Source organism: Treponema sp. SP13 (assembly GCF_050938355.1).
Lineage (GTDB): Bacteria > Spirochaetota > Spirochaetia > Treponematales > Treponemataceae > Treponema_D > Treponema_D socranskii.
Genome location: NZ_JADOVM010000001.1, coordinates 115,343 through 172,441 on the forward strand (window position 1 = coordinate 115,343; position 57,099 = coordinate 172,441).

The window sequence follows — 57,099 nt, forward strand, 5'->3', positions numbered from 1 at the left end:
GCCTCGCCGTAGCGGCAGCGCTCGAACTCGGACGCAGACGGAACGCGCACCTGCATTCGGTCATCACGCAGCCGAAAGACGTCGTGCCCTTTGTAAAAAATTATTCGGTATTGCCGAAAGAGCATTTTCTGTGCATAACGCTCAACGGCGGCCACGAAATCATACGGATACGCGTCGTAAGCGTCGGCACGATTAACCGAACGATCGTCCATCCGCGCGAAATTTTTTCCGAAGCGCTCATCGAAAACGCCTCGGCGATAATCGTGTGCCACAATCATCCGTCGGGCACTTGTACGCCGAGCAGAGAAGATATCGAAACGACGAAGACGCTCATAGAAGCGTCGAAAATCATCGGCATCACGCTGCTCGATCACATCATCCTCGACCGTGATTCGTATTTCAGTTTTCTCGAACACGATTTGCTCTTTACGCCCGTAGAATAACGACCGAGCGCATTCAGCGGCTGCGATAAAGCGTGCGATTAATCCAAATACGGCACGGCTTCTACCGGCGCCGGAATTCGGCACCTTCGGTTTGACGCATCGCTTTTAAATCGGTATCATTATCGATATGAAGCTCTATTCGAAAACGCAATTCATACGCGCGATCACCGCGGCAGTCGTAATCACCGCAGCGACAGCGATTTTTATCGATAGAAACATCGACTCATTTGCGTCGTTCGCGGGCATCGGGGAAGCTGCATCGCAGCCTGCCGAAGCGCAGCGCGATTTTGAAAATCAAACGGCCGCCGAAAGCTATCCGGTTTTCGAACAAAGCGCCGCCCTCCCGCTGCGTCCCGTTGCGGATGCATCCGGTTTTACGGAAGACGAACAGCAAAATATCAACGTCTACGATCGATGCGCCGAATCGGTCGTAAACATCAGCACGAAGATCGCCGGCGTAAACTGGTTTCTCGAACCGATAGTCGAAGACGGCGGAACCGGCAGCGGCTCTATTATCGACAAGCGCGGATATATCGTCACGAACGTGCACGTTATTCAAAATGCGTCGGAAATCTACGTGTCGCTTTCAGACGGCACGCAGTACGAAGCGGAGATCGTCGGACAGGACAGCGAAAGCGATTTGGCAGTTATTAAATTCACGCCGCCTGCGGGTACGGTTTTAAAAACGATACCGTTCGGGGATTCGAGCAAAGTCAAAATCGGACAAAAAGTCATCGCGATCGGAAACCCGTTCGGACTCGACCGCACGATGACTACGGGAATCGTTTCGGGACTCGCCCGCCCCGTGCGGAACAACAACAACAGGATCATCCGCAACATGATTCAAACCGATGCCGCAATCAATCCGGGAAATTCGGGCGGTCCGCTTTTGGATACTGCCGGCCGCATGGTCGGTATCAACACGATGATCGTATCGCCTTCGGGAAGCTCCGCAGGAGTGGGCTTTGCGATCCCTGCGGAAACCGCCGTGCGCGTCGTTTCCGATTTGATACGCTACGGGCGCGTAAACCGCGGCATCGTACAGATGTCGATCGTACAGCTGAACCGGACGATCGTGCAGTACGCGGGCCTCGACGTATCGGCGGGCGTGCTCGTTTCGGAAGTGACGAAAAACGGAAACGCGGACAAAGCCGGTATACGAGGCGGCACGCAGCGGGCAAACTACGGCCGCTCGATAATCTTCCTCGGCGGCGACATCGTAACGAAGATCGACGACATCGCGATAGCCTCCCTCGCCGATTATTTTTCCGCACTCGAAGACAAGCGCCCCGGAGATACGGTTTCGATGACGATCCGCCGCAATCGCAGAGATTTGACGATAAACGTAACGCTCGCTCCTCCGCAGCAAAATTAATCAACACCCCCGACGCAAGCGTCGGGGTATTAAACCCTCCGCACGAATAATTTGAACGGCGGGTTTGGAAAGCATATCGGCTGATTGATTTTACCGCGCCCAGTCTTCGATTTTCAGCATACTGATTTTACAAAGTGCCGCGAAATCCCGCTCATTGTGTGTTACGAGGATCATATTGTTTGCTACGGCTGTCGCCGCAATCTGCGTATCCGCATAAGAGCTCGGCGTACCCGCCGCATCGCAGCGCGCCAAAAGTTCTCCGCAAATGCCGGCGGCAAACGCATCGTAGGGGATGACATCCATATTTGATCTGAGGTTTTCAATCGCATCTGCAACGATGCACCGCCTCTTGCCTTCGGGCATCTTTTCCAATCCGTATATTAATTCCTGCCAAACGACGGCGGGGATCGCACAGCGTGTTTCGTTTGCGTAGTACTGTTCCAATGCATGTTCATTAGGAATTTTCTTTGTAAATTCGGAAATAACATTCGTATCCAATAAGTATATCGCTTTCATTTTTCCGACCAAAGTTTTTGAGCTTTCTTAGGATCGGGCATCTCTCGCGATCTGACATAGGGCAAGCCCTCATCAAGCAAGCTGTCGGCATGAGCTTTTCTCCATTCGGAAAGCCAATTTTGCCGCCGAATATGTCGTTCACGGTATGCTTCATAGCTGATGATGACGGCCACCGGCTTATCGCGGCGGGTAAGCTCGACGCTTTCCCCCGCTTCCGCCATCTTTATGAGAGCTGAAAAATTGTTTCGCGCATCGTAGATCGACGATCTGCACATACGCACAGTATACGGTAATCCTGGCTATTTGTCAATAAAATTGGCTATATCGATTTACCATACTGCACCCGGCACTTTATCAACTTTTTAAATAGAGCTCGGAAAATCGATTTCCCGGAAGGCAGACCCTTTTGCCTTTTACCGCACGGTACGGTATATTTACGGTATGCGCAAATTTCACGTAGTGTCTCCGTACGAACCGGCGGGCGACCAAAAACAGGCGATCGACGCGCTCGCCGAAGGTTTTTTACGCGGCGACAAATACCAAACGCTCAAAGGCGTAACCGGAAGCGGCAAAACCTTTACGATGGCGAAAATCATCGAACGAGTGCAGCGTCCGACGCTCATCATCAGCCACAACAAAACCCTTTCGGCGCAGCTGTATCGCGAGTTTAAAAGTTTTTTCCCCGACAACGCCGTCGAATACTTCGTTTCATACTACGATTATTATCAGCCGGAAGCATACGTGCCCGCACGGGATTTGTATATAGAAAAAGACGCGTCGATAAACGATGAAATCGACCGGATGCGCTTGGCTGCAACGTACAGCCTTATGGAGCGGCGCGACGTTGTCGTCGTTGCAACGGTGTCGTGCATCTACGGACTCGGTATGCCGGACTTATACAAAGAGATGCGCGTACACATCGAAAAGGGAGAATCGCGCACTACACATACGATCGCAGAAGAACTTATCGCGCTGCAGTACAAGCGCAACGACGCCGTATTGGAGCGGGGCAATTTCAGAATCCGCGGCGACGTCATGGAAATCTTTCCGGCGTATATGGAAACGGACGAAGCGTATAAAATCGAATTCGATTGGGATGAAGTCGCAAAGATAAAGCGCTTCAACGTGATGACGGGAAAGACGATCGAAGATTTGGACGAAACGGTCATCTACCCCGCACGCCACTTTGTCGTACCGCACGAACTGCTCGTCGCCGCAACCGAGCGCATACAAAGGGAACTGGACGTTCGCCTCGCCGAACTTGAAGCGCAAAAAAAGCCGCTCGAATACGAGCGCCTCAAAACGCGCACGACGTACGATATCGAAATGATGAAAGAGATGGGCTACTGTCCGGGCATCGAAAACTATTCCGCACCGATCACGGGGCGAAAAACGGGAGAGCCTCCTGCGACGCTCCTCCACTATTTTCCCGACGATTTTTTGTGTATGCTCGACGAAGCGCACGTCACCGTCCCGCAGCTCGGCGCGATGTACGAAGGAGATCGGAGCCGAAAACAAAACCTCGTCGATTTCGGTTTCCGCCTGCCGAGCGCGCTCGATAATCGCCCGCTCAAGTTTGCCGAATTTTCCGCAAAGCTCAACCAAGTCATCTACGTGAGCGCAACGCCCCGCAAAGAAGAGGTAAAACAGAGCACGCAAGTGGTCGAACAGCTCATCAGACCCACCGGCCTTCTCGACCCGATCGTCGACGTGCGCCCGAGCGAAGGCCAGATGGAAGACATCTACAACGAAATCAAAAAGCGCATCGCAAAAAACGAACGCAGTCTCGTTCTGACGCTGACAAAAAAAATGGCCGAAGATTTGACCGACTACCTGCTCGGTCTTTCGCTCAAAGTAAAATACATTCACTCCGAAGTCGAAACTTTCGAGCGCGTCGAATTATTAAAAGGGCTGCGTGCGGGAGAGTTCGACGTGCTCATCGGCATCAACCTTTTGCGCGAAGGGATCGATTTGCCGGAAGTATCGTTTATCGCGATCCTCGATGCCGATAAAATCGGATTTTTGAGATCGGCGACGAGCTTGATCCAAATCATCGGACGGGCGGCGCGGAATGCGGAGGGAACGGTCGTCATGTATGCGGACAGGATGAGCGATGCGATGCAGGAAGCGCTGAACGAAACGAAACACCGGCGCGAAATTCAGGAAGCGTACAACAAAGAACACGGCATTACGCCGAAAACGATCGCAAAAGCGGTCGAAGATATTTTAGTGCACGAAGAAAAAGAAGCCGAAGAAACGGCGGCGGTCGAACTGGCCGTCCTCAAAAAAAGCGCGAACCTCTTTGTGCCTTCTCAGCGCAAAAAGCTTATCGCCGCTCTTAAAAATGAAATGGCGGAAGCTGCCGACCGTCTCGAATACGAAAAGGCCGCCGTCATCCGCGATCAGATACGCGACATCGAAAATCAATACGGAACATAAAAAAACCGCCGAACGCGAATCGATCGGCGGCAATTTTGATAAGGATCGAAACGGAAACGGTCACTTTCCGCTGCGCTTTACTGCTGCTCCAATTTTTGCGAAACGAATTTACCCCAAATGCGGTCGGCGCGCGCGATGTGCATTAAAACCCAGTTTACGATAAAAGAATAAAATTTGAGCGCATCATCCTGAGTACCGCCGTCGAGTTTGCGGACCTGTATTTCGACTTCCCGCACAAACGCGTCATGCGCAACCTTATGCGTACTCGTCGCAGGATAACCGTATTTTGCCATAAATTTTTCTTCTTCAGTAAAGTGGTAAACGGTGTAATCGGTCAATGATTTAAGCACTTTCGACATCTTCAGTTTATAATCTTCGGGAGATCCTTCCACTGCATCATAGAGCTCGTTTGCAATAGCGAGCAGCCGCTTATGTTGACCGTCTATCTCCGGTATATTCAAAAGATAGGAATCGTCCCACTGAACCTTTGCAACCTTTTCCATAGCATACTCCCATTAATTTAGAGACCCTTTAAAACAGAACTCACCGCAAGCAAAGCGCCGCCTGCAAACGTGAGCCAATAATAGCAGCGACCCTGCTGCAAAAAGCCGAGATTGATTCGTCCCATCAACATGACGCTGATAAAGCCGACGGCTATCAATACAACGGCGATCCACCATGTCGTCGATTTCGGCGCATTTGTTTTCATGTTATACCTCTCAAGATGATTTTCAGCACCCGCTGATTTTTTATCATAACTACATTTTCAAATCATGTCAAACGCCTTTTATATGAAATATATTTTTTACTTGACTAAAAACGCTATATCTGGTAGCATCACTCATAATAGGCGCTATATATAGCGCTAAAACTATATCGATATCAATTTTATATCGATTTCACCGAAAATATCAGGGGAATATATGAAAATCATAAAACGAAGCGGCGCGGAAGTTCCGTTCGACCGATCGAAGATAACCGTTGCGATTTCAAAAGCGAATGTTCAAGTGCCGGAAACCGAGCGGCTCACACAAGCTCAAATCGATTCCGTTGCCGATGACATCGAAATCGAATGCGCGAGAGGCGGACACGCGCTCGACGTCGAAACGATTCAGGACCGCGTCGAAAACGGTATCATGAGGTGCGGTGCATACAACGTCGCAAAAACCTATATCACGTACCGCTACCGCCATGCGCTCATGAGAAAAGCGAACACGACGGACGCGCAGATTTTAAGTTTGCTCGATGAAAATAACGAAGAAGTCAAACAGGAAAACTCGAATAAAAATCCGACAGTCGTCAGCGTCCAGCGCGACTATATGGCCGGAGAAGTGAGCAAAGACATCACGAGGCGCTTTTTGCTCGATGAAGATATCGCAAAAGCGCACGCCGAAGGCATCATCCACTTTCACGACGCCGACTATTTTGCGCAGCACATGCATAACTGCGACCTCGTCAATCTCGAAGACATGCTGCAAAACGGCACGGTCATCAGCAATACGAAAATCGACCGGCCTCATTCGTTTTCAACCGCGTGCAATATCGCGACGCAAATCATCGCTCAAGTTGCAAGCTGTCAGTACGGCGGCCAGAGCATTTCGCTTGCACACCTCGCGCCCTTTGTAGACGTGAGCCGCAAAAAAATCGAAAAAGAAACGAAAGAGATGATCGCGACGACGAAGCTTTCCGTAACGGATGAGCAATTTTCATACATCGTCGAAAACCGTCTGCGCGATGAAATAAAGCGGGGCGTGCAAACGATCCAATACCAAGTGATTACGCTGATGACGACGAACGGACAGGCGCCCTTCGTCACGGTCTTTATGTATTTGAACGAAGCGAAGAGCGCGCAGGAAAAATCGGACTTGGCGCTCATCATCGAAGAAACGCTCAAACAGCGCTATCAGGGCGTCAAAAACGAAGCTGGTGCGTGGATTACGCCCGCCTTCCCGAAACTCATTTACGTGCTCGAAGACGACAACGTCGAGCGCAATTCGAAATATTATTATCTCACCGAGCTTGCTGCAAAGTGTTCGGCACGGCGTCTCGTGCCCGATTACATTTCCGAAAAGAAAATGCTCGAACTCAAAGAGGGTAACTGCTATCCGTGCATGGGCTGCCGCTCTTTTCTCACGGTTTATCGCGACGAAAACGGCAAGCCGAAATTTTACGGCCGCTTTAACCAAGGCGTGGTTACGCTGAACCTCGTCGATGTCGCCTGCTCTTCGGGCGGCGATACGGAACAATTTTGGCGCATTATGGACGAGCGGCTTGATCTGTGCCGCCGCGCGCTCATGATCCGCCACAAGCGCCTTCTCGGAACGAAAAGCGATGCGGCTCCGATTCTGTGGCAAAACGGAGCGATAGCGCGCCTGGCAAAGGGTGAAAAAATCGATAAGCTTTTGTTCGACGGCTATTCGACGATTTCGCTCGGATACGCGGGACTCTGCGAATGCGTGCGCTATATGACAGGAAAATCGCACACCGATCCCGAAGCGACGCCCTTTGCACTCGATATCATGCACCGCCTAAACGATGCGTGCGCCGAATGGAAAAAAGAAACGACGATCGCCTTTTCGCTGTACGGCACGCCGCTTGAAAGCACGACGTATAAATTCGCCAAGTGTTTAAAACAGCGCTTCGGCATCATCCCCGGCGTTACCGATAAAAACTATATCACCAACAGCTACCACGTGCACGTCACCGAGCCGATAGACGCGTTTGCAAAGCTGACATTCGAATCGCAGTTCCAAGAGCTTTCTCCCGGAGGTGCGGTCAGCTATGTCGAAGTGCCGAACATGGAAAATAATATGGAAGCGGTTATGACGCTTTTAAAACATATCTACAACAATATCATGTACGCGGAGCTCAATACAAAAAGCGATTTTTGCCAAAGCTGCGGCTTTACCGGCGAAATTCATATCGCTTCCGATACCGACGGCAAGCTCGTGTGGGAATGCCCTGCCTGCGGCAACCGCGATCAGGCGAAGATGAACGTAGCGCGCCGTACCTGCGGCTATATCGGCACGCAGTACTGGAATCAGGGACGCACGCAGGAAATAAAAGAGCGCGTGCTGCACTTATAATGTACTACGGCGCTATCAAAAAAACGGATGTGGCCGACGGAGAAGGAGTACGCGTTTCGCTCTTCGTCTCCGGCTGCCGCAACTGCTGCAAGGGATGCTTTCAAAAAGAAACATGGGATTTCCTCTACGGCAAGGAATTTACAAAGGAAACCGAAGATGAAATCCTCTGCGCCCTCGAACCAGATTATATCGCGGGTCTTACCGTGCTCGGAGGAGAGCCCTTCGAAGAAGAAAACCAGCGGGATATCCTCCCCTTTTTGCGCCGCGTCAAAAAAGCCTTTCCGCACAAAACGATATGGTGCTACACGGGCTACGTGTATGAAGCGGATTTGCTTTCCGGCGGACGGAAATACTGCGAAGCGACGGATGAAATGCTCTCCCTCATCGACGTACTCATCGACGGACCTTTTATCGAAGAAGAGCGGGACATAACGCTCGCGTTCCGAGGCTCTCGAAACCAGCGCATCCTGTATTTGAAAAACCGCAGCCGGTAAATTGCGTCCGCATATTTTTAGGCCGAATGTCGCGTTTTTCAAAATGCGTTGTTTTTACAACGTATTCATTCTTTAAAAAGCGGTATAATTTAACAAGAGTGAATTATACCGATAAAACAACGTTCGCTCAAAAACGTGCGTTTATTACACGGAAACTTTTACGGAAAAATTATGAAACGGCAAATCATTCATATCGATCGGGAAAAATGCAACGGCTGCGGCGCCTGCGTGACCGCATGCCACGAAGGAGCTATCGCCATGGTAGACGGCAAAGCGAAACTCATCCGCGACGATTACTGCGACGGCATGGGAGACTGTCTCCCCGAATGCCCGACGGGAGCTATCACTTTTGAAGAGAGGGAAGCCGCAGCCTACGATGAAAAAGCGGTTGAAGTTCACAAAGCCGCGCGCGCCGCCCTTCACGCGCGGCAGGAAGAGTGCAGCCCCGAAAGAAGTTTCCATCGTGCGGGAGGATGTCCCGGATCCGCTTCGCGCACCTTCGATCGAGATGCCGCATCTCCCCTGCATGAGCACCGTCCGGGTGCCTGTCCGGGTTCCGTACTCCGATCGTTTGATCGGGAAGGCGCCGACGCTTCGCCCTCCCCGTCTTTTCAAGCGATGCCCGTCCCCTCATCGCAGCTTCGGCAGTGGCCGGTACAGATTAAACTCGCCCCGCTCCGCGCTCCGTATTTCGACGGCGCGCATCTTTTGATCGCAGCGGACTGTACCGCTTACGCATACGGAAATTTTCACAACGATTTTATCAAAGGCAAAACGACGCTCATCGGCTGTCCGAAACTCGACGAAGGCGACTACACGGAAAAGCTTGCTGCGATTATCGGCGAAAACAATATCAAAAGCCTCACCGTCGTCCGCATGGAAGTACCCTGCTGCGGCGGCATCGAAAACGCTGCGGTAAACGCGCTTAAAGCAAGCGGAAAATTTATTCCGTGGCAAGTCGTCACCGTTTCCTGCGACGGCCGTATTTTGGACGAATAAAAATAAGCGCGGTGTTATTGCGGAACTTGAGCGATAAAAGTATGATATGGTAACTATGAAAGGAAAATTGCTTATCAAACGGGTATATCTTCCCGCATCGGACGATGACGGAGAACGCTGTCTCGTAGACCGCCTGTGGCCGCGAGGATTAAAAAAAGAAAATGCCGCCATCGACGGTTGGCTCAAAGATATCGCGCCGTCGAACGAAATTCGAAAAGATTTCAATCACGAACCGGAAAAATTTCCGATGTTTCGTGCCGCATACAAAAAAGAACTTTCAAAAAACGAGGGAGCAAAACAATTTGCACTCGAATGCGCGGAAAAGCTCAAAACGAAAAACGTAACGCTGCTCTACGGCGCCAAGGATGCCGAACACAATAACGCCGTCGTACTCCGCGATTGGCTTTTGCAAAAAATTACATAAGTCGAATTTCGAGTTTTAAAAGTATTATCTAAACAAATGTATGCTTTCGGCGGTGCCCCGGATTGCGAAAAGACGGGAGCAAGGCCGGCTCAAACGTCCGTCAGCTTTTAACACGGCCCCGTCTCCCGTTTTTCATCAATGCAGGAAAAGAGAAAGGATGAATATTTCAATAACGCCTGCGATACCGAGCACGAGTGTACCGAGCGTCTGCGTTTTATAGCCGCGTTCGGGCGACATGGCGCCGAAGTTCGTGACCACCCAGAAGTACGAATCGTTCGCGTGACTTACGGTCATAGCACCGGCGCCGATCGCCATACACGCGAGAGCCGCCCGTACCGGAGAATCGAGGCCGAGTACCGGAAGCAGCGGCGCGATGATGCCCGCAGAAGTCACGAGCGCGACGGTCGAAGAGCCTTGAGCCGTTTTCAAAATCGCCGAGAGGATAAACGGGAAAAAAATACCCATCGTCTGAAGCACCGTCGCGTGTATTTTGATATAGTTTACCATATCGGAGGACGCGATAACTTTTCCGAGCACGCCGCCGGCAGCCGTGATAAACAGGATCGGGCCGGTCACTTTGAGTGTTTCTTCCACGATCGCATAAAAATCCTTTATTTTATCGGCAAGCTTGAGCTGCAGCACCGCAAAGGCAGTACCCACGCCGAGCGCGATAACCGGAGTTCCGAGAAATTTAACAATATCGATTCCGAAGCCTTTCATCTTTGCCATCGTAACGATAGAGGATGCCGCCATGAGAATAACGGGAACGACGATCGGTGCGAGCGCGTTAAAACCGTTCGGAAGTTTTTTAAATTCGGCGACGAGCTGTTCGTAGCTTTTCGTCACCTGCCCCGCATCGGCTTCATCGTCTGCACGAACGCGGGCGCCGATATATTTGGCAAAAAAATAGCCTGCGATAAGCGGCAAAATAGAACACAGCGCGCCCATACCCATGACGAGCAAAAGATTGTCGCCGATACCGAGCGTATTCGCTGCAGCGATAGGACCCGGCGTCGGCGGGATAAATACGTGCGAAATATACAAACCGAACGAAAGCCCCGCCGTCATCGCGACGGAAGAAGCGGCGGTTCTGTTGACAAGCGCTTTGCGGATGGGGTTCAAGATGACAAAGCCCGAATCGCAAAATACCGGAATGGAAACGACCCAGCCCATGAGTTCTACGGCGAGAACGGGATGATTTTTTCCGACGAGATGAATGATCATATCGGCGAGCTTCAGTGCAGCTCCCGTTTTTTCAAGCACCGATCCGATGAGCGCGCCGAGGATGATGACGATGCCGATACTCGTAAAGGTACCGGCAAAGCCCGCTCCGATGACGTTTGCAAGTCCCTGCACCGTTTTTCCGTCGGCGGTTTTCACGTTGACGAGCGGAATGCAGGCAATCAAACCGAGCAGCAACGAAATGCACATGATCGAAATAAAGGGGTGAATTTTAAATTTTGAGATCGCAAACACCATGACGATGATCGCAATGACAAAAACGAAAATAAACGGTAAGCCTGTCATGTATAACCTCCTTTTTTTGCAATTATACTAACACGAGTTTTTCGATTTTGCAAGAATTTTTTTATGGAAAGCGCCTGTCGGGATCGTACGGAATAATAACGGTTCGCGACACGAAAAAGCGGCGCCGCAGCTTTTGTGCGGCCTCCGATTGACGCATGGCGGACTCGAACCGCCTACCTACTGCTTAGAAGGCAGTTGCTCTATCCAGATGAGCTAAAGCGCCGTAGGGCTTATACTACAGCAAACGCGCGATTCTTGCAAGACGGAAGTTGCTAAACTGCGGTACCGCATCGTTAGATTCGATCTGCGTAACGCAATGCGAACGCGCGTCGTTAGTTATCTTCCGTGCCGGCATTAACGGCGACGGTTCCGAGGTGCAGCACTTTGCTGTAATACGTCGTGTACGTCGTATCGCGGCCGACGGATACGGCATACATATCGACAAAATAGGTGTTGGGATACGAGCTTGAAAATCCGGAACTCGAATGACTGTAGTCGTCCTCTCCTTCCGCAGGCGTGCGGTCTTCCGCTCCCGTCCTGCCGAAGTCAAACGAATATCGGTTACCTTCCCGTTTCGGCACCATCGTCGCAACGATACTGCTGTCGCCGGCATAACCGACGATAATCTTTGCCTTATAACGAGCATCATTCTGATAATTCGTCAAACGAATATAGATGCGCCTGTCTGCACCGGTCGATGCGATAAGGGGAGTGGTCGTAACCGAATCGGTTCCGAGCTGCCGATATTTATACTTGCCGGTAAGCAAAGTCGCCGCAGAAGAAGGATCGGTCGAATTGTTTGCGCTGCTCAACGCGGAAGTGACACTGCCGATCGATTCGTAACGATTGTAGATCTTATAGTAAACGGCCGTTCCCAAAAAATTAAACGAAGGGCTTATACCTGCATTGCCGGTTTCGTTCGTCACAAAATCGAAATATTTATTGTCATACGTCGTATCGGCATTCGGCGTGTTGTATATACGAAAGGGCGCTTCGAGCACATAATACTCTTCCAGTCCGCAGCCGAAAAAACAAAGGCAGCATATTGCAAGAGAAAACAATTCGTATAAGTGATATTTTCTCCGCATACCGCCGCCCATTCTCATGTAAAAAAACAATTATATGGATATATCGGTTACTCGGTTTTGCCTTCGGTTTTCAGCGCGATAAGGCGCGTTTCGGCAAGGTTCGTCCACACATCTCCGAGCGCGCCTGCACTAAGCTTCGCATACGATTCGGAAGCTTTTTTATAATCGCCGAGCGCTTCGTATGTACGCGCTTCGGAAAAACGCGCGTGAGAAGCGAGCGGAAAATCTTTTACGTCCGCAGCTTTTCCGTAGCTCGCCGCCGCATCCGCAAGGTTTCCGATATTTTCATCGCAGACCGCCATATTGTAATAGGCAAGCGGCGCCGTATACGACTTCGCGCCTTTCGCTGCGGCAGCCGTCCAATAGGATTTTGCCGCCGCGTAATCTTTGCGCCCGTAGGCGATGCCGGCAGCGATCATATTCGCCCGCACTCCGACAACGCCGCCTTTTGCAAGATACGGCGTGAGCTTCGTCATTGCATCGCTTCTCTTTGATTCGATTTCCGCGTCGGAAAGGGACGCCGAATCGTTCGTGAGCTCGTATTCGACGGTATCGACAAATGAAATGCCCTTTGCCCGCGAAGACGAAACGACGGCGGCGGAAATGCCGTATACGACTATTGCAGCAATGACGACAGCCAGCGAAACGATAATCGGCATGCGGTGGCGCAGCATAAACTGCGAAAGGCGTTCACCCGCAGTCGCTTTTTCAAATTTTTTTTCAATCATATCTACTCCCGTATTCACATCTCTTCCGACAGTTCTTCCCGATCGCGAAGATCGTTCAGCAAGCGCGAAACGTATGTCCGCTGGATGCCGAGTATTTTTCCCGCTTTCGTTTTATTCCAAGCGGTTTCTTCCAAAATCTTGCGCACATAAGCGCTTTTAAATTTATTAACCGCTTCTTTCAGCGAACGATCGCCGCATTCGTTCGATGCAAATTCTCCCGCCATGCGTTCGATTTCATCTTCGCCGCTTCCGCGCTCTTCATAACCGATGCGCAGATCGAGCGCATTGATAAGAGGCGGCGTGCCGAGCACGCATGCGCGTTCGATCGAATTTTCGAGTTCGCGGATGTTCCCCGGCCAATAATACGAATAAAGGGCATCCATCGCCGAACGCGAAAAGCCGGTAAAATTCTTTTTTGTCTCTCCCGAAAACTTTTGCAAAAAGAAATCGGCAAGAGCGGGAATATCCTCTTTGCGTTCACGAAGCGGCGGCACTTTTAAAGGTATACCGCTCAGGCGGAAATACAGATCGCTTCGAAATTTTTTCTCGCTCATCATCGCTTCGAGATCGCGATTTGTCGCCGCGACGACGCGCACGTCGACGGACACGGTTTTGCTCGATCCGACTTTTTGAAACTGCTTCGACTGTATGACGCGAAGCAGCTTTGCCTGCAGTTCGAGCGGCATCTCTCCGATTTCATCGAGAAATATCGTCCCGCCGTCTGCCGTCTCGAAGTAGCCTTTATGATCGGCTTTCGCATCGGTAAACGCACCCTTTACGTGCCCGAAAAGCTCGCTTTCGAGCAGCGAGGGAGAAAGAGCTGCGCAGTTGACGCGCACAAAGGGCTTTCCCGCACGATCGCTTTTTCGGTGTATCTGTTCGGCAACGAGCTCTTTTCCGACGCCGCTTTCACCGGTAATGATAATCGAAAGATTCGTCGTCGCGATGCCGTCGATCATCTTCAGCAGATCCAAAATGACCGGGCTCTTTGCGATAAACGGATGATAATCGCTTCCCGCCGAAAGCGTATTTTGCAGGGCGGAAATTTTATTTTGCGCGGACTGATACTTCGCCGCATTCCTATACGCTATGCCCGCTTGGCTGCACAGCATATTGAGTATTTCGAGATCGTCGTCGTCGAAATATTCGCCGCCCGCTTTATTTATCAATTCGATGACGCCGATGCACTCATCGCCGACGCACAGCGGAACCGCTATCATCGTTTTGGAAACATAGCCGGTTTTATGCTGTACGTGATCGGAAAAACGCGGATCGCGCGTAACATCCCGCAAGATAAGCGGCTGCCGGTGAGATGAAACCCAGCCTGCAATACTGCTTTTATCGACGGGTATGTCCTTCGCTTCCGCACCTTTCGGTCCGAGTGCGATGACGAAACGCAGCGTACCGTCATCGTTTACGAGAAGCAGCGACGACGATTCGCAGTGAACGAGACGCATCGCCGCTTCGAGAATATATACGAGCAGCGCGTCCAAATCGGCGTAATTCGAATTGATTCTGTTGTTGATTTCGATGAGCGTATTGAGTTCATCTAAACCAATCGAAGTCATCTCGGTTTTCGGTAAAAGTATCAGTCTTTTTTCTGCGTCTGCAGAAAGTCGCCGAAGGTATACGCGCCGTCGTTTTCATCCGGCTTTGCGATATACTGCGAAATGGCCGCACGCTCCTGCGCTTTTTTAAATTCGCGCACGGAAAAAGCGATCTTTTCTTTTTCGACGTTGACATCGACGACGTACACGTTGATCTTGTCGCCGACTTTATAATTTTTTACCGCCTCTTCAAAGGGCACGTTACGGTCTTCGCTCAAATTCGTTTTATTGACCAGACCTTCGATGCCTTCCGGTGCTTTGACGAAAATGCCGAATTCCGTGATCGACGTGATTTCGCCTTCGAGCGTGGAACCGGGCTTATGCGCTTCGGCAAAGAGCTTCCACGGATTGTCGGTAAGCTGTTTGATGCCGAGCCGAATACGATGACTTTCCGCATCGTTTTCGATGACAACCGCTTCCACTTCCTGATCCTGCTCGAGTTCGCTTCCGGGATGCTTTACTTTTTTCGTCCACGAAATATCGTCTCCGTGCAAAAATCCGTCGATGCCGTCTTCAAGTTCGATAAAGGCGCCCGCATTCGTGATCTTTACGACTTTGCCCTTTACGCGGCATCCGACAGGATATTTTTCGCCGATCGTATCCCACGGATTCGCCGTCACCTGCTTTAAGCCCAGCGATACGCGGCCGGCTTGAATATCGTAGCCGAGGATCATGCATTCGACTTCGTCTCCGACTTTTACCATGTCGGACGGCTTGTTGACTTTTTTCGTCCATGAAAATTCGCTTATGTGCACGAGCCCTTCGATGCCCTCTTCAAGTTCGATAAAGGCGCCGAAGTCGGTAAGTTTCGTCACTTTGCCCTTTACGACATCGTTGACGTGATAGGTATCTTCAAAGTGCATCCACGGATCTTCGGTAAAGTGCTTCAGCGAAAGGTTGATACGCTTTTCGGCTTCGTCCATGCGGATCACTTTGAGTTCGATTTCCTGCCCTTTTTTAACAAAATCTTTCGGACGGGCGACGTGCCCCCAGCTCATATCGTTTATGTGAAGCAAGCCGTCGAATCCGCCCAAGTCGATAAAAGCGCCGAAACTCGTAAAGCTCTTTACCGTACCCTTTACCGTGTCGCCGATCTTTACGTTCGAAAAGAATTCGTCGCGGGCTTTATCGATCTGCTCTTCGAGATATTTTCTGCGATTGACGACGACGTTCGCTTTGTTGTCGGAATACAGCCGTTCGATATACATTTTGCTTTCGGTACCGATGAGCGATTCGGGCTTTTCGACCTTTTGGCTGTCGGACTGGCTGATCGGCAAAAACGCACGGATGCCGCCGCCCAAATCGACTTCAAAACCGCCTTTGACAACCTTTGTCACCGTACCGTCTATAGGTGCTTTATCTTTAAACGCTTGGGTAATGTCTTTCCACAAACGCTTTTCATCGGCCTGTCGCTTGGAAATCTCCGGACCGTTTTTGCCGAATTTATTGACGAGTTTAACCGTAACCGTATCCCCGACTTCCGGCGCTTTTGAACCGAACTCCGATTTGGGGATTCTGCCTTCCGATTTGCAGTTTACATCGACAAATACGGTATCGTCGGTAACCGCGACGACCGTCCCGTCGACGAGCTGTCCGTTTTCCGGCGTGCTCAAACTGTTCAGAGATTCTTCTAATTGTGTCTGGAACTTATCCTTGGAGTCCTGGTTTTGTTCCTTTTCCACTTCCTGTGTTTCCATCTTTGACCCTTTTTCGTGAATTTGATTTAATATTATCTCACAAACTTTCTCTATCGTCAAGGTGGATGTATCGATATATACGGCGTCGGGAGCGACGACGAGCGCGCCTTCTTTTTTGTTTTTATCGATTTCGTCGCGCTTTTTTATCGCTTCTTTGATCTCTTCGAGCGTCATACCGCTCACGCCCTGTTTGAATCTCCGCTCGGCCTGTACGTCGAGCGACGCGTCGAGATAGAATTTACAGTCGGCATCGGGAAATACGACGGTCGTCATATCGCGTCCTTCCGAAACGATGTCAAGCGATTTTGTTAATTCTTGCAGGCGGGCGTTGACAAAACGGCGTACTTCGGGAAACGCGGACACGCCTGCCGCGTGAGCGCTCACTTCGTCCGAGTGCAGTAAGGATTCGACGTCATCGCCGTTTAGAATCAAATGCGAATCGACGTAATCGAGTTTTTGTTTTTTGCAAAAATCGACGACCGCCCGTTCGTCATTCAAATCGATGCCGTTTTTTAAAAGCGCGAGCGTGAGCGCGCGGTAAAAGCTTCCGCTGTTTAAAAACGTAATGCCGAGCTTTTTCGCAAGAAGAGATGCAATCGTGCTTTTGCCGGTACCCGCCGGACCGTCTATCGCAATAACCATATATCCTCCCTTATCATCGTTGTCGTCCGATCTCCGAGACGGCGGCTTCGCACACCATACATCCGCGCCTTTCTAAAATCGCTCCGTTCCCGAATTTTTGCACAGTGCGAGAAGACCGCGCACTTCACCCTTCGTTAAATCGCGAAACTTGCCGCGTTTAAGGCCGTCGGTCGTTACGTTTCCGATCCGCACGCGCTCGAGCGATTTGATGCCGACTTGATAATATTCGAACACGTGTCTGATTTCACGGTTTTTGCCTTCGATCAAAACGATGTGCATTTTGCGCGCATTGCGTTCTTCGGCTTTGATGCAGCGGTAAAATACATTGTCTATGCGGACGCCCTTTTCAAAATCGGCTGCAAGCGTGCGCGGGATATGCGTACTCGTTTCGACCGCGTATTCCTTTTCCAATTCCGCCGACGGATGCGAAAGGGTTGCCGCAAAGCCTCCGTCGTTCGTAAAAATTATCAATCCCGTGCTGAACATGTCGAGGCGTCCGACATTGTACAACCTTTCGGTATACGCGGATTTTAACAAATCGGATGCAACCGGTCTCCCCTTTTCATCGGAAAGAGAACACACATAGCCTGCAGGTTTATTGAGAAGCACGTAGCGGAACTCTTTTTCGGGCGAAACGATCTTGCCGTCGACCGCCACTTTATCGCCGAACGACACTTTCGTACCGAGCGCCGTAACGATTTCTCCGTTTACCGAAACGCGGCCGGACGCGATGTACTCTTCCGACGCGCGGCGGCTTGCGACGCCCGATCGAGCAAGGTATGCCTGCAGCCTCATCGGAAACGAAAAGTCAGCGGGCAAGCTCGAACCTCTCGGCTTCGTCTTCGTCGAGCTTCGGCAATTCGGATATGCTGTTCAAACGGAAAAATTTTAAAAATTCTTTTGTCGTGCCGAAGAGCACCGGTTTTCCCGGCACGTCTTTTTTGCCGACTTCTTTTATTAAATTTCGCTCCGAAAGCAGACGGATCATATTGTCGGCGGACACGCCTCTGATCGCTTCGATTTCGCCGCGGGTGATCGGCTGCGAATACGCGATGATCGAAAGCGTTTCCATAGCCGAGCGCGAAAGCTTTCCTTCGCTTTTAGAGCCGTAACGTTCTCGCAGCACTTGCCACAATTCTTTTTTCGGAACGAGCGACCAGCCGCCGGTGATCATCTGCAGTTCGATGCCGCTCGATTTTTCGGCAAGGCGTTCTTTTAAAGCATCGATACACTTTTTGACGACTTCGCTCGAAAGCTGCGAAATATTCGCAAGCGATCGTTCGCTTACGGGTTCGCTTTCGAGAAAGAGAATCGTTTCGATCAATGCCGTTTCTTTTTCAAGCTCCATACCGCTTCCGTCACCCCTGTACGCTTGCACTGCCGGCGCCCGAAACCGAAGCCGCCGCGTGTTCTCCTTTCAGTCTGCATATCTTTATATCACCAAACAGCCTGTTTTGGAAGACCGCGATCATCCGGTCTTTTACCGCTTCAAGCAGCGCCATAAACGAACAGATGATATCCATTTCGTTTCCCGGCCGCGTAATCAAATCGGTAAACATGCACTCGTCCGCCTCTTCGAGTTTTTCGTTCATCAGCGTGATCTTTTCGTTGATCGAAATCTCTTCGTACATATTCAGTATCTTTTCGTTCGAATACTGAGAAACCATGTCGCGAAAAATCCGCTGCATCTGCTGGAGGAGATCCCACGTATCGATCTGCTCCCAAATGCCGTCGTCTTTGTCGAAGGGCAGCACGCGTTGAATCTTCGCGCGTTCGAAATTCCACTCCGACGTATCTTCCTGCTCTTCCATAAGTGCGGACAGCCGTTTGAATTTTTGATATTCGATGAGGCGGTCGACGAGTTCCTGCCGCGGGTCTTCGTCATCGTCGTCATACTCGATTTCAACGGGGAGCAGCATACGGCTTTTGATATAGAGAAGCTTCGCCGCCCAACTGTAAAATTCCGACAAATCGCCCAAATCGGTCTGCACCGCATAATCGAGATATTCAAGATATTGATCAGTGATCTCGGCGATCGGAATATCGTAAATATTGACTTTGCTTTCTCTGATAAGCGTCCACAATAAATCGAGCGGGCCTTCGAATTCGCCCGCCGTATAGCTGCGCTTTACTTTCGCCGTATCCGCCGTCTTTTGCAGTACCGCCTGTTCTTCCGCCATTTTATGCCTCTCGAAACATCAAACGCCTGCGAGGAAATTACCCCGCGTGTTCCGCTGTAAAGTATGGGGCGGCAGCGTGTATTAAAATAGCCGTCCCATAAAACAGCACAGCGAGTAAATCTTCAATTTGGGAGCTGTACATCCGTTCGAAGCGTACAGTTTCCTTCTCTACAACTATCGGCAAAATCGCATAAAATCTCAACCGGCGGAACGATAAAAAGAAAAGTTTCCAAAACGGAAGTCTTCGGGCAGCCGTATTTTTTTTAAAAATTTTGCTTGCATTATTCGAAATCTGTGGTATACTTAAAAGCGGTGAAAGGGACAGAGCGTGAGAAGCACGCCGGAACGGCCAACGCCGTTGAGGACGAGCGGTAAGGAGGGCAGCCTATGGTTGAAAATCCCCCGTACACAACTGTCTTGGATCACTGATATTCAGCCGGTCGGAATGACCGCGCATGAAATGAAGGTCGGCAAAAGAACGCATAGAGCGCGCTTATTGCCGTGACCGCAAATGCCGGCGTTATGCCGGCTTTTTTTGTCCTATGGCAACCGGATAATCGAAACTCGACATTCGCTCCGATATAAAGTACACTGACAAACGATATGTTGAAAAACGATGCGTCCAACAATTCTTTCGATAAACTCGTATCCGGTATAAGTGCGGAAGAACGACGGTTTTTGCTTGAAAGGCTAAAACAAGAACATGCGGGAAAAGTGCCGCAGTCGCTTTCGGTTCCGGACGAACAGGCATCCGATACGAGAGCGCTGCACGTACGCATACAAACCGAATCGCTTTTGTATCGTTTTGTTTTATGGCTGCGTGCGCTGCTTACAAATCAAAGCAGGGAAACGCTCTATAATAAAGATTTTATGGCAGATGAAGCGAAAAAGATCGCCCGTGCGCATCCGGGCTTGATCGATTTTCCGCACAGTGTTTTGGAATCGATCTTTTATGAAAAGCTCAAAGATATTCACGACTGCGCTTCTTTTTTCAAACCCTACATTGCCCAAGCGTATGAAAACCCCGGCGAATTTTACGTCTTTTTAAGCACCTTCGTCGCACCCGAAATCGCGGAACGAATCGACAGTGAAGCCGATCCTTACTCGATCCCGTTTGACCGGCCGCTTACGAACGAATTGCGCGTTTCGCTTACACGCAAGCTCGATGCGGCGATCCGCGATATTTCAAGCGCAGCAAAAGCGAATATGTATGAAGCGGTGCGCGCCGTAGAATGGCTCAGGCAATTTACCGCTCTGCCGTATTTGCACTTTCTCGCACAGTTTACCGCGATCGCGTCGAGCTCGTACACCTGTCCCTTTGCAAACGCACACACCGATTACCCTGCCTTTGCCCGAGTGCTGTCGAACGGAATGCTGATTTCAAATGAAGTGCTTGAAAGCCTCTTTTTCTTTGTCCGACGAAAGATGGTGCACTCGCTCGCACTTGACGCCGGTGCCGAAAAAGCGTTGAAAGACTTTTTGCAAAAGTCGGCGGCGACGCTTTCGAGCATACGCATGTTTATTGAAACCGTTCCGCTCGTCGCGATCGGACGTATCGTCCACGGAAACTGTACGTGGGTTCCCGAACCTTTCGGGGGAGCGGAAGACTGGGCGATAAAATTCCGCGGCCAATGGAAAGCGGTTTTCGATGAGCGATGGAATTCGTGGCTTGCCGACAGAAAAAAACATCAACTTGTCGATTCGCTTACCCTGCATTTCGGACTGCAGGAATTTCCCGAACTGCCTTACCGTCCGTGGGCGTCGCTGTGGGGCGGCATTCCGTTCCGTTGTGAAATGACGGCGGGATTTTTAGCGTGGTTTGCTTCGAATAAATACGGAGAAGCGATGCCGACGCTGACGACGCTCATGCTCGAAGGCATCTTTTTAAAAAACGAAAACCGCATCGAATTTTCCGAAGCGGTCAACGACTTTGCTTCGACAAATAAAAAAATCGAAGCGTTCGCCGAATCGCTCGCCCCCCGCGGTACGAAGGGCATCGTATTTGAAAGCATCGCATCCGAGCACATACGCTCGCTGAAAGGACAGGCACGCATCGATTCGCTCATGCTCGCAATCGAAGCGGAAGTCCGCGAACTCGGCGGCGCATTTTGCAGAGAATGCCGTACAATCGAAAATATTTTTTCCGGCATCTTTAATGAAAGCAAAAGTGCCGACTACGACGTGCTGCAAAACTTCATGACGATTCAAGGACGCGACAATCAGGATTTCAGAGACAAAATGCTCGACGTACGAAGCTTACTGCAAAATTCGTTCAAACTGCTGGCGGAAATCGAACCCTTCAATTTGCCGCGCGAAAACCCTTCCGATGCGGCGGCGGCCGAATGACTCGTATCACCCTCGCCTGTACGGAGCCGTACGTCGTACTTCCCTTTTATGCAAACGGTAAACCTCTTATGCGCGATGCGCCCTTTTGGGGCATGACGCTCAAACAGGCGGGAAGTATGCGATTCCGTTGGGACGAAACGAACGAAACGCGCGATACGCTGCTTAAAGAAATCGCATCGGGCAGAAGCGCTTTTCGAAACGACGTACCCTGTGAGCCCGTTCCGCTTGAACTCCTTCATTCGAAAATCGTATACGCCGTTTCATCCGCTGCAGATACCTACGGCCGTCAAGGCGACGGTATCGTGACCGATCGCACATCGCTTATGCCCGTCGTCACGGCGGCGGACTGTATGCCGATATTTTTTTACGAACGGAAACGGGGCGTTTTCGGCGTCGTTCATTCGGGATGGAAAGGGACGGGAATCGTTACGGAAGCGATCGCCGTAATGCGGCAAACATATGGGGCGGATGTGAAATACTTATCCGTCGTACTCGGTCCGCATATACGAAGCTGCTGTTATATCGTAGACGAAGAGCGCGCATCGTATTTTAAAAAGAACTTTTGCGGCGATTGCGTATGCGGAGCGGACGAAAGCGGATATGCCAATGCCGAAAGCGTGGACACAGGCAGAAGCCGCGCTCGGCTTTCGGGAGCGGCAACTCTTTTGCAAAATGAGGGAAAGGCAAAGCGCTACCGGCTTTCGCTTGAAAAAGCAAATCTTGCGCTCCTCGAAGCCTCAGGCGTCCGCGATGAAAATATCGCCGTATGCGATGACTGCACCGGATGCGACGAACGATTCGGATCGTTCAGGCGCGAAACGGGCGGCGACATACAAAAGCCCTTTACCGTACAGGCTGCCTTTTGCGGACGGATTCGGTGAGTTCGCGTACCTCATAAATTCTTACGATTTGTTACTGCCCTTAGATAAAAATTGATTTCCGGCGGCGCTGTGTATTTTCAAGCTTTACGGATATCGTCGTTTCGGATTATAATTCAAATATGCCCCACGAATACAGCAAAGCCCGCATCGCACAAGGCGTCTTCTATATCGTCTGCGCGTCGTTTTGCTTTGCGCTTATGGGAATGCTCGTACACCTTGCAGGCGACATACCCTTTATGCAAAAAGCGTTTTTCCGCAATGTTATAGCTTTTTTTATCGCATGCGTAGTATTGATAAAAGAACAGCGCGAAGGAAAGCACCCGTTTGTACTGCCGCGAGGAAGCATCTGCCTGCTTTTTTTACGATCGCTTGCCGGTTCTCTCGCCCTATTCGGAAATTTCTATACCCTCGACAAAATCAACATCGCAGACGCATCGATTCTCAATAAAATGTCTCCGTTTTTCGCCGTCGTCTTCAGCTTTGTTTTGCTTGGAGAAAAAATTATGCCCGTTCCGCTTACAGCGATCTGTATTTCGATTGCGGGAGCGGCTCTCGTCATAAAACCTTCGTTCGACATTGCGGCGATGCTCCCTGCACTTGTCGGATTCTTAGGAGGCGCAGGCGCGGGATTCGCATACGCGTGCGTCCGCCGTTTAAGAACGATAAACGTAAACGGCAAACTCATCATCGCCTGCTTTTCGCTTCTTTCATTGCTCCTTGCCGTTCCGTTTTTACTCTTTCGGTTTTCACCGATGACCGGCCGTCAACTGCTTATCATGTTCGGAGCAGGAATCGCGGCGGCAGGCGGACAGTTTTTTATAACCGCCGCGTACGGTGCGGCACCTGCCGCAAAGATCAGCATATTCGATTATTCGCAAATTTTATTTTCGTCGCTCATGGGATATATAGCATTCGGCCAAATACCCGATGCGATGAGTTTTGCAGGTTACACCGTCATCATCGCCATGGCGATCGTCGTATTCGTGTACAACAGACGGCACAGCGATTATTAATTATTAATTTGATTGAGGAACCACTCGTAGAGCGCATCGGTACGGCGTTTAAATGCGTCGGCCAAATCCACTTTTATAAAGAGAACGGTTACCGTCTGTTTTTGCCCCGTAACGATTGCGGCGGAAGAAAAGAAAATGCCTTCTTCGAGCGGATACGCCGAAATACACATTTCCATTTCGCGCTCTTTTAAGCACGTCACTCCGTGATATTTCATCGGCGTACAGTTTGTGATTTCGACGAAGATTTCGGATGCGGAATCGGTGTACGTGTGGAGATACGTATTTTCGCCGAACGACGTATCTTCCTGAAACACGTAGCGCCGGTCGGAAGAGGGAACTTCGCTTGCAACGGGATCGGCGAGCGCATTTTCCGTATGCTCGGTATCTGCAATGTAGTACGAGCGCGTAAAAAGCGTTTTCGGCTTATAGCCCGCGCGGCGCGAAATATACGTAATGCCCTTTTGCGCGGAAACGCGTCCGAGCGCATTGTAGAGGGAAAGAAGCTTTTCGTCCGCGCTCATATTTTTCCACGAAGCGGGATACGGGATAATCGCACACGATACGACGGCAAAGCCCTGTTTGCCTTGCGGAGCCGCCGCAAGTTTTTTCGCGGCGGCACTCGAAGAGGGCACATACTTTGTCAAATCTTCCCCGCTTCCGTTGCCGAAAGAAATCATCTTTCCTCCGACAAGATCGGCCGCCGCTTTTTCGTCGAGATTCGGAAGAGCCGCCGAAAAGCGCTCGGTCTTTTTCACAGCGAGTTTGTACCCGTCATCCCCGTATGAAGGAAAAACCACGGTAGACGAATCGACCGTCCCTTCATCGCCTGCGGAAGCGGAAATCATGCAGAACGACACCGCGAGAGCGAAGACTATTTTTTTTATATTTTTTTTCATGTCGATTTATTCCGTAGGCCGCTTTTTCAAAGAACGGCTTTTTACGACAGCCTGTCCTTTACCCGCTTTTTGTTCCATCATTGCGCGCACGGTAAGCGGCAAACCGAAGAGCGTGATAAAGCCGCCCGCGTCACGGTGATCGTAGAGATCGCCTGTCGTAAAGCTTGCAATGCTTTCGTTGTACAAGCTGTACGGCGAGAACGAACCCGCACCCTGCATCGTGCCCTTGTACAATTTGAGGCGCACCCAGCCGCTCACGGTCTCTTCGACTTTGTCGTTGAACGCCATGATACCGCTCATGAGAGAGGTAAACCACAAACCGTTGTAAATGAGCTCCGCCTGCTTGAGCGCGATCTGCTGCTTGTAGTGATAAGTATCGCGGTCGAGGCACAAGTGCTCGAGCTGCTCGTGCGCGTAATACAAAATCGTCCCGCCCGGCGTTTCGTATACGCCCCGGCTTTTCATGCCGACGCAGCGGTTTTCGACGAGGTCGATTAATCCGATGCCGTTTTTCCCGCCGATTTTGTTGAGCGTTTCCATGAGTGAAAGAGCATCCATCTTTTTTCCGTTGACCGCAACGGGAATACCTTTTTCGAATTCGATCTTTACGTATTCGGCTTTGTCGGGAGCCGCTTCCGGCAGCTTTGTGATTTTGAGCATGTTTTTCCAGTCGGGTTCGTTTTCCGTCTTTTCAAGTTCGAGACCCTCGTGGCTGATATGCCAAATATTTTCGTCGCAGCTGTAGGACGACGATTTTTTTACCGGAACGGGAATGCCTCTTTTTTCAAGGTATTCGATTTCGTCTTCGCGGCTTTGGAGATCCCACTTCGGATCGCGCCACGCGGCGATGACGCGGAGATCCGGCGCAAACGCTTTGATCGCAAGTTCGAAGCGGACTTGGTCATTGCCCTTTCCCGTCGCGCCGTGACAGATCGCACAGGCTTTTTCCTGTCGAGCGTATTCGACGAGAATTTTTCCGATAAGAGGACGCGCCGTCGACGTGCCGAGCAGATATCGGTCTTCGTAGAGCGCACCGCCTTTCAGAGCAGGCCAAATATATTCTTCGATATATTCTTTTCGTGCATCGACGACATAACACGCCGAAGCGCCCGTTTTGATCGCGCGCGCTTTTATCGTTTTCCAATCATCACCCTGTCCCAAATCGATGCAGACGGCGATGACGTCGTAATCGTAATTTTCCTTTAACCACGGAATGATGACCGTCGTATCGAGTCCGCCCGAATACGCGAGAATCACTTTGCTTTTTTTAGCCATACGAAGCCTCTTTTCGATAAACAAATTTCTGAAAAGAATTGTAACAACAATCGTGCACTATGGCAATCGCACGAATTCCCGATATCGTACGCATTCGAGCAAAGTATGCGGCAATTGAAAAACCGCATATTTATCGCTACAATCGCTGTATTATGGAAAAGCTCCTGTCACAATTGCTGCCTTCTTTTGCGCACAAAGCGCTTGCAGCCGACGGAATCAGCTCCGTCGAAACCGTCGATATCATGAATATTCCGATCACGAATCTCGCATTCGATTCGCGCGACGTAAAAGAGGGTTCGCTTTTTTTCGCGCTTCCCGGAACGCATCAAAACGGAAACGATTTTATATCCGAAGCGCTTGAAGCGGGCGCGAACGCAGTCGTCTATCAGGGAGATATTCCTCACGAAGTTCGGCGAGAATGTGCAAACGTCATCGCGCGACGTGCGATCGAAAGCGCCGTCGGCAAAACGAAACGATATCTTCCGGCCTTTTTGCGCGTAAACGATGCGCGTTTTGCCATGGCGCCCGTTTCCGACGCTTTTTACGATTCCCCGTCAAAGCGCCTCATCGTCATAGGAGTGACGGGTACGGAAGGGAAAAGCAGCACGGTTTCGTTTATCTGGCAGCTCTTACGCCTGTGCGGAGAAAAAGCGGGCTTTATTTCGACAGTCGAATATTCCCTCGGAGGCGATGCCCTCCCCAACCCCGAACATCAGACGACGCCCGAAGCGCCGATTATCCAAAACCGTCTCAACGCGATGCTCGAAAACGGCTGTACTTATGCGGTCATCGAATCCTCTTCTCACGGGCTTTCCGTTTTGACGAACAGACTCGGCAATGTCCAATTCGACTGTGCGGTTTTTATGAACGTCACGCTCGAACACCTTGAATTTCACAAAACCTTCGAGCAGTACCGAAGCGATAAAGCGAACCTTTTCCGCGCGCTCGACAAGTGCGACCACGTAAAAACGATCGCCGGCACTCCGATGAAAATTCCTTCCATCGGAGTCGTCAACGCCGAAGATCCGTCGGCAGTCTATTGTATCAATTCGACAAAGCATCCCGTCTATGCGTTTACGACCGAAGGACAAGCGGGAAAAGCCGCAGCGGAAACGGGAGCCGATGCGGTCGCCCTTCCGCCCGTGCCCGAAGGAGTCCGCTGCATGACGGCTCGGAACATCGCATCGGCGAGATTCGGTATTTCGTTTACGATCGACGCGGACGGAAAAGACGCCGTATTCCGAGCGAGCGACGATCCCGCCTTTCCGAGAAAACGTCCCGTCATCCACGTCACCGCCCCGCTTCCCGGTGCGTTCAACGCATACAATCTCATGGCGTCCCTCATCGCGGTGAGCAGCGTTACGCAAAAATCCTTTGAAGAGGTCGCGCACCACTTTCCGTCACTCACTCCCGTCAAAGGACGCATGACGGTTATCGACAGGGGACAGCCCTTTGAACTCATCGTCGATTACGCGCACACGCCTTCGTCGTTCGAAACGATATTTCCTCCGATCAGAAAAAGATGTACGGGAAGGCTTTTCGCCCTCTTCGGTTCGGGAGGAGAGCGCGATTTGACAAAGCGGCCGCTGCAGGGAGAAATTGCCGCAAAATTCTGCGACGTCATCGTGCTCGCCGATGAAGATCCGCGAGGAGAAGATCCCGTAGCGCTGCTCGAAATGATCGCAAAAGGCGCCGAAAAGCGCGGCAAAAAAAAAGGCGTCGATCTCTTTATCATTCACGACAGATCGAAAGCGATCCGCGAAACTTTTAAAATGGCGGCAGGCGGAGACATCGTGCTGCTCCTCGGAAAGTCGCACGAAAATTCGATCATCTACAAGGACAAAACCCTGCCCTACGATGAAATACGCGAAGCGCTCGCCGCCCTGTCCGAACTGGGCTACGCATAAGCCAAGCACTCCGCGTTTATCAGGTCGAATGCCGATTTTATTAATTATTAAAATCGTCTTTGCTAAATCTTCCAGCTTACGGCGAGCTTTCGCGCATCGACGAAGCGGCGGTATATGCCGTTCTTTCTCATAAGCGATGCGTGAGTTCCCTGTTCGGCGATTTTGCCCTGATCGACTACGACGATCTGATCCGCATCGCGCACCGTTTTCAAGCGATGCGCTATCATCAAAATCGTCTTCTTTTTCGTCAGCGCGTCGATCGCTTCCATAAGTTCTTTTTCATTTTCGGGATCGACGTTCGCAGTCGCTTCGTCGAGTACGATTATCGGAGCGTCTTTCATAATCGCACGCGCAATGGAAATACGCTGTTTTTCTCCGCCCGAAAGACTCGCCCCTCCCTCGCCGATAACCGTATCGTAGCCGTCCGGAAGAGCTGAGATAAATTCGTGGCAGCACGCTTTTTTTGCCGCGGCGATAACTTTCGACATGGGCGCGTCACTCTGCCCGAAGCGTATATTGTTCGCTATCGTATCGTGAAAGAGGTAGACGTTTTGGAAGACGAAACTGAAATTTTTCATAAGGCTGTCCATGCTGTACGCTTTTACGTCTTCGCCGCCCAAAAGCACGCGCCCTTCCTGCACGTCCCAAAAGCGCGAGACAAGGCTGCACAACGTCGTCTTTCCGCCGCCCGAAGGCCCGACAAAAGCCGTCGTCGTTTTTTCGGGAATATGCAGCGACACGCCGTCGATGATCTTCCGCGTATCGTACGAAAAGCCGATATCTTCGATATCGATATCGCATTTTTTCGGCGCAATGTCTTCACCGCTCGTATCCATCGGCTGCAAATCGAGGATGGCTTTCGCTTTATCGATACTCGCGTCAATGACGCGAAGCAGCGCGGAATAATTTCCCGCCGCATCGAGGTGAGCGTAAATCATAAACGAGCTTATGATCATAACGACAGCGACGAGCAGATCCATAGAACCCGCGATATACAATGCTATCGAAAGCGCGCTCATCGCAACTCCGAGCGCCTTTGTGATGAAATTCTGCGCGGTCATGTAACCGATAAATTTCATCTCCATCCGAATGTTGATATCGGCGTTGCCGTCGATCGCTTTGACGAGTTTTTTCGCGGCCGCTCCGGTCAGATTGTAGGCTTTTACTTCCGCAATGCCTTGAATATATTCGAGGATGCTCTCGACGAGGTCCGTATCGGCTTTCATCTTTTGCGGAGCAAGGTGCGCCGCCTGACGCTGCATAGCCCGGTTTACGAGCGAATAGAGCGCGAGGCCCAGAACGACGACGATGCCGATCCTCCGGTCGTAAAACAAAATCATCGCCGCAACAAGCACCGTATTTAAAATACCCTGCGTCGTCATCATCACCACCCGCGCCGCGATATCTCCGAGGCTTTCCATCGTATTCGTCGTCACGGACGTGATGGAGCCGAGACTGTTATTGTTAAAATAGCCCATCGGAAGATAGCGCAAGTGCTCTGCGATTTCGATCCGCTTGTCCGCACATGCCGTATAGCCCGCTTCCGTTTGCAGCATCGTCGACGTATAGCGCACAAAAAAATTGACGACCATACTGCCGAGCATGATGGCGGTACAGGTAAAGATCGTCCGGGTCGTAAGCGAGTTTGAAACGATCGCTGAAATCATAACTGCGATCGCGGGAATTTTCATCGCGTCGCACATAGCAATGACGATACCGAGCACGACGGCTATATGGAATTTCTTTTTATTGATGCCGCCCGCAAAATCAAAAAACTTAAACAATATTTTAAACATCTGTCGTATCTCCTAGCCTTTCACTGCGCTCAAGCCGTCTTTGACCGATATGTGCGCTTCCCACATCTTCGCATACAAACCTCCGCGCAAAAGGAGTTCGCGGTGCGTCCCTTCATCGTCGAGCGTTCCGTCTTTGATAACGAAGATCTTGTCCGAGTCTTTGATCGTCGAAAGGCGGTGCGCGATGACGAGCAGCGTTTTCCCTTTTACGAGCTTTGCGACCGACGACTGGATGACCGCTTCGTTTTCGGGGTCGGTGTACGACGTCGCTTCGTCGAGGATGACGACGGGCGCGTCTTTGAGCATGGCGCGCGCGATCGCGATGCGCTGCCGCTCGCCGCCTGAAAGGTGCCCGCCGGAGTCTCCGACGATCGTATCGTAGCCGTGTTCGAGGCTTTCGATGAATTCGTGGCAGCCGCTTTTTTTCGCAGCTTCTTCGACTTCTTTATCGCTCGCGCCCTCTTTTCCGATACGGATATTTTCGCGCACGCTTTCGTTGAAAAGATAATTATCCTGCGACACGAAAGCGATGCGTCTGTTGTACGCTTCGAGCGGAATCTTTCGGATATCGACGCCGCCTAAAGTGATGACACCCTCGCCTGCGTCCCACAAAGACGCGATGAGCTTTGCGATCGTCGATTTGCCGCTTCCCGAAGGCCCCACCAAAGCGCACACCGAACCGTCGGGGATTTCAAGACTTATGCCGTGCAGCACTTCTTTTTCGCGGTATGCGAAGCGCACGCCGTCGAGGCGGATCGCATTTCCCTCAGGTTCTTCGGTCATTTTGTCGGGACGCGAAAGTTCTTTCCGTTCGAGGATATCCGAAACTTCACCGATAACGACGCCCACTTTTGCCATATCGTCGGTATACGACATTGCGGTGATGAGCGGCGATATCAATCCGACGCTCAAAATGATTATTTGAATAAAATCGGTCGCGGCAAGTGATCCGTTTTTAACAAAAAATCCGCCTGCGGGCAGAACAAACAAAAGCGTCGCGGGCGTGATCACCATCGTAAGCGTAAAAAATATATTGGCTCTCCTCATCCAGTCGATAAAGCAGGACGCACCCTCTTTCGCCGCAACGACAAAGCGGTCATACGAACTTTTCACTTTGCCGAACACTTTGATAACTTCAATGCCGTTGATGTATTCGACCGCGGTATCGTTGAGCGCTTTCGTTTTGTCGATGACCCGCTTCCACGACGCTTCATAGCCTATCCACATACACGAACCGAAGATAATACCGATCGGAAGCGAGATGAGCGATACGAGAGCCATGCGCCAATCGATAAAAAAGAGATAGATGAGTACGCAAAGCGGTCCGAAGAGGTTTCCCGTAAACTCGGGTACGACATGCGCGAGCGTCGTTTCGATGCTGTCGACTCTTTCGACGAGCGTATTTTTGAGAGAACCAGACGGAATATCGAGCACGCTGCCGAGCGGCAATCGAGCAAGTTTATCGCAGCATCTCTTTCTGATTTCGGCAAGCACGCGGAATGTCGCTTTGTGCGAAAGAGAAGTCGAAAGTGCATGCAGGACGACGCGAAATGCCCAAAACAACATTATTAAAATAAGATCCGCTGCAAAAAAGCCGAAAACGCGTGTACCCGCCAAAAGTTTTTTTATGATATCGGCGATAAAAAAATACGGAGCGATACCGCATAAAACGCCGAGAGCTGCCGTAAGCACGCTCAACGCATAGTACATTTTCCGATCTTCCGCAAATTCTACGATCCAAAAAACAGCCGAACGTTTTTTTTCTTTCATCGATTACACCTTTCCTTCGCGTATCGGTCTTCTGCCGGTACGCGCGCGGCAATGCCGTTTTGATTAGCTTAGGCTAACTTAAAAAATTGTAGCGTATCTCGGCAAAATCCGCAAGTACGCGCGTGCATATTATCGCCCGCTTATCTCGCTCGTTTGAGTTTCAGTGTGTGTTTTGCACGCATCTTGTACGTCTGCTCGACGTGCGCGTTTACACGACGGCGCCCGTAATTCGGTACGCGCTAAGCCATTCCCGAGCCGCACCGAAAGTGCTATACTCGTTCTATGACGATAGCACTTATCTATGGCGGAAAAAGCGGCGAACACGAAGTATCGCTCATGTCGGGCGCGGCGGTCGCGCGGCACATCGGCAAAAAGCATAAAATCATTCTCATCGGCATCACAAAAGACGGACGATGGTTTTTACAAGACGATGCCGAACTCGACCGCGTAAAAGCCGACGCAAAGGCGGCGCTTAGGGTAACGGAAAAAGAAGGCGCTGAAATAAGGGTCGCACCCGGAATGAAAAATGCGGCCTTTTCGGCAGGCGGCAGGATGCTCGACATCGACGTCGCGTTCGCAGTCCTTCACGGCACGAACGGCGAAGACGGCACGATTCAGGGACTCTTCGAAACGGCGGACATCCCCTATGTCGGCTGCTCCGTCACGGCGAGCGCGCTCACGATGGACAAAGAAAAAACAAAGGTCGTCCTTCAGGCGGCAGGCATTCGGATCGTCCCCTACGTTACGGTTCGGAGAGCGGATGTACTCGATTCGCGCGCGTACGATGCGCTCGTAGAAAAAGCCGTCAGTACACTCGGCTTTCCGCTTTTTGTAAAGCCCTGCGCGGCGGGCTCTTCGAACGGTGCTGCAAAAGCGGAAAACGCAAAGGCGCTTTCGGTCGCACTTGCGGACGCTTTTTTGTGGGACGATAAAGTGCTTATCGAAAAGGCGATAAACGCCCGCGAACTCGAATGCGCCGTCACCGGCAATACGACGGCGGCGGAAGGAGTGCGCGAAAGCGTTACCGTATATGGACCCGGTGAAATCGTTTTGACGCACGAGTTTTACGATTACAACGCAAAATACAAAGACAGCGACGGCGTGCGCATACCGGCGGACATAAGCGAAAGCCTCCGCGAAAAGATCAGAAACATCGCACTGAACGCATACAAAATCGTCGACGCATCGGGTTTGAGCCGCATCGATTTTTTTCTCGACAAAGACTCTGGCGAAATCTATCTCAATGAGATCAATTCGATGCCGGGCTTTACGGCTATCAGCATGTTTCCGAAAGCCTGTGAAAGCGAAGGCTTGAGCTTTACCTGCCTCACCGAATTGCTGATCGAAGAAGCGATCCTCCGCCGAAAAGAGAGGCGCGTTTTAAAAACATCGCGCTGAAAAAGGGAAACGTTTTTTTCGATCGGCTTGCAACACCGCGCCGACACGCTTGCTGTACAATTGGAACATTCACAAAAACACGATGCCGAACACAGCTCCGAACAGCATGACGAATACGGGATGGATTTTCGTCTTCATCAAAACGATAAGAGCTGCGATATAAAACGCAAGACTCGGCCACACGAAAAGATTTTTCCAGCCTTCAATCGTCAAAAGCGAACCGAACGAAAAAGGCGTGTTCAAAAGCGCGACGATAAAAACCTGCGCCGCCGCAACGAGGATGATCCCCGTAGTCGCAGGTCTGAGCGTGGAGAATGCGGCTTTGACGAGCGGCGTATCGTGGAATTTCATAAAAAAATGCGCGATTATTAAAATACAGATAACGGACGGGAGCACTTGCCCGAACGTCGTAACGATGCCGCCGAAAACGCCGTACTGCGAATAGCCGATGTATGTCGCCATATTGATGCCGATCGGTCCCGGCGTCGATTCGGAGATGGCGACCATATTGTAAAACTGTTCGGCGGAGATGACGCCCTTGTCGACGAGGGTTTGCTGCATGAGCGTTACGGCGACAAGCCCTCCTCCGATCGTAAACGCGCCGATATAAAAGAAAATCCAAAAAAGCTGAAAAAGCGAATACGTCGTTTCCATCACTTGTCCTCCGCGCTTTTTTTCATTTTTCGAGAAAGTACCGAAACGATGACACCCGTCGCCGCTCCCGCGATGATCATCCAATACGACGGTACTTTGAAAAACCATATCGCCGCAAACGAAACTGCGAGGCACAAAAATCCCAAAATCGATTTTACGGTTTTTTTTGAAAATTGAAACACGACCGACGTGAGAAGCGCCGCGACCGACACATTGATGCCGCGAAGCGCTTTTTGCGCAAGCGGCAAGTGATCGACCGAACTGATAAAGCGCGCGATAAGCGAAATGATAACGACGGACGGAGTTACTATACCGAGCGTCGCGACGATGCCCCCGATTATCCCCGCCTGCTTAAAGCCGACAAAGGTTGCGACATTTACCGCGATGATACCCGGAGTCGATTGTCCTATCGCATAATAATCGAGCAGTTCGTCTTCGGTCATCCACTTCTTTTTTTCGATCAGATCGCGCTGCAAAATCGGCATCATCGCCATACCGCCGCCGAAAGTAACCGAACCTATTTTGGCAAGGGAAAGATACAAATCAATCAGTATCGGAATCTTTTTCATACGTATCCTTATTAATTTACAACATCAGTTTTCGTTCGCTCGAATATCGGGCTCGTATCCGTAAACCGAAACATAACAGCTGCGCCACGCCTTAGAAGCGCGCGACATCAAAAAAGCGGCGTTCTCTTTGCGCGAAAGCGTTTTATCGGGATAGATCGGAGAGAGGATATGGAGCGTCGCAACTTTTTTTTTGCTGAAAAAAGAACGTAGTTTTGAAGGCGCGGAAAAGGTGATAAACATCGGAACGACAGGCACCGAATTCGCTGCGGCTATATGGAACATGCCGGTGTGAAAGGGGCGCGGCTTTTCATAGCGAAGCCACAGCGATTGCTCCGGATAGCCGAGCACGGCGCAGCCCTTAGCCAGCAAAAGCGACAGCGTCTTTTGCAGCTCGTTCATCGCTTTTACGTTTCCGCTGAACGGCAGCGTCCCCGCCCCGCGCATAATAGTTCCGATAGGGCCTTTCATATTGTTAAATTCCGCAACCGTGATGTACAGCGTATGACCGAAAACCGCCTCGCGCACGATCATATTGTCGAGCGAGTGCACGTGATTGCAGACGGCGACAAAGCCTTTCACACTGCACAGATTTTTGCGCCCTTCGACGCGAGCGCCGAGCACGAACTTTGTCAAAACCGGGCCGAGTACCGTCGCCGCCGCGCGGATAAAAACGCGCCATAAAAAAAATGAAAACGTGCGTGGGAGAAAAACATAATCGTCGGTTACCCGAATCATCGCATCATAGTCGATCGGCTGAACGTTTCCGTCGAACTCGCCTTTTTTTTCAAGCTCTGCGATGCGATTTTGTATTTCGCGCTGCGTATCGCCTTTGATGCCGCCGATGTCCATCACTCCGATCCCCTCATCACCGTTTCAATGCGCTCGATCTGCTGCCACGGCACACCTTCGCCGTAATGCGGATTTCGAAGCAGCGTAAAAAATGCCGCAACGTAAAAATATGCGTACTCGGCTATAAAAAAGGGATTGTACAAAAGCACGGCAAGCTTTTCGCCGAACGTAATCTTGAGTGCTTTCGGATCGATTATGAGTGCGATAAACGTATAGGAGACGAGTACGCCGTAGAGTATAAGCATGATGACCATGCCGTATTTTAAAGCGGTAAAATTAATAAATCCGCGATTAAAATAATCAATACCTGCAGCGATTATGTAAAGCACAAAACAAACAGCGGTATTGCCGAAAAACAAAAAAAGCGGGCCGAATCCGTACAAAAAATCGAAATTTTTTATGCGGATACCGCGTATCTTTTGCACAAGCGAAAGCGAGCGATCGCGAAGAGATGCGTACGTTTGTTTTGCGATTGTATTGCGGTACTTAAACGCAATCTGCATATAGCCGATGAGCCAACGCTCACGGCGCCGATCCAACGCTTTATGCGAAAGCGCTTCTTCGGTGTAGACGACTGCGTATTCGTAAAAACACGACGACCAGCCGTGAAGAATCGCATTGATAGTCATCTCAAGATCTTCGGTAAAACTGCGGTACGGCCAGCCGCCGATCTCTTCGATGACGTCGTGCCTGACCATAACGCCCGTCCCGCACATCGTACAGGGAACGCCTGCCTTCGTTCTGAACGCATTTCCCATCTTGTCGAGAAACGTGTACGTAAGCGCGCTGCAGTTCGTCGCAAGCGAACGGAGTCTTTTCCCCCCAAGGAGATAATTTTTTACTTCGCGCTTACCGAGCACGATCTGAACGTCCGATGCGAGAGCGTTATTCATCTCTTCGATAAAATTGTCCGAAGCGACATTGTCTCCGTCGATGATGATATACGCATCGTAACGCCCGTATGCGCCGGAAAGCAGCTCTTTGAGCGAACCGTCGAGCGCCATGCCCTTGCACGTTTGATTTTTGACAATCTGCACATAGGTACTCTCGTATTTTTTCACGATGGCGCAAGTCGGGTCGTCTTCCGAATCGACGATGACAAACGTATCGAATTTTTTGCAGTCGTAGGTTTGACGCGCGAGACTGTCCAGCAAAAGCCCGATACCGACGCTTTCGTTCCGCGCGGGGATAAGGACGGCAAAGCGATTTTGCACGCGGTTTATTAAATGCTCGGGCTTTTTAAAACCGCTTACATAATACAATAAACGCGGTATGTATAGAACAAAGGCGATCAACGAAATAAGACCGTACATATAGAAGAGCGATACGGCTTGTATATCAGTCATACACAAATGATAGGAAGTAAACGGTGAAATGTCAATTACGCGCGTATGTCCGAAACCCTGTATATGCCGTCAAACGAAACGGATATATTCACGCTTGCTTTTTTACGGTAATATGGATATATTAAGAACGGAGCAATTACCTACTTTTTTCGTAGATAATTCAGCTTTTTGTTCCTTAATCATAATCAGGAGTTCGATTATTTATGAGTGATCTGCTGCTCGATGTTCAAAATATTTCGTTCGATATAAACGGAAAGTCCGTGCTGCACGGCATCGATTTGAAAATAAATAAAGGCGAAACACACGTATTTATGGGGCCGAACGGCGCGGGTAAATCGACGCTCGGCAATACGCTTATGGGAAATCCCGTCTACACGCTTACCGAAGGAAAAATCATATTCGACGGTAAAGACCTCACCGAAGAAAAGACGGACGTGCGCGCGAAAGCCGGTATGTTTTTATCCTTTCAAAATCCGCTCGAAGTACCGGGCATTTCCCTCGAAACCTTTATCAGAAGTGCGCTCCAGCAGCGTACCGGAGAGCACGTTAAACTGTTCCAATTTCAAAAAGACCTGCAAGCGGCGATGCAATTGCTAAACATGGATATATCCTACGCTTCGCGCGATTTGAATGTCGGCTTTTCAGGCGGCGAACGCAAAAAAAGCGAAATACTGCAGATGCTTATGCTCAAGCCCAAATTCGCAATCCTCGACGAAACCGATTCGGGCCTCGATGTGGACGCGGTGCGTACCGTATCAAAGGGCATCGAAGCGTATAAGCAAAACGGCGGCACGCTGCTCATCATCACGCATTCGGCGAAAATTCTCGAAAGCCTTACCGTCGATTTTACGCACGTGCTCGTCAAAGGCAAAATCGTCAAAACGGGAGATGCGTCTCTTGTCGATGAAATCAACAAAAACGGATTCGAACGTTTTGAAAAGGACGGTACGCAATGAACGAAGTCATCGACAGAAACTCCGCCGCAAAAATCGATATCGATACGTCGATGTATGATTTCCGTTACGATGAAAAAGATTTTTACAGAAACGATCCTGGATTAACCGAAGAAATCGTTTTAAAGCTTTCAAAAGATAAAAACGATCCCGAATGGATGAAAGACTTCCGTCTCGCTTCTCTTAAAATTTACGATGAAATGCCCGTGCCGTCGTGGGGGCCGGATATAAGCGGGCTTCACATAGAACACATCGCGACTTACGTGCGCCCGAACACGAAGATGAAAAACAACTGGGAACAAGTTCCCGAAGATATAAAAGAAACCTTTGAAAAGCTCGGCATTCCCGAAGCGGAGCGCACCTCTCTTGCAGGCGTCGGCGCGCAGTACGACAGCGAACTCGTCTACCACAATATACGCGACGAAGTTGCAAATCAGGGCGTCGTCTATTCCGATTTTGAAAGCGCTCTCCGCGGCGAATACGCGGACATGATCAAAAAACATTTTATGCGCCTTGTTCCGCCCCGCGCCCACAAATTCGCCGCGCTCCACGGAGCGGTATGGTCGGGCGGTTCGTTTGTGTACGTGCCCAAAGGCGTTCACCTTTCCTTTCCGCTGCAGTCGTACTTCCGCTTAAACGCGAAGGGTGCAGGCCAATTCGAACACACGCTCATCATCGTCGACGAAGGAGCGGATCTGCACTTTATCGAAGGATGCTCCGCGCCGAAATACAACGTCGCAAACCTGCATGCAGGAGCCGTCGAACTCTACGTTGCAAAAAACGCCCGGCTCCGTTATTCGACGATCGAAAACTGGTCGAAGAACATGTACAACCTGAACACGAAGCGCGCACGAGTCGAAGAAGGAGGCTCTATCGAATGGGTTTCGGGTTCGTTCGGTTCCCATATTTCGTATCTGTACCCGGAAAGCGATTTGGTCGGTGAACATGCGAGAGCCGAGTTTACGGGCGTCACCTTTGCCGGAAGCGGTCAAAACCTCGACACGGGAGCGAAGATGGTACACAGCGCACCAAATACGTCGAGCGTCATTACGACAAAATCGATTTCAAAAGGCGGCGGCGTAAGTACGTATCGATCCGCAATTTACATCGATAAAAAAGCGCACGGCAGCAAAGCTTCCGTTTCGTGCGAATCGCTCATGCTCGATGAAGATTCCAGAAGCGATACCGTGCCTGCCATGGAAATTCACACTGACGACGTGGATGTCGGACACGAAGCGAAAATCGGGCGCATTTCGGGAGAGGCAATCTTTTACCTCATGTCGCGCGGCATCGCGGAAGACGAAGCGAGAAGCATGATCGTCAGCGGCTTTGCTAATCCGGTCAGCAAAGAGCTGCCGCTCGAATACGCAGTCGAAATGAACAATCTCATCCGCCTCGAAATGAAAGGCACTCTGTAAGGATCGCGTATGGCTGAAATATTAACGATTAATAATTTACCGACGCTCACGTGGAATTGGCTGAAGATAAATTCGACGCCGTTTTCAACCGATGCGCGCCTTTCGGGCGACGGGGAGCCTCGCATAAGCGCCCTGCCCCACGGCGTCGAATATGAGCGGCACGCAAAGGCGGATGCCTATCGCAATCTTGAAACGGGCTGCGGCAAAGAGCTCGGCGCTTATTTTTTCAAAGATGCGAAAGCTTCGCGCATCACCGTAAAAAAAGGTCGGCGCGTCGAAACGCCCGTCTTTATCGATTTCGATTTAATCGATAAAAGCGCTACTTCCGCTTTTCACATCATCAAGGCGGAAGAAGGCGCGTCGATTACGGTTATCATGCGCTATGAATCCGAGCGCGCTTCATCGGGCACTCAGATTGTCCGCACGATTTGCGACGCGGGAAAGGATGCGTTCATTCACTTGGTAAAAGTGCAGCTTTTAGGCGACGGTTTTGTGCAGACCGACGATATCGGAACCGTCTGCGCCGAAGGCGGCCGCGTCGAAGTGACGCACGTGATTCTCGGCGGGGAAAAAACATATACGGGAGCCGCGGGCAAGCTACCCTCGTTCGGCGGCTCTTTTAAGGCGGATACGGCCTACCTTTGCCGCGGAGAGCAAAAGCTCGATATGAATTACATTGTGCGTCAGATCGGTAAAAAAACGGACTGTCAAATGAGCGCTCAAGGTACGCTGTGTGACCGCGCGGCAAAAACCTACCGCGGTTCGATCGATTTTATAAACGGCTGTGCGGGCTCGACGGGCAACGAATATGAAGAAGTGCTCTTGCTTTCGCCCGATGTCGTCAACAAATCGATTCCGCTCATTCTGTGCGGTGAAGAAAACATAGCCGGCGAACACGGATCGACGATCGGAAAGCTCGGAGACGACACGCTTTTTTACATGCAGTCGCGCGGTATCGCTAAATCGGAAACCGAAAAGCTGATGGCACGCGCAAAAGTCGTACGCATCGCCTCCCTTATTCCCGACGAAACGACCGTCGCAAAAATCAACGCGTACTTGGATGAGGTATTTTCACATGAATGATTTTCGAAACGATTTTCCGTTTTTCTCAAATGCGAAAAACAAGGGTTTAATCTATTTCGATAACGCTGCGACGACGCAGCGGCCGCGCCGGGTAATCGATGCGATAACGCATTTTTACGAAGAAAACAATGCGAATCCTTTGCGCGGCCTCTACGATTTGAGCGTACGGGCAACCGAAGCTTACGAAGGCGCGCGGCACAGTGTCGCCCGCTTTATAAACGCGGCAGAAGATTGTGAAGTGATTTTTACGCGGAACGCAAGCGAATCGTTGAATCTCATCGCTTATACCTACGGCATGGCAAACATACGCGAGGGCGACGAAATCGCCGTTTCGATTATGGAACACCATTCGAACATCCTTCCGTGGCAGATGGTTGCAAAAGCGAAGGGTGCAAAGCTCGTGTATTTGGAGTGCGACAGAGAAAGCGGCATCATCTCCGACGAAGAAATCGCAGGAAAGATAGGAAGTCGCACAAAGCTTGTCGCCGTCGCTCACGTCAGCAACGTGCTCGGCATTACAAACGATATCGCAAAAATCGCAAAGGCCGCTCATAAAGCGGGAGCCGTTATCGTCGTTGACGGCGCGCAAGCCGTGCCGCACATCAAAACCGACGTGCGATCCCTTGATGCCGACTTTTACGCGTTCAGCGCTCATAAACTCACAGGCCCCACAGGATGCGGCGTTTTGTACGGCAAAAAATCGCTCCTTGAAGCGATGCCGCCTTTTTTGCGCGGCGGCGAGATGATCGAATACGTTACGAGAGAAGATGCGACATGGGCGCCGCTTCCGGCAAAATTCGAAGCGGGCACGGTAAACGCGAGCGGAGCCGTCGGACTTGAAGCTGCCGTCAAATACATCGAATCGATCGGCTACGATTATATAACAAATCACGACAACGCGCTCGCCTCTCGCCTTATCGAGGGCATGAAAACAATTCCACACGTGCGCGTCATAGGTAACAGCGACGGGATGCGACACTGCGGTATCGTCACCTTTACGATAGACGGAGTGCACCCGCACGATATCGCGACCGTGCTCGACACCGAGCGTATCGCGATCAGGGCGGGACACCACTGCGCGCAGCCGCTCGGAAGCTACCTCGGCGTTCCCGCAACGGCGCGGGCAAGCGTCTATTTTTACAACACCGAAGAAGAAGCCGACGTTTTTTTGAGCAAAGTAAAAAACATCCGCTCATGGATGGGCTTTAAAGATTAGGGAAAACGCTTTCGGCTGCGGAACAAAAAAGCTCGGACGAAAGAGACGGCGCATAAACGCGAATACACAAGGACGGCATTGGTATGGAAACGAAAGAACTGTATCGGGAAATTCTCAACGAGCACAATTTAAATCCCGCTCACAAAAAGCCGATGGCGCATCCGACCCTCATTTTAAACGGTGTCAATCCGAGCTGCGGGGACAATATCACGCTCAGTTTGCAGATCGATAATGACGGAACGATTACCGACGGCTCTTTTACGGGAAGCGGCTGCGCCATCTCCCAAGCGTCGGTCGATATGATGCTCGATCTCGTCGTCGGAAAAAATAAAACCGAAGCGCTCCGCCTCGCAAATATCTTTATGAGCATGATAAAGGGCGATGCGGCGGCATCCGACATCGAACAACTCGACGAAGCGGCCGCCCTTGAAGACGTTTCGAAAATGCCCGCGCGCGTCAAATGCGCCGTGCTCGGCTGGCGGACGATGATGGAAATGTTCGACAAAAATAAATCAGTCGGAAGCGGCAGTGCGACGCACTGCGACAACTGTACGCAAAAAGACGTGTGTACGAAAGCTTAAAGCCCGCCTCAAAAATACGCTTCGTAAAAATCGAGGGCAAGCGAAATATAACGCACGCGAAGCGGAAGCCAAACACACTTCGGCAGGCAGTTACACAGCCGCCAAAACAAGAAAAGTCTTAACCGTGGATTTTTTATATTTTCGTTTAAAATAATCCCGAAATGACTCCGTCGTCGTTCACGTCGATATTGAGCGCGGCGGGTTTTTTCGGCAGCCCCGGCATCACCGTGATGTCGCCCGAAAGCGCGACGACAAAGCCCGCGCCCGCGTAAAGCTGCGCGTCGCGGATCGGAAAGGTATAGCCGCTCGGAGAAGCGAGCAGTTTCGGATCGTGACTCAGCGAATTCTGCGTTTTTGCGATGCACACGGGAAGCGCTCCGTAACCCGCCTTTTCGAAAGCCGAAAGCTTTTTCAAAGCGGCGCTTTCAAACGAAACCGCACCTGCACGGTAGATTTCCCGTGCAATGCGTTCTATCTTTTTTGAAAGGGGCATATCGGAATCGTAGAGCGGACGGAAATCCGCTTTTCCCGCATCGCAGAGCGCGCTCGTTTTTTCGGCAAGCGAAATCGCTCCCTCGCCTCCCTTTTCCCAGCTTTCGCAGACGGCGCTTTCCGTACCCGTTTCCGCAATGAGTTCAGCGAGGAGTTCGAGTTCTTCGCTCGTGTCCGATGCGAACTTGTTGATCGCGACGATTGCGCTTACGCCGAATTTGCGGATGTTTTCGATATGCGTTTTCAGATTTGAAAATCCCGCCGAAAGCGTTTTGAGGTCGGGACGGGCAAGATCCTGTTTTTCCGTACCTCCGTGCATTTTAAGAGCTCTCACCGTTGCAACGATGACGGCACAGGACGGAGCGATGCCCGCCGCACGGCACTTGATATCCATAAATTTTTCCGCACCCAAATCGGCGGCAAATCCCGCTTCGGTTACGACATAGTTTCCCGAAGCGAGAGCGGCGAGCGTCGCGTTGATGCTGTTACAGCCGTGCGCGATGTTCGCAAAGGGGCCGCCGTGCACAAACGCGGGAGTTTTTTCGATGGTTTGCACGAGGTTCGGCTTCAGAGCATCTTTGAGCAATGCGGCGATCGCGCCGGTACATCCGAGTTCTCCGAATTTAACGATTTCTCTGTCGTAATTTTCCCCGATGACGATATTCGAAATGCGCTCTTTCAATTCCGAAATCGTGCGGGAGAGACAGACGATCGCCATGATTTCGCTCGCGACGGAAATGCAAAAGCGGTCTTCGCGCGGTACTCCGTTCACTCTGCCGCCGAGTCCGACGACGATGTTGCGCAGTTCGCGGTCATTGAGATCGACGCACCGCTTCCACGAAATCGTGCGGGGATCTATCCCCAGTTCATTGCCGTGGTGAATGTGATTGTCTATGAAAGCCGCAATCAAATTATTCGCTGAGGAAATCGCGTGGATGTCGCCCGTAAAGTGCAAATTGATTTCTTCCATCGGAACGATCTGTGCGTATCCGCCTCCGCAGGCTCCGCCCTTTATGCCGAAACAGGGACCCAAAGACGGTTCGCGGAGCGCCAGCACCGTTTTTTTGCCGATACGGTTGAGCGCATCGGCAAGCCCTATCGAAACGGTCGACTTGCCCTCCCCCGCGCTCGTCGGCGTTACGGCAGTGACGAGGATGAGACGAGCGCGCGAAGTTTCGTCCAGAGCGCGTTTTTGCAGAGTGCGAAGCGTTTTTGCACTGAGCTTTGCTTTGTACGCTCCGAACGGTTCGATCCCGTCCGCATCAATCCCGATCCGCTGAGCGATGTCCGCGATCGGAAGCATTCGATTTTTTTGTGCTATTTCGATATCCGACAACATAGCGTAATTATACGCGCGAACGCCGGCCTTTGTAAATCGTTCGGAACGCTTTAATCAAGGCAATCGATCCGATTCGCGCATAAATTTTTCCTACAGATGATTTTAAGCCGCGCATCTTTAATCTGCAGCTTTTAAAATCGCCGTTTCAAACTTGACACCGTAAAGATTTTACGCTATTATCTTGACACTGTAAAGATTACAAGGAAAAAGGAGCCGCTTATGCGAAAATCGAAGTTGCCGTATCACCGCGAAGGATTGAAAAATCTCCTAATCGAAAAAGGCATCGAAATCGTCAATGCCGACGGTGTGCAGTCTTTTTCGCTGAGAAAAGCGGCGGCGGCTTGTAAAGTCAGCCATGCGGCTCCGTACAGCCATTTTCACAACAAAGAAGAATTGTTGAACGCGATGCAGCTGCACATCACCGAACGTTTTTCGAAAACGCTCGAAACGGCTGTCGCCGAAAATAAAAAGCCCGCCGCATTGTTAAAAAAATTGGGTATAGCCTATGTTTCTTTTTTTATTGACAATCCCGCCTATTTTCAATTTTTGTATTCCTCGTCCGATATAAAGGTCGATTTAACTTTATCTATACCGGATGAGAAAAACTATAAACCCTTTATTTTGTATAAAAACAGCATCGTGTCACTGCTTAAGCAAACCAAGGTTCCGAAAAAAAAGCAAAACGATATTTTAATAACGATATGGGCTTTTATTCACGGACTTACGGCGTTGGCCGCAATGAAAAATGTTCACTACGACAAAAATTGGAAAGAAAAAATCACCGATTTTATGGACTTGCTCGAGCCGTCATTTTTAAAGTAAGGGTACATGGATTATTGCAGGAGACGATATGAACGGAATTTATTTCAGCGGAACGGGAAACACAAAATACTGTACGGAAGCGTTGGCACAAGCGACCGGCGGCAGGGCTTACAGCATGGAATCACGCGAAGCGCTTGAAGTTTTACGTGCGTCGGATGAAATCGCGCTCGGCTACCCGATTTATTTCAGCGACATTCCGCGTATCGTAAAAGCGTTCATTATAGAACACGCCGATATGTTTTGCGGAAAACGCGTTTTTATTATCGCGACGATGGGGCTTTTCAGCGGAGACGGCGCGGGACTTGCATCCCGGCTGCTTCGAAAATGCGGAGCCGCCGTTACCGGAGGCTTACACCTGCGTATGCCGGACTGTATCGCCGATGTAAAGCTCTTGAAAAAAACGCCGGAAGAAAACGGGGCGCTCATAGCGGCGGTGCAAAAAAAGATCGCGCAGACGGCGGAAGACATAAAACGCGGAATCTATCCGAAAGACGGCCTATCTTTTTTACATCGAATTGCGGGTTTGTTCGGACAGCGCCTGTGGTTTAAAATGCATGCGAAAAAATTGAGAGAACGGCTTAAAATCAGAACGGAACGCTGCATCGGCTGCGGTCTATGCGCGGCACACTGTCCTTCAAAATCATTGTATATCGAAAACAATAAAGCCGTGTTTTATCCCGGAAACTGCACGATATGCTACCGCTGCATAAACAATTGCCCCGCAAAGGCGATTACGCTTATCGGTACGGACGTATTCGAGCAGTGCCGCTTTGAAAATTATGCAGCGCAATAATTAGGAGGCAATATGAAAAAAACACTTACCTTATTTTTCTGTATGATGATTTTCGCTACGCTCTATTCCTTGTATCCTCAAGCGGCGGACGGTGAAACGCTCTGTGATACGGAAATCGTCGTTACCGGCATAAAAAAGAATTCGGGAACGATTGTTATAAGCATCCATGATTCCTCTGAAAGTTTTCGCAAACACATTCCGTATCGAAACGTCGAATTGGCGGTGACGGGAGAAAAAGCCGTGTATCATATACGGCTCAAAGCCGGCGACTATGCTTTTTGCGTTTACCATGACGTCAACGGCGACGGAAAATTAAACACAAATGCGATCGGCATACCTAAAGAGCCGTTCGGCTTCAGCAACTACGACGGTAAGGGACCGCCCGGTAATTTCAAAAAACACAAGGTTTTTATAGACAGCACAGCGACGGTAAACATCCCGCTGGTAAAAATGAATTAGTCTATTCCTCTTACACAAGTTTTCAGATGCGGCTAAGCAGTTCGATTTCGTCTTCTGAAAGTTCGCGACAGCCGCCCCGCTCAAGGCTTTCGTCCATCCGAAGTGCGCCGATCGCGATGCGCTTCAAATAGACGACTTTGTTTCCGAGCGCGGAAAAGATACGCTTTACTTCGTGAAACTTTCCTTCGTAGATCGTAAGCGTGCATTCGTCTTTTTCATCGCCGCTTCCGAGCCATACGAGTTCGGCGCTTTTGCAGTCGACTTCTTTTTCTCTTCCTTCCGCCGCTATGTGCACGCCTTTCGCACATTCGGAAACGTAGGCCGATCCTTCCGCGCTTCGCACTTTTTTTGCCAGGCGCACAAAATACGTTTTTCCGCATTCGCTTTTCGGAGAAGTGATGCGGTGCGTAAGCTCTCCGTCGGTTGTAAGGATGAGCAGGCCTTCGGTATCGCAGTCAAGCCTTCCGATAGTGTGAAGATTGTCTTCGAAAAAAGGCGTACGGTACGCATCGCCGAGCAAATCGAAAACCGTTCGGTGAAGTCCGTCGCGCTTTGCGCACACATACCCCGAAGGCTTGTACATCATGAGATAGAGAGCTTTTCGGATTTCGATTTTTTTACCGTCCGCGGCGACGATATCTTTCTCTTCATCGACGCGCATCGATGAGTCGAATACGCTTTTGCCGTTTACCGTTACGGCGCCCGAACGGAAAAGTTTTTTTACGGAAGAGCGGGAGCCCAAGCCTCCGTGCGACAGCAATTTGTCGAGGCGGATCATAAGCGCTTACTTTACGCGCTTTTCGATCGGAATGTAGTCCCGCACATCGCACACGTTTTTATACGCCGGCCGATAAATCCTGCCGCCTGCGACGATCTCTTCGATACGGTGCGCGCTCCAGCCGGCAATACGCGAAATCGCAAAGATGGGTGTGTAGAGTTCGCGCGGAATATTGAGCATGGAATACACAAATCCCGAATAAAAATCGACGTTCGGACAGATTCTTTTGTCGGCGCCGTGCACTTCGGCGAGAACGCCCGGTGAAACCTTGGCGATGAGATTGTAGAGGCGGAATTCCGCTTCGCATTTTTTTTCTTTTGCGAGTTTTGCCGCCCGCTCGCGAAGGAGCACCGCTCTCGGATCGTCGATCGTGTACACCGCATGCCCCATACCGTAAATCAAACCCGTACCGTCGAACGCTTCGCGTTTTGCGATTTTTATTAAATAATCGCGAATCTGCTTTTCGCTCGTCCAATCCTTTACGTGCGACTTGATGTCGTCCATCATCTCCATGACGCGGATATTCGCCCCTCCGTGCCGTCTTCCTTTGAGTGAACCTATAGCCGCGGCGATCGCCGAATACGTGTCGGTGTCCGCAGATGAAACGACGTGCACCGTCAAACTCGAATTGTTTCCGCCTCCGTGTTCGGCGTGCAAAATAAGGGCGAGGTCGAGGATTTCCGCTTCAAGGCGGGAATAGGTTTTATCAGGACGGATGAGACGCAAAAAATTTTCCGCAGTCGAAAGCTCGGGCAGCGGATTGTGAATATACATACTCTTGTCGTCGTAAAAACGCCGCTTCGCCTGATATGCGTAGGCGGCAAGCGTCGAAAATCGCGAAATAAGTTCGATGCACTGCTTGAGCACGTTCGCGATCTCCCGTCCTTCAGGATCGGGATCGTACGAATAACTTGCGAGTACACCGCGCGCCATCTTGTTCATGATATCGCTCGACGGCGCTTTCATAATCATATCTTCCGTAAAGTTCGGCGGAAGCGTACGGCGGAGTCCCAAAAATTGCGTAAATTCATCGAGCTGACGCTGCGTCGGAAGCTTGCCGAAAAGCAAAAGATAGACGCACTGCTCATAGCCGAACTGCTTCGTGCGCTCGGCATCTTTGACAAGCTCGGCAACATCGTAGCCGCGGTAAAAAAGCTTTCCGGGAATCGGCACCTTTTCGCCGTTTACCATATCGTAGCCGACGACATCGCCGATGCGCGTAAGCCCGACGAGCACGCCCGTCCCGTTTGCATAACGCAGCCCGCGCTTAACATCGTACTTCACATATAAAGCGGGAGGAATCGGGTCGTTGCGTTGGGCAAGCACCGAAAGTTTTTTTAAAAATGCGTTTTGGATTAATTCTTCCGACATGGCAATCCCGTTATAAAAAAAATACGTGCGATTATTATATAGATTTTTTACCGCTGCGGCAACAGTCACATTGCGTTGCGTTAAATCTTGTCGAGCGGGAAGCGGGATGTATGTATGCGGAACATATTTTCGCAGAATCGCCTGTCGAAACGCACAGTACAAAGCGTACGCCTATCACGGCCGCTCCCTCCCCGCACTCACAAGCTGCAACACAGCCGGCGTGAAGCGGAGAGAAAGAGCGCACCGTTAAAACTTATACGTTCCCGTCGTAATCGTGCCGCCGTTCGAATACACGTCAAAGTTTACGCCGCGCTTGGCTTTGCCGAGCTCTGCGTAAAAGTCTTCGATCGAACTTATCGATTTGCCGTTGACGGCGGTGATCACGTCTCCGTTTTGCAGACGAAGGGAAGCCGCAGGCGATTTTTCGAGCACGCTCGTAACGGCTACTCCCTGTATTCTATTGTTGTCGAGCTTCAAGTCTTTTCGCGTTTTTTCGGTGAGCGGAACCGCGATAAAGCCGGGCCAGAGTTTACTGTTGTCGCCCGATACATTTTCGCTCCGCGCTTCGATTTTGACGGAAAGTTTTACCGTCTGCTTGCCGCGAAGCACTTCGAAAGACACCGTAGAACCGGCTTTTAAGCTGCCGACATCGCGCACAAGCTGATTGACGCTTTTGACGCTCTTTCCGTTCAGAGAGACGATATAATCTCCGGGCTGGATGCCGCCCTTTTGCGCAGGCGAATCGCGGAAAATCTGCGAAGCGAAGGCGCCTTCTTTATCGGCAACCCCGAGCGCCGTCTTATATTCCGAAGAGATGTCGACGAGCGAAACGCCGAGCCAGCCGTACGCCAATTTACCGTTCGAAATAAAGTCGTCGATCGCGTTTTTGATATTGTTGATCGGAATCGCAAAGCCGAGTCCCTGCGAACCGCCCGATTGAGAAGCGATCCACGTGTTGATGCCGATCACTTCCCCGTAGATATTGATAAGCGGGCCGCCGGAGTTTCCCTGATTGATCGCGGCGTCGGTTTGAATAAAATCGCTGATGTTGCCGATATCGCTGCCGCTTCTGCCGGTCGCACTGATGATGCCCTGCGTCACCGACTGATTATAGCCGAGAGGCGCTCCCATCGCAAAGCAGAGATCGCCCGTGTGCACCGCATCCGAATCTCCGAGAGATGCGACGAGAATCGATTTATCGCTCGATTCGAACGAAACGAGAGCGACGTCCATACGGGAATCGGCTCCGACGAGTTTGCCGTCGAACTGCCGTCCGTCGTTGAGCTTTACGGAAATCTTCGTCGCTTCGCCGGCAACGTGATTGTTCGTAAGCACGTAGAGCGTATTTCCCGTGCGCCTCACGATAACGCCCGATCCGAGTCCCTGCTGTTCATATTGCCTCTCTCTTCCGCCGCCCTGATTCGGCAAACCGAAAAAGAAAAACGGTAAATCTCCGAGCGGATTCGACTGCACCGTTTTCGTTTCCGTCACGTCGATTTCAACGACCGAAGGAAGCAACGTATCGCTGATCGAACGGAACGCATCCTGCATCGCTTGAATCATCTTTAAAGAATCGGCGGGAATCGGAGACGTCGTTCTCGTTTCCGCAAAAGCCGTGTCCGCGCTTCCGTTTACCGGCGTCTTTCTGCACGAAAGCGAAATCGCGCCGAATGCCAAAACAGCGGCGCACGAAATGCCGATTATCCTCTTTGTCCATGTTTTCATAATCAAAACCTCCGGAGCTCCGCTGCACGTAATTTCCGCAGTCCGCTCTTTTATCAATCGAATGCCGAAAGGATCTGTCTCAAAAGTCGGTTACCGTTTCAACACCCATACCGTTAAAATAATACATATCGAAGGGCAAGTGTTACAAAAAAGCGCCGCAGTCTTAATAAAATTTTGTTAGTTTGAAAAATTGTTAGGAGGACAGCTCACTGACATACTAGAAATAAATCATTGATTACAAACTGAAAATAACGATTTTGTTTGTAAAAACAAACTTGATTCGTTTTTATCAGCGGAAGTTTTAATTTCTATTTTCGATTCTGGAATCTCTAGCCCCCAATTATCCCAACCAAAATAATTATTTCTTGCAAAAAGCTCTATTTTTTGCTGTTCTGGAAACATCCGTGTTATTCGATCAATTACTTCCGTAGGTTTTACGCTATGTTCTTCCCTTGGAACAGAAATTAATTGTCGTATGTTTCTAGCACCTCTTGGAGAAGGTATACAACCTTTCTTAAAAACAATACAAAATTCTGTTTGAGATAAAGTATATCTTCCAGGATTATGAATCTGCTTATCCCAAACAAAAGCTACTGTTTTATATTCAAACCTCCAAGCATTTCCCAATTCTATGGAATTTGCAAATTGGGGACCTGTGGTCCACATGAATAATAAGCAATTTTCATCAGCAATAGAATTTACATCCAACTTTTTTAAGTCGCTCAATTTCACAGTAGGATATTTAAAAGTTGCAGAGCTAATAAAAATATTTTTTTCAAATCCGACATTTATAGTTTTTATGCTTGACTTATCATATTGCATTTTTCCGCCATAATCCCAAGGCGGATCTGCATATATAATCTGATATTTTTTATTTGGTAATGCAGGATATAAATCCTCTAAGGGATTTATTTTTGTCCTTTGCTTTGCCTTTATACTATATATTGAATATCCTGAAATCTGTTTTTGCTCTGACACATCAACCACCTTGTTTAGTATAATAACATAAAGAAAAATAAAAATCAACAATGTTACTTATAATCCGTTGTTTTTTAAGCAACAAATCTATAATTTAATTATATGTCAGAAGAATCAATATTAAAAATTTTTGGGAAGCGAATACAAAGAATCCGAAAAGAATCCGGATTAAGTCAAGAAAAATTTGCTCTAAAAATAAAAATGGATAGAACTTATTATGCCTCTGTCGAAAGTGGAAAAAGAAATATTTCCTTAGAGAATATAAAAAAAATAGCAGATGGTTTTGAAATTACAATTTCAAAATTATTTGAGGAGGTTTAAGAATGGGACACAAAGCATTAAGCGGAAGAGATAATTGGGAAACTGCTTCTGGTAAAAAGGCACAAAATGCGGAACAGAATCTAATTAAAGCTTTTGAAAAACATTTCAAAAATACAGACTACGAAATTATTGATCACCCCACTCAATTAAAAAATCTATACTCACAAGTACAGCTATCCCCAGATGAAATAAAACAAATATATAACCCTGAGATTGATATTTCAGAGAAAGAATGGGGTTTATCTCCCGATTTTGCAATAAAAAATACGAAATCAGGAAAAATATTGTTCGGAGAGATTAAACGACAAGATGGTTGGGTAGAAGGAAAAGCTCCGAGTGCAGGACGTGGAAATGCACATGAACGATTATGTAAATTATTTACACCGGGTTTATTAAAAATATATAAAGCTATAAGCCATATTGATGAACAGTATTTTTTACCTTTTTGGGTGATATTCCAAGGTGATATTACAAGAGATCCAAAGAGAGTTCGAGAGATTACATATTGGTTTGATGTTTTCAAAGCTAATTATTTTTTTTGGCGCCCAAATATGACTGATGAGGATTTGATTCAATTTTTTGAAAAATGGATTAAGAAGCATATGAATTAGTAGCACCTATCGTTCCGGTCGCTGCCTCCGGCACTGCTCCACGCGGGCGTAGGCCCGGTTTTACTCACCGTTATCCGGCATAGTCGAGCGCCGTGAGTATTTCCGTGCGGTCTTTAAAAACCGCGACGGTGTGCTCTTCGTGCGCGGACGCTTTTCCGTCGGCGGTCAGCACCGTCCAGCCGTTGTCTGCCGTCACGACATCCGCCGTTCCGAGGTTGATCATCGGTTCGATCGCGAGCACCATACCCGCCTGAATGCGCGGATTCGGCCCCGACGGGCAATTCGGGATCGACGGATCTTCGTGCACGTCGAGACCGACGCCGTGGCCGCAGTATTCGTAGACGACACCGTAATTGTGCTTCACGGCGATATCGTTGACCGCCTTCGAAATATCGTGGATCCTGTTTCCGACGACGCAGGCGGCAATTCCCGCGGCAAGGCATTCCCTCGTCACATCGTCGAGCGCTTTCCATTCGGGCCGGACGTTTCCGACCTGCACCGTGTGCGTCGAATCGCTGATAAAGCCGTCCAAATCGATCCCCGCGTCGATCGAAACCAAATCACCGTCGTGGATTATCTTTTTCGCCGACGGCAGGCCGTGGATGACTTCTTCGTTGACGCTGACGCATACGGCTCCGGGAAAATTTTCGCGATACCACGCGGGTTTGCCGTGATGAGAAAGCATAAAATGCTTGCACATATCGTCGATATCCTTCGTCGACATACCCGCTTTTACGCGCGGGAGGATTTCATTGAACATATCCGCAAGCAGGTGACAGGATTTTCTGATACCTGCGATTTCATCGTCATTCTTTAACCGTATCATAAACACCTCGTGTTCGAATGGCAAGTTTTGAAAGCATTAACTAATAACGCTGTGCTGTCAGCGAGAACCCGCCCGCTTAGCCGCGGTCGAGCTTTTAGAGCAGGCTTCCGTAAGCCTGACGCTTAGATCACGGCACGCAGTCGGAACCTCGCTTCCGCACAAGCTTATTTGTTTTCAAAACTCGCCATTCATTTGACGTTAAAAAAAAATCGGAAGATTTTTGAAAAAGTCTGCAAGAAAGCTAAAAATATGCTATAATAATATTGGGAGGCAGCAAAATGTACGCAACCACAGGAATAATTCAGGGAAATACAGTTCTCACTAATGACTATTCTCTTGAACGCTATAACGGCAGAAAAGTTGTTATCACCGTTTTAGAAGACGAGAAGCCGTTTAACACTGTTTCTGCGGAAAAACTTTTTGCACTTTCCGATTCCCTTATAAGTCAGAATATGGAATCTTATAAAGAACTTGCAAAATGATTTTCTTTGAATATGAGCAAGTCGTAAAGCTTCATAGTTCTCTTGTCGAAAAAACAGGTGGACTGGATGGTGTCCGCGATGAGAATCTTTTAGACTCTACATTGAAATCACCTTTTCAAACATTCGGGGGAAACGATCTTTATCCCGAAATTTTAGACAAAGCCGCTCAGTTATGTTATTCGCTTATTCAAAATCATCCGTTTGTAGATGGAAACAAAAGAATTGGAGTACATCTTACTTTGTTATTCCTAAAACTTAACGATATTAATTTACTTTATTCTCAGCAAGAATTGATTGATTTCGGTTTCAGTATTGCTTCCGGGAAAATGCCGAAAGATGATATAAAAGAATGGTTTATTGAACATAAAAAGTAGAATCGCCTAACAAGAAGTTTAAAGCAGGCGCAAGGTCAAGCCTTGCGCCGTTTAACTCACCGTCATCCGGCATAGTCGAGCGCGGTAAGTATTTCCGTACGGTCTTTGAAAACCGCAACGGTGTGCTCTTCGTGTGCGGACGCTTTTCCGTCGGCGGTCAGTACAGTCCAGCCGTTGTCCGCCGTTACGACGTCCGCCGTTCCGAGATTGATCATCGGTTCGATCGCGAGCACCATACCCGCCTGAATGCGCGGATTCGGCCCCGAGGGGCAATTCGGGATCGACGGATCTTCGTGCACGTCGAGACCGACGCCGTGACCGCAGTATTCGTAAACGACGCCGTAGTTGTGACTCACGGCGATATCGTTGACCGCCTTCGAAATATCGTGGATCCTGTTTCCGACGACGCAGGCTGCAATCCCCGCGGCAAGACATTCCCTCGTTACGTCGTCGAGCGCTTTCCATTCGGGACGGACGTTTCCGACCTGCACCGTGTGCGTCGAATCGCTGATAAAACCGTCCAAATCGATTCCCGCATCGATCGAAACCAAATCACCGTCGTGGATTATTTTTTTCGCCGACGGTACGCCGTGTATAACTTCTTCGTTAACGCTGACGCACACGGCTCCGGGAAAGTTTTCGCGATACCACGCGGGTTTGCCGTGATGAGAAAGCATAAAATGCTTGCACATATCGTCGATATCCTTCGTCGACATACCCGCTTTTACGCGCGGGAGGATTTCATTGAACATATCCGCAAGCAGGTGACAGGATTTTCTGATACCTGCGATTTCATCGTCATTCTTTAACCGTATCATAAACACCTCGTGTTCGAATGGCAAGTTTTGAAAGCATTAACTAATAACGCTGTGCTGTCAGCGAGAACCCGCCCGCTTAGCCGCGGTCGAGCTTTTAGGGCAGGCTTCCGTAAGCCAAACGCTCGAAACGGCACGCAGTCGGAACCTCGCTTCCACACAAGTTTTATTTATTTTCAAAACTCGCCATTCAGTTATCATAACAAATGGTCGGAAAATTTCAAGTTTTATTAAACTCGAAATTGATCCTTTTTTATCAATCGTTCGCTCTCTTCAAAGCAGATGTCCGCCGTGTGCCGGTCGCCGAGCCTGAGATAGGCTTCCGCCATTTTTTTCAAAAAAAACGAATCGTCCGCCGCCGAAAACTTAAGATCGAGAGCCCTCTCCCACGCGTCGAGGGCAAGCTCGTCACTGACATTTCCCTCGATATTGCTTTTTAAAATATGGAGCGCAAACGAAATCACTTCCGGAAAAAAGAGCCTGAAATAATCGCTCTTGTATTCCATTTTAATAATCCGCTCGAGCAGCAAAAACGCATCGTAAAACTCTCCGCGCACCGTAAGCTCTTCGGCAAGGATGTAGCCGTAATCCATAAAGTCTTCGCGCGAAAACCATCTTGCAAGATTAAAGCTCGGACGAGAAGTCATCATACGTTTGAATTCCGAAACGGCTTCGTCTTCGCGGTGATGCATCAAATCCCAAAATATGAGCTTTGCCCTGCTTTCATCGTCGCTGCGTTCCGAAAGCCACGCATGATAGTCGAACGAATTTGTACGGGCTTTTCGTATATGATAGCGGCTGAAAAAAGAATTGTCAAATATGGAACGCTGTCTCGCATCGGAAAGGATGTCGTAGGCTTGCACAAGACGGCGGAACAGGGCGGTCGTTTCGGCATCGCTTTTTTTCGCCGTATCGGGATGATACTCTTTCGCTTTTTGTCTGAACGCGCGTTTGATTTCCGACGCCGATGCATCGTGCGCTACGCCGAGGATTTCATAGCAGTTTTCCAAGCGGCCGTACCCTTATGCGATTTTAAATAATTGCTCTATGTCTTTTTGCTTGACGACGATGACGGAACACTTCGCAGCGGCGATCGTTTGGCTTTGGTCGAGAGAAACGACATCGCTTCGGTTTGAGCCCGAAGGCGTGTACGATACGTCGCGTATTTTTCCGCCGAGGAGGATAAAGTCCGCGTTGTAGTCGTCGGCCGCTTTGACGATCTCCGCCCATACGGCTCCGTTGAGCAGTTCCGTTTCGGCGGTAACGCCTTTCGATTTTGCCAAATCTCCCGTATACGCAAGATATTTTTTTCCGTCGGCGATGAGATTTTCTTCGTAGAGCTTTCGCTCATCGCTCGCAAAAAATTTCGACAAGGTCAATCGCTTAATCGTCGCGGTATCGACGACGTATATAAATTTCAGATCGAGGTGATAGGTCTTTGCCATGATGATGCCGTACATCGCAGCGTGAATCGAAGCTTCGGATCCGTTGACGGCAACAAGAATACGGCTGAAAAGCGGTTTACTCATTTTATCCTACCTCCTATCGGCTATCGCCTGTTGCGGTTTTTAAGCGCTTTGAGCGTAAAGATATTTTCACGATCACGCTCTTCAAGTACGCTTTCGATATATTTTTTCGTTTCGCTCGTCTGCGGAATGATCATCTTGTCGAGCGCGTTGACCCGCCGCTGCGTTTTTTTCACTTCGCCCGCGAGCCGCCACACGATCGTGCGGATCGACGCCATCTTCGTCAAAAGCGCGAGCAAGCGAAAAAAGAGATCCATCGCTTTATCGCTGTCGGATGAAGTGCCCATAAACGAATAAAACAATTCTTTTTTCGGCAGTTCGACATCGAGCGATTTGAACGACATGCCGCCGAGCGTTTCCTGCTTTTCGTGTATGACAAAATCGTAGTGCACGCCGTGCGATATGCGCTCGACTTGATCGCTTCCCATACTCGCAAGCATTTTTCGAAACGCGGGATACGCTTCCTCGATCACTTTATCGATGTCGTGTTCGAGGAGCTTGACGTTTTCGACCATGTGCATGAGTTCCATGACGAGGATTTCGCGCTTTTGTTCCAAGAGATCGTAGCCGTTTTTGGACACGGCAAGCTGCTCTTTCATGGCGAGGAGATTCGATTTTGTCGGCGCAATATTCAGTTTTGCCATAGGCTAGTTCCGCTCCGCATCTCCGCTTTCGTCTTCACTTTTCGGCATATACTTTTCGATATATTCCGGTTTGATGCGGTAGAGCTCTTCGCGCGGCAGCGTCGTCAAAATCTTCCAGCCCAAATCGAGCGTTTCTTCTATCGTGCGGTTTTCGTATTCGCCCTGCATCAAAAATTCGTTTTCGAATTTATCGCCGAACTTAAGGTACTCGCGGTCGAGCGGTGAAAGCTCTTCGTCGCCGATAATCGCCGCGAGGTTCCGCACCGACTTCACTTTCGAATACGAAGCGAAAAGCTGACTCGAAACGTTCGCGTGATCTTCCCGCGTCATGACCCTGCCGTCCTTTGCAACTCCGATACCGTCTTTCATAAGGCGCGAAAGGCTCGGAAGCCCCGCAACGGGCGGATACAATCCTTTTTGCGAAAGCTCTCTGTCGAGAACGATCTGCCCTTCGGTGATATAACCGGTCAAGTCGGGGATCGGATGCGATATGTCGTCGTTCGGCATCGTCAAAATCGGAATCTGCGTGATCGAACCGGCCGATCCCTTGATGCGCCCCGCCCGTTCGTAAAGTTCCGCGAGGTCGGAATAGAGGTAGCCGGGATACCCTTTGCGGCCGGGCACTTCGCCTCGCGTCGTCGAGATTTCGCGGAGCGCTTCGCAGTAATTCGTCATATCGGTGAGCACGACGAGAACGTGCATGCCTTTTTTGAACGCGAGGTATTCCGCCGCCGTAAGCGCACACCTCGGCGTGATGATACGTTCGATGGACGGAGCGTCGGCAAGCGACTGAAACATGACGACTTTCGAAAGGACGCCCGATTCTTCAAAGGTGTCGGTAAAAAAGCGCGCGATATCGTATTTGATTCCCATGCCGGCAAAGACCATGACGAACTGTTCGTCGCTCGAGCGAAGCTTTGCCTGACGGATGATCTGTGCGGCGAGCTTATTGTGCGGTAAACCGTTGCCGCTGAAAATCGGCAGCTTTTGTCCGCGCACGAGCGAGTTCATGCCGTCGATCGCCGAAATACCCGTTTGGATAAAATCGCGCGGGTAGATACGCGCATAGGGATTGATCGGGTTTCCGTTTATATTGACGAGCTCCGACGATACGATGGGTGGGTATCCGTCGATCGGTTCTCCCAGTCCGTTGAAGATGCGTCCGAGCAATCCTTCACCGACGCGCAGTTCGAGCGGCGTGTCGAGGAATTCGTAGGTCGTCGCATCGAGGTCGAGCCCCGTCGTATTGCCGAAAATCTGAACGACCGCCGCGTCTTCGGAAAGATCCATAACGCGCCCGATACGCTTGTTTCCGTTTCTGTCCCGCACGCACACCGTTTCGAGGTAAAAAATATTTTCGGTTCGGCGGACGATGACGATCGGGCCGTCGACCGATGTAAATCCGCGGTATTCTATTCCTTTCATACGCTGCCTGTCCTTCGGTAGAGCCGTCTCAATTCGTCGAGCTGATTTTCAAGGTGCATCTTCACGTCTTGAATTTTGTCGGCTTCGTCGTTCGTATACTTCGACTTGATACGCATGATCTC

At 50.1% G+C, this 57,099-nt stretch carries 56 protein-coding genes and 1 tRNA gene (2 of these 57 only partly in view); 24 read left to right on the top strand and 33 right to left on the bottom strand.

Annotation, left to right across the window (positions count from 1 at the left end; all coding sequences use genetic code 11):
* A protein-coding gene (gene radC, locus IZU26_RS00495) for a RadC family protein (RefSeq protein WP_433275933.1) crosses the window boundary here: on the top strand, positions 1-443 show its 3' portion. 226 nt of this gene lie to the left of the window's left edge; only the last 443 of its 669 coding nucleotides appear in the window; its start codon lies beyond the left edge, outside the window; its stop codon occupies positions 441-443.
* Between the two features lie 127 nt (positions 444-570).
* Positions 571-1,818, top strand: a complete 1,248-nt coding sequence (locus IZU26_RS00500) for a S1C family serine protease (protein WP_433275934.1) — start codon at positions 571-573, stop codon at positions 1,816-1,818.
* A gap of 90 nt (positions 1,819-1,908) precedes the next feature.
* Here IZU26_RS00500 and IZU26_RS00505 read toward each other — a convergent pair whose 3' ends face one another.
* Complete coding sequence (locus tag IZU26_RS00505) at positions 1,909-2,334, bottom strand: type II toxin-antitoxin system VapC family toxin (RefSeq protein ID WP_433275935.1); 426 nt, start codon at positions 2,332-2,334, stop codon at positions 1,909-1,911.
* Positions 2,331-2,609, bottom strand: coding sequence for a type II toxin-antitoxin system Phd/YefM family antitoxin (locus tag IZU26_RS00510; protein ID WP_432915091.1), 279 nt, complete (start codon positions 2,607-2,609; stop codon positions 2,331-2,333). The genes IZU26_RS00505 and IZU26_RS00510 overlap by 4 nt, the downstream gene beginning before the upstream one ends.
* 166 nt (positions 2,610-2,775) lie before the next feature.
* Here IZU26_RS00510 and uvrB point away from each other — a divergent pair, with 166 nt between their 5' ends.
* Positions 2,776-4,773: an excinuclease ABC subunit UvrB gene (uvrB, locus tag IZU26_RS00515; protein WP_433275936.1), complete on the top strand. Its 1,998-nt coding sequence runs from the start codon at positions 2,776-2,778 to the stop codon at positions 4,771-4,773.
* A gap of 77 nt (positions 4,774-4,850) precedes the next feature.
* Here the strand turns inward: uvrB and IZU26_RS00520 are convergent, their stop codons facing one another.
* Positions 4,851-5,276 carry a bacteriohemerythrin gene (locus IZU26_RS00520; protein WP_021330087.1) on the bottom strand — a complete coding sequence of 142 codons (426 nt, stop codon included), beginning with the start codon at positions 5,274-5,276 and terminating at the stop codon, positions 4,851-4,853.
* A 17-nt stretch (positions 5,277-5,293) separates the two neighbouring features.
* Positions 5,294-5,482 (bottom strand): hypothetical protein, encoded by a 189-nt coding sequence (locus tag IZU26_RS00525; RefSeq protein ID WP_021330092.1) that lies wholly within the window; start codon positions 5,480-5,482, stop codon positions 5,294-5,296.
* 214 nt (positions 5,483-5,696) lie between these two features.
* Here IZU26_RS00525 and nrdD point away from each other — a divergent pair, with 214 nt between their 5' ends.
* The 4 genes from nrdD to IZU26_RS00545 all read left to right on the top strand — a co-directional run bounded on the left by nrdD (position 5,697) and on the right by IZU26_RS00545 (position 9,776).
* On the top strand, positions 5,697-7,859 hold the full coding sequence (nrdD, locus tag IZU26_RS00530; protein WP_433275939.1) for an anaerobic ribonucleoside-triphosphate reductase: 2,163 nt from the start codon (positions 5,697-5,699) through the stop codon (positions 7,857-7,859).
* Positions 7,859-8,353 (top strand): anaerobic ribonucleoside-triphosphate reductase activating protein, encoded by a 495-nt coding sequence (nrdG, locus tag IZU26_RS00535; protein ID WP_433275941.1) that lies wholly within the window; start codon positions 7,859-7,861, stop codon positions 8,351-8,353. The genes nrdD and nrdG overlap by 1 nt, the downstream gene beginning before the upstream one ends.
* A 171-nt stretch (positions 8,354-8,524) precedes the next feature.
* A complete protein-coding gene (locus IZU26_RS00540; RefSeq protein WP_433275942.1) occupies positions 8,525-9,352 on the top strand; it encodes an ATP-binding protein in 828 nt (275 codons plus the stop codon).
* Positions 9,353-9,407: 55 nt separating this feature from the next.
* On the top strand, positions 9,408-9,776 hold the full coding sequence (locus IZU26_RS00545; protein ID WP_433275944.1) for a DUF488 domain-containing protein: 369 nt from the start codon (positions 9,408-9,410) through the stop codon (positions 9,774-9,776).
* Positions 9,777-9,911: 135 nt separating this feature from the next.
* Here the strand turns inward: IZU26_RS00545 and IZU26_RS00550 are convergent, their stop codons facing one another.
* The 9 genes from IZU26_RS00550 to IZU26_RS00590 all read right to left on the bottom strand — a co-directional run bounded on the left by IZU26_RS00550 (position 9,912) and on the right by IZU26_RS00590 (position 19,245).
* The gene (locus IZU26_RS00550; RefSeq protein ID WP_433275945.1) at positions 9,912-11,303 is read right to left on the bottom strand and encodes a GntP family permease; all 1,392 of its coding nucleotides are present in this window, start codon (positions 11,301-11,303) and stop codon (positions 9,912-9,914) included.
* A 149-nt stretch (positions 11,304-11,452) separates the two neighbouring features.
* Positions 11,453-11,526 (bottom strand) — tRNA-Arg (locus tag IZU26_RS00555).
* 109 nt (positions 11,527-11,635) lie between these two features.
* Positions 11,636-12,409 (bottom strand): hypothetical protein, encoded by a 774-nt coding sequence (locus IZU26_RS00560; RefSeq protein WP_156005593.1) that lies wholly within the window; start codon positions 12,407-12,409, stop codon positions 11,636-11,638.
* Positions 12,410-12,438: 29 nt separating this feature from the next.
* Positions 12,439-13,119: a tetratricopeptide repeat protein gene (locus IZU26_RS00565; RefSeq protein ID WP_021495544.1), complete on the bottom strand. Its 681-nt coding sequence runs from the start codon at positions 13,117-13,119 to the stop codon at positions 12,439-12,441.
* 14 nt (positions 13,120-13,133) lie between these two features.
* A complete protein-coding gene (locus IZU26_RS00570; protein WP_433275947.1) occupies positions 13,134-14,687 on the bottom strand; it encodes a sigma 54-interacting transcriptional regulator in 1,554 nt (517 codons plus the stop codon).
* A gap of 20 nt (positions 14,688-14,707) precedes the next feature.
* Positions 14,708-17,065, bottom strand: coding sequence for a 30S ribosomal protein S1 (gene rpsA, locus IZU26_RS00575; RefSeq protein WP_433275948.1), 2,358 nt, complete (start codon positions 17,063-17,065; stop codon positions 14,708-14,710).
* Positions 17,066-17,137: 72 nt separating this feature from the next.
* The gene (locus IZU26_RS00580; RefSeq protein WP_433276981.1) at positions 17,138-17,860 is read right to left on the bottom strand and encodes a pseudouridine synthase; all 723 of its coding nucleotides are present in this window, start codon (positions 17,858-17,860) and stop codon (positions 17,138-17,140) included.
* Between the two features lie 13 nt (positions 17,861-17,873).
* On the bottom strand, positions 17,874-18,413 hold the full coding sequence (scpB, locus tag IZU26_RS00585; RefSeq protein WP_021330069.1) for an SMC-Scp complex subunit ScpB: 540 nt from the start codon (positions 18,411-18,413) through the stop codon (positions 17,874-17,876).
* A gap of 10 nt (positions 18,414-18,423) precedes the next feature.
* Positions 18,424-19,245, bottom strand: coding sequence for a segregation and condensation protein A (locus IZU26_RS00590; RefSeq protein WP_021330038.1), 822 nt, complete (start codon positions 19,243-19,245; stop codon positions 18,424-18,426).
* Between the two features lie 603 nt (positions 19,246-19,848).
* Between IZU26_RS00590 and IZU26_RS00595 the strand changes: the two genes are divergently transcribed.
* The 3 genes from IZU26_RS00595 to IZU26_RS00605 all read left to right on the top strand — a co-directional run bounded on the left by IZU26_RS00595 (position 19,849) and on the right by IZU26_RS00605 (position 23,485).
* On the top strand, positions 19,849-21,591 hold the full coding sequence (locus IZU26_RS00595) for a DUF5312 domain-containing protein (protein ID WP_433275949.1): 1,743 nt from the start codon (positions 19,849-19,851) through the stop codon (positions 21,589-21,591).
* Positions 21,588-22,472, top strand: coding sequence for a polyphenol oxidase family protein (locus IZU26_RS00600; protein ID WP_433275951.1), 885 nt, complete (start codon positions 21,588-21,590; stop codon positions 22,470-22,472). The genes IZU26_RS00595 and IZU26_RS00600 overlap by 4 nt, the downstream gene beginning before the upstream one ends.
* Positions 22,473-22,591: 119 nt before the next feature.
* Positions 22,592-23,485 carry a DMT family transporter gene (locus IZU26_RS00605; RefSeq protein ID WP_433275952.1) on the top strand — a complete coding sequence of 298 codons (894 nt, stop codon included), beginning with the start codon at positions 22,592-22,594 and terminating at the stop codon, positions 23,483-23,485.
* Here the strand turns inward: IZU26_RS00605 and IZU26_RS00610 are convergent.
* Both IZU26_RS00610 and IZU26_RS00615 read right to left on the bottom strand, forming a co-directional pair.
* Positions 23,482-24,381 carry a DUF6675 family protein gene (locus tag IZU26_RS00610; RefSeq protein ID WP_433275953.1) on the bottom strand — a complete coding sequence of 300 codons (900 nt, stop codon included), beginning with the start codon at positions 24,379-24,381 and terminating at the stop codon, positions 23,482-23,484. The genes IZU26_RS00605 and IZU26_RS00610 overlap by 4 nt on opposite strands.
* 6 nt (positions 24,382-24,387) lie before the next feature.
* Entirely contained in the window at positions 24,388-25,656 is a 1,269-nt protein-coding gene (locus IZU26_RS00615; protein WP_021330048.1) for an argininosuccinate synthase, read from the bottom strand.
* Between the two features lie 152 nt (positions 25,657-25,808).
* On the opposite strand from IZU26_RS00615, the gene murE reads away from it, so the two are divergent.
* The gene (murE, locus tag IZU26_RS00620; RefSeq protein WP_433275954.1) at positions 25,809-27,563 is read left to right on the top strand and encodes a UDP-N-acetylmuramyl-tripeptide synthetase; all 1,755 of its coding nucleotides are present in this window, start codon (positions 25,809-25,811) and stop codon (positions 27,561-27,563) included.
* Positions 27,564-27,625: 62 nt separating this feature from the next.
* Here the strand turns inward: murE and IZU26_RS00625 are convergent, their stop codons facing one another.
* Both IZU26_RS00625 and IZU26_RS00630 read right to left on the bottom strand, forming a co-directional pair.
* A complete protein-coding gene (locus IZU26_RS00625) occupies positions 27,626-29,359 on the bottom strand; it encodes an ABC transporter ATP-binding protein (RefSeq protein WP_433275955.1) in 1,734 nt (577 codons plus the stop codon).
* Positions 29,360-29,371: 12 nt separating this feature from the next.
* Positions 29,372-31,129, bottom strand: coding sequence for an ABC transporter ATP-binding protein (locus IZU26_RS00630; RefSeq protein WP_433275956.1), 1,758 nt, complete (start codon positions 31,127-31,129; stop codon positions 29,372-29,374).
* Between the two features lie 282 nt (positions 31,130-31,411).
* Between IZU26_RS00630 and IZU26_RS00635 the strand changes: the two genes are divergently transcribed.
* Positions 31,412-32,527, top strand: coding sequence for a D-alanine--D-alanine ligase family protein (locus tag IZU26_RS00635; RefSeq protein WP_433275957.1), 1,116 nt, complete (start codon positions 31,412-31,414; stop codon positions 32,525-32,527).
* A 69-nt stretch (positions 32,528-32,596) separates the two neighbouring features.
* Here IZU26_RS00635 and IZU26_RS00640 read toward each other — a convergent pair whose 3' ends face one another.
* The 4 genes from IZU26_RS00640 to IZU26_RS00655 are packed head-to-tail and all read right to left on the bottom strand — an operon-like array spanning position 32,597 to position 35,945.
* Positions 32,597-33,181 carry a chromate transporter gene (locus tag IZU26_RS00640; protein ID WP_433275959.1) on the bottom strand — a complete coding sequence of 195 codons (585 nt, stop codon included), beginning with the start codon at positions 33,179-33,181 and terminating at the stop codon, positions 32,597-32,599.
* Complete coding sequence (locus IZU26_RS00645) at positions 33,181-33,750, bottom strand: chromate transporter (protein ID WP_433275961.1); 570 nt, start codon at positions 33,748-33,750, stop codon at positions 33,181-33,183. Before IZU26_RS00645 ends, IZU26_RS00640 begins: the two co-directional genes overlap by 1 nt.
* A gap of 24 nt (positions 33,751-33,774) precedes the next feature.
* Complete coding sequence (locus IZU26_RS00650) at positions 33,775-34,599, bottom strand: lysophospholipid acyltransferase family protein (protein ID WP_433276983.1); 825 nt, start codon at positions 34,597-34,599, stop codon at positions 33,775-33,777.
* Positions 34,599-35,945, bottom strand: coding sequence for a glycosyltransferase (locus tag IZU26_RS00655; RefSeq protein WP_310822852.1), 1,347 nt, complete (start codon positions 35,943-35,945; stop codon positions 34,599-34,601). Before IZU26_RS00655 ends, IZU26_RS00650 begins: the two co-directional genes overlap by 1 nt.
* 203 nt (positions 35,946-36,148) lie before the next feature.
* Between IZU26_RS00655 and sufC the strand changes: the two genes are divergently transcribed.
* From sufC to sufU, 5 genes are all read left to right on the top strand, one after another.
* Positions 36,149-36,901 carry a Fe-S cluster assembly ATPase SufC gene (sufC, locus tag IZU26_RS00660; protein WP_433275963.1) on the top strand — a complete coding sequence of 251 codons (753 nt, stop codon included), beginning with the start codon at positions 36,149-36,151 and terminating at the stop codon, positions 36,899-36,901.
* A complete protein-coding gene (sufB, locus tag IZU26_RS00665; protein ID WP_433275965.1) occupies positions 36,898-38,316 on the top strand; it encodes a Fe-S cluster assembly protein SufB in 1,419 nt (472 codons plus the stop codon). Before sufC ends, sufB begins: the two co-directional genes overlap by 4 nt.
* A 9-nt stretch (positions 38,317-38,325) precedes the next feature.
* Positions 38,326-39,399, top strand: coding sequence for a SufB/SufD family protein (locus tag IZU26_RS00670; protein ID WP_433275967.1), 1,074 nt, complete (start codon positions 38,326-38,328; stop codon positions 39,397-39,399).
* Positions 39,392-40,615: an aminotransferase class V-fold PLP-dependent enzyme gene (locus IZU26_RS00675; protein ID WP_021330060.1), complete on the top strand. Its 1,224-nt coding sequence runs from the start codon at positions 39,392-39,394 to the stop codon at positions 40,613-40,615. Before IZU26_RS00670 ends, IZU26_RS00675 begins: the two co-directional genes overlap by 8 nt.
* 83 nt (positions 40,616-40,698) lie before the next feature.
* Entirely contained in the window at positions 40,699-41,196 is a 498-nt protein-coding gene (sufU, locus tag IZU26_RS00680; RefSeq protein ID WP_433275969.1) for a Fe-S cluster assembly sulfur transfer protein SufU, read from the top strand.
* Positions 41,197-41,341: 145 nt separating this feature from the next.
* Here the strand turns inward: sufU and IZU26_RS00685 are convergent, their stop codons facing one another.
* Positions 41,342-43,027: a formate--tetrahydrofolate ligase gene (locus IZU26_RS00685; RefSeq protein ID WP_433275971.1), complete on the bottom strand. Its 1,686-nt coding sequence runs from the start codon at positions 43,025-43,027 to the stop codon at positions 41,342-41,344.
* 219 nt (positions 43,028-43,246) lie between these two features.
* Between IZU26_RS00685 and IZU26_RS00690 the strand changes: the two genes are divergently transcribed.
* From IZU26_RS00690 to IZU26_RS00700, 3 genes are read left to right on the top strand one after another with little or no spacing between them, the layout of a single operon-like run.
* Positions 43,247-43,849 carry a TetR/AcrR family transcriptional regulator gene (locus tag IZU26_RS00690; RefSeq protein WP_021330083.1) on the top strand — a complete coding sequence of 201 codons (603 nt, stop codon included), beginning with the start codon at positions 43,247-43,249 and terminating at the stop codon, positions 43,847-43,849.
* Positions 43,850-43,877: 28 nt separating this feature from the next.
* Positions 43,878-44,642 (top strand): EFR1 family ferrodoxin, encoded by a 765-nt coding sequence (locus IZU26_RS00695; RefSeq protein WP_433275973.1) that lies wholly within the window; start codon positions 43,878-43,880, stop codon positions 44,640-44,642.
* Between the two features lie 12 nt (positions 44,643-44,654).
* Entirely contained in the window at positions 44,655-45,101 is a 447-nt protein-coding gene (locus IZU26_RS00700; protein WP_433275975.1) for a DUF2141 domain-containing protein, read from the top strand.
* 22 nt (positions 45,102-45,123) lie between these two features.
* Here IZU26_RS00700 and IZU26_RS00705 read toward each other — a convergent pair whose 3' ends face one another.
* From IZU26_RS00705 to IZU26_RS00720, 4 genes are all read right to left on the bottom strand, one after another.
* On the bottom strand, positions 45,124-45,879 hold the full coding sequence (locus tag IZU26_RS00705; RefSeq protein ID WP_433275977.1) for a pseudouridine synthase: 756 nt from the start codon (positions 45,877-45,879) through the stop codon (positions 45,124-45,126).
* Between the two features lie 6 nt (positions 45,880-45,885).
* Positions 45,886-47,250: a citrate/2-methylcitrate synthase gene (locus IZU26_RS00710; RefSeq protein WP_433275979.1), complete on the bottom strand. Its 1,365-nt coding sequence runs from the start codon at positions 47,248-47,250 to the stop codon at positions 45,886-45,888.
* 246 nt (positions 47,251-47,496) lie between these two features.
* Positions 47,497-48,975, bottom strand: coding sequence for a Do family serine endopeptidase (locus IZU26_RS00715; RefSeq protein WP_433275981.1), 1,479 nt, complete (start codon positions 48,973-48,975; stop codon positions 47,497-47,499).
* Positions 48,976-49,203: 228 nt separating this feature from the next.
* Positions 49,204-49,962, bottom strand: a complete 759-nt coding sequence (locus IZU26_RS00720) for an MT-A70 family methyltransferase (protein WP_433275983.1) — start codon at positions 49,960-49,962, stop codon at positions 49,204-49,206.
* A gap of 93 nt (positions 49,963-50,055) precedes the next feature.
* Between IZU26_RS00720 and IZU26_RS00725 the strand changes: the two genes are divergently transcribed.
* Positions 50,056-50,274 (top strand): helix-turn-helix domain-containing protein, encoded by a 219-nt coding sequence (locus IZU26_RS00725; RefSeq protein ID WP_433275985.1) that lies wholly within the window; start codon positions 50,056-50,058, stop codon positions 50,272-50,274.
* A gap of 2 nt (positions 50,275-50,276) precedes the next feature.
* A complete protein-coding gene (locus IZU26_RS00730; RefSeq protein WP_433275987.1) occupies positions 50,277-50,885 on the top strand; it encodes a MunI family type II restriction endonuclease in 609 nt (202 codons plus the stop codon).
* Between the two features lie 70 nt (positions 50,886-50,955).
* Here the strand turns inward: IZU26_RS00730 and map (IZU26_RS00735) are convergent, their stop codons facing one another.
* On the bottom strand, positions 50,956-51,711 hold the full coding sequence (gene map / locus IZU26_RS00735; RefSeq protein ID WP_433275989.1) for a type I methionyl aminopeptidase: 756 nt from the start codon (positions 51,709-51,711) through the stop codon (positions 50,956-50,958).
* 278 nt (positions 51,712-51,989) lie between these two features.
* Between map (IZU26_RS00735) and IZU26_RS00740 the strand changes: the two genes are divergently transcribed.
* A complete protein-coding gene (locus IZU26_RS00740; protein WP_205076221.1) occupies positions 51,990-52,193 on the top strand; it encodes a hypothetical protein in 204 nt (67 codons plus the stop codon).
* Complete coding sequence (locus IZU26_RS00745) at positions 52,190-52,567, top strand: type II toxin-antitoxin system death-on-curing family toxin (protein ID WP_433275991.1); 378 nt, start codon at positions 52,190-52,192, stop codon at positions 52,565-52,567. Before IZU26_RS00740 ends, IZU26_RS00745 begins: the two co-directional genes overlap by 4 nt.
* Before the next feature lie 62 nt (positions 52,568-52,629).
* Here the strand turns inward: IZU26_RS00745 and map (IZU26_RS00750) are convergent, their stop codons facing one another.
* From map (IZU26_RS00750) to IZU26_RS00775, 6 genes are all read right to left on the bottom strand, one after another.
* A complete protein-coding gene (gene map, locus IZU26_RS00750; protein WP_433275993.1) occupies positions 52,630-53,385 on the bottom strand; it encodes a type I methionyl aminopeptidase in 756 nt (251 codons plus the stop codon).
* Between the two features lie 227 nt (positions 53,386-53,612).
* On the bottom strand, positions 53,613-54,392 hold the full coding sequence (locus IZU26_RS00755; protein ID WP_433275995.1) for a J domain-containing protein: 780 nt from the start codon (positions 54,390-54,392) through the stop codon (positions 53,613-53,615).
* Between the two features lie 12 nt (positions 54,393-54,404).
* Positions 54,405-54,911: a universal stress protein gene (locus IZU26_RS00760; protein WP_433275997.1), complete on the bottom strand. Its 507-nt coding sequence runs from the start codon at positions 54,909-54,911 to the stop codon at positions 54,405-54,407.
* Positions 54,912-54,931: 20 nt separating this feature from the next.
* Complete coding sequence (locus IZU26_RS00765) at positions 54,932-55,552, bottom strand: V-type ATP synthase subunit D (RefSeq protein WP_016519706.1); 621 nt, start codon at positions 55,550-55,552, stop codon at positions 54,932-54,934.
* Between the two features lie 3 nt (positions 55,553-55,555).
* Complete coding sequence (locus tag IZU26_RS00770; protein WP_021330047.1) at positions 55,556-56,977, bottom strand: V-type ATP synthase subunit B; 1,422 nt, start codon at positions 56,975-56,977, stop codon at positions 55,556-55,558.
* A protein-coding gene (locus tag IZU26_RS00775; RefSeq protein WP_433276000.1) for a V-type ATP synthase subunit A crosses the window boundary here: on the bottom strand, positions 56,974-57,099 show its final stretch. Its footprint extends 1,665 nt past the window's final position; 126 of the gene's 1,791 nt are visible here — the last part of the coding sequence; the start codon falls outside the window, past its right edge — the gene reads right to left on this strand; it ends in the stop codon at positions 56,974-56,976. The genes IZU26_RS00770 and IZU26_RS00775 overlap by 4 nt, the downstream gene beginning before the upstream one ends.

Excerpts from the sequence above, each read along its gene's own strand:
- IZU26_RS00500 (WP_433275934.1), top strand. The coding sequence starts at position 571 with ATGAAGCTCTATTCGAAAACGCAATTCATACGCGCGATCACCGCGGCA.
- IZU26_RS00505 (WP_433275935.1), bottom strand. The coding sequence starts at position 2,334 with ATGAAAGCGATATACTTATTGGATACGAATGTTATTTCCGAATTTACA.
- IZU26_RS00510 (WP_432915091.1), bottom strand. The coding sequence starts at position 2,609 with ATGTGCAGATCGTCGATCTACGATGCGCGAAACAATTTTTCAGCTCTC.
- uvrB (WP_433275936.1), top strand. The coding sequence starts at position 2,776 with ATGCGCAAATTTCACGTAGTGTCTCCGTACGAACCGGCGGGCGACCAA.
- IZU26_RS00520 (WP_021330087.1), bottom strand. The coding sequence starts at position 5,276 with ATGGAAAAGGTTGCAAAGGTTCAGTGGGACGATTCCTATCTTTTGAAT.
- IZU26_RS00525 (WP_021330092.1), bottom strand. The coding sequence starts at position 5,482 with ATGAAAACAAATGCGCCGAAATCGACGACATGGTGGATCGCCGTTGTA.
- nrdD (WP_433275939.1), top strand. The coding sequence starts at position 5,697 with ATGAAAATCATAAAACGAAGCGGCGCGGAAGTTCCGTTCGACCGATCG.
- nrdG (WP_433275941.1), top strand. The coding sequence starts at position 7,859 with ATGTACTACGGCGCTATCAAAAAAACGGATGTGGCCGACGGAGAAGGA.
- IZU26_RS00540 (WP_433275942.1), top strand. The coding sequence starts at position 8,525 with ATGAAACGGCAAATCATTCATATCGATCGGGAAAAATGCAACGGCTGC.
- IZU26_RS00545 (WP_433275944.1), top strand. The coding sequence starts at position 9,408 with ATGAAAGGAAAATTGCTTATCAAACGGGTATATCTTCCCGCATCGGAC.
- IZU26_RS00550 (WP_433275945.1), bottom strand. The coding sequence starts at position 11,303 with ATGACAGGCTTACCGTTTATTTTCGTTTTTGTCATTGCGATCATCGTC.
- IZU26_RS00560 (WP_156005593.1), bottom strand. The coding sequence starts at position 12,409 with ATGAGAATGGGCGGCGGTATGCGGAGAAAATATCACTTATACGAATTG.
- IZU26_RS00565 (WP_021495544.1), bottom strand. The coding sequence starts at position 13,119 with ATGATTGAAAAAAAATTTGAAAAAGCGACTGCGGGTGAACGCCTTTCG.
- IZU26_RS00570 (WP_433275947.1), bottom strand. The coding sequence starts at position 14,687 with ATGACTTCGATTGGTTTAGATGAACTCAATACGCTCATCGAAATCAAC.
- rpsA (WP_433275948.1), bottom strand. The coding sequence starts at position 17,065 with ATGGTTATTGCGATAGACGGTCCGGCGGGTACCGGCAAAAGCACGATT.
- IZU26_RS00580 (WP_433276981.1), bottom strand. The coding sequence starts at position 17,860 with ATGAGGCTGCAGGCATACCTTGCTCGATCGGGCGTCGCAAGCCGCCGC.
- scpB (WP_021330069.1), bottom strand. The coding sequence starts at position 18,413 with ATGGAGCTTGAAAAAGAAACGGCATTGATCGAAACGATTCTCTTTCTC.
- IZU26_RS00590 (WP_021330038.1), bottom strand. The coding sequence starts at position 19,245 with ATGGCGGAAGAACAGGCGGTACTGCAAAAGACGGCGGATACGGCGAAA.
- IZU26_RS00595 (WP_433275949.1), top strand. The coding sequence starts at position 19,849 with ATGTTGAAAAACGATGCGTCCAACAATTCTTTCGATAAACTCGTATCC.
- IZU26_RS00600 (WP_433275951.1), top strand. The coding sequence starts at position 21,588 with ATGACTCGTATCACCCTCGCCTGTACGGAGCCGTACGTCGTACTTCCC.
- IZU26_RS00605 (WP_433275952.1), top strand. The coding sequence starts at position 22,592 with ATGCCCCACGAATACAGCAAAGCCCGCATCGCACAAGGCGTCTTCTAT.
- IZU26_RS00610 (WP_433275953.1), bottom strand. The coding sequence starts at position 24,381 with ATGAAAAAAAATATAAAAAAAATAGTCTTCGCTCTCGCGGTGTCGTTC.
- IZU26_RS00615 (WP_021330048.1), bottom strand. The coding sequence starts at position 25,656 with ATGGCTAAAAAAAGCAAAGTGATTCTCGCGTATTCGGGCGGACTCGAT.
- murE (WP_433275954.1), top strand. The coding sequence starts at position 25,809 with ATGGAAAAGCTCCTGTCACAATTGCTGCCTTCTTTTGCGCACAAAGCG.
- IZU26_RS00625 (WP_433275955.1), bottom strand. The coding sequence starts at position 29,359 with ATGTTTAAAATATTGTTTAAGTTTTTTGATTTTGCGGGCGGCATCAAT.
- IZU26_RS00630 (WP_433275956.1), bottom strand. The coding sequence starts at position 31,129 with ATGAAAGAAAAAAAACGTTCGGCTGTTTTTTGGATCGTAGAATTTGCG.
- IZU26_RS00635 (WP_433275957.1), top strand. The coding sequence starts at position 31,412 with ATGACGATAGCACTTATCTATGGCGGAAAAAGCGGCGAACACGAAGTA.
- IZU26_RS00640 (WP_433275959.1), bottom strand. The coding sequence starts at position 33,181 with ATGGAAACGACGTATTCGCTTTTTCAGCTTTTTTGGATTTTCTTTTAT.
- IZU26_RS00645 (WP_433275961.1), bottom strand. The coding sequence starts at position 33,750 with ATGAAAAAGATTCCGATACTGATTGATTTGTATCTTTCCCTTGCCAAA.
- IZU26_RS00650 (WP_433276983.1), bottom strand. The coding sequence starts at position 34,599 with ATGGACATCGGCGGCATCAAAGGCGATACGCAGCGCGAAATACAAAAT.
- IZU26_RS00655 (WP_310822852.1), bottom strand. The coding sequence starts at position 35,945 with ATGACTGATATACAAGCCGTATCGCTCTTCTATATGTACGGTCTTATT.
- sufC (WP_433275963.1), top strand. The coding sequence starts at position 36,149 with ATGAGTGATCTGCTGCTCGATGTTCAAAATATTTCGTTCGATATAAAC.
- sufB (WP_433275965.1), top strand. The coding sequence starts at position 36,898 with ATGAACGAAGTCATCGACAGAAACTCCGCCGCAAAAATCGATATCGAT.
- IZU26_RS00670 (WP_433275967.1), top strand. The coding sequence starts at position 38,326 with ATGGCTGAAATATTAACGATTAATAATTTACCGACGCTCACGTGGAAT.
- IZU26_RS00675 (WP_021330060.1), top strand. The coding sequence starts at position 39,392 with ATGAATGATTTTCGAAACGATTTTCCGTTTTTCTCAAATGCGAAAAAC.
- sufU (WP_433275969.1), top strand. The coding sequence starts at position 40,699 with ATGGAAACGAAAGAACTGTATCGGGAAATTCTCAACGAGCACAATTTA.
- IZU26_RS00685 (WP_433275971.1), bottom strand. The coding sequence starts at position 43,027 with ATGTTGTCGGATATCGAAATAGCACAAAAAAATCGAATGCTTCCGATC.
- IZU26_RS00690 (WP_021330083.1), top strand. The coding sequence starts at position 43,247 with ATGCGAAAATCGAAGTTGCCGTATCACCGCGAAGGATTGAAAAATCTC.
- IZU26_RS00695 (WP_433275973.1), top strand. The coding sequence starts at position 43,878 with ATGAACGGAATTTATTTCAGCGGAACGGGAAACACAAAATACTGTACG.
- IZU26_RS00700 (WP_433275975.1), top strand. The coding sequence starts at position 44,655 with ATGAAAAAAACACTTACCTTATTTTTCTGTATGATGATTTTCGCTACG.
- IZU26_RS00705 (WP_433275977.1), bottom strand. The coding sequence starts at position 45,879 with ATGATCCGCCTCGACAAATTGCTGTCGCACGGAGGCTTGGGCTCCCGC.
- IZU26_RS00710 (WP_433275979.1), bottom strand. The coding sequence starts at position 47,250 with ATGTCGGAAGAATTAATCCAAAACGCATTTTTAAAAAAACTTTCGGTG.
- IZU26_RS00715 (WP_433275981.1), bottom strand. The coding sequence starts at position 48,975 with ATGAAAACATGGACAAAGAGGATAATCGGCATTTCGTGCGCCGCTGTT.
- IZU26_RS00725 (WP_433275985.1), top strand. The coding sequence starts at position 50,056 with ATGTCAGAAGAATCAATATTAAAAATTTTTGGGAAGCGAATACAAAGA.
- IZU26_RS00730 (WP_433275987.1), top strand. The coding sequence starts at position 50,277 with ATGGGACACAAAGCATTAAGCGGAAGAGATAATTGGGAAACTGCTTCT.
- map (WP_433275989.1), bottom strand. The coding sequence starts at position 51,711 with ATGATACGGTTAAAGAATGACGATGAAATCGCAGGTATCAGAAAATCC.
- IZU26_RS00740 (WP_205076221.1), top strand. The coding sequence starts at position 51,990 with ATGTACGCAACCACAGGAATAATTCAGGGAAATACAGTTCTCACTAAT.
- IZU26_RS00745 (WP_433275991.1), top strand. The coding sequence starts at position 52,190 with ATGATTTTCTTTGAATATGAGCAAGTCGTAAAGCTTCATAGTTCTCTT.
- map (WP_433275993.1), bottom strand. The coding sequence starts at position 53,385 with ATGATACGGTTAAAGAATGACGATGAAATCGCAGGTATCAGAAAATCC.
- IZU26_RS00760 (WP_433275997.1), bottom strand. The coding sequence starts at position 54,911 with ATGAGTAAACCGCTTTTCAGCCGTATTCTTGTTGCCGTCAACGGATCC.
- IZU26_RS00765 (WP_016519706.1), bottom strand. The coding sequence starts at position 55,552 with ATGGCAAAACTGAATATTGCGCCGACAAAATCGAATCTCCTCGCCATG.
- IZU26_RS00770 (WP_021330047.1), bottom strand. The coding sequence starts at position 56,977 with ATGAAAGGAATAGAATACCGCGGATTTACATCGGTCGACGGCCCGATC.